The following is a 55,952-nucleotide window of genomic DNA, read 5'->3' as shown; positions in this document are numbered from 1 at the left end:
GAAAACCCGCAGACAGCGATGGGGGCATCGCCGTCCGGCCCTGGCCTTTCGCCCTGGTCCGGATACCCACATGGAACGCAAAGGAGCTATGCACGTGAACCAGAACCTCGTATCGATCGTATTCGACAGCGCCCGCCTCACCGCCATCGACGCCGCCCTCAACGCACTGGAAACCGGACTGGCCGACCTGGTCGCCCTGCCGGCCGACCAGCGCCGCGACCTGTTCAAGATGGGCGACAAATCCGAAGTCTTCTGCCGCTCCACCCTGACCGTGCTGTCCCAGAACCCCAAGATCGTCAACGAAGGCCTGGGCCTGCCCGAAGCCCTGGCCGACATGGCCGCCCTGGATGCACTGCGGCCCCGCCTGACCCGTCTGCGTCTGCTGCTGGACCGCGGCACCGACACCGAAACGGCCCTGGGCGCCGACATCTTCGCCACCGTCCTGGAGGGCTACGGCCTGCTCAAGGTCTCCGGCAAGAGCCACGGCCTGGAGCGCGAGTTCAAGGCCCTGGGCCGCAGCCGCTTCCCTTACAAGGGCGGCCGCAAGCCCGACGGCAGCGAAGGCGCCGCCAGCCAGTCCTGAGACTTCCGCACCTTGTTGCAAGCTTGGCCTGACGCTTTGGCGCCAGGCCTTTTTTTGTGCGTCGTTTAGGGGGCGGGCAGGTGTGGCAGGGTCGGTAAGGCGCATTGGCTGGCCGGTAAGCGGTTGTGGCTGGTCGGCAAGCGGGAATGGCTTATGGGATAAGCCGATCTGGCTGGCGGGCAAGCCGACCTGGTTCATGCGGTAAGCCGTTCCGGCTGGCGAGTAAACCGGAACGGCTTATGGGGTAAGCGGCTTTGGCTGGCCGGTAAGCGGAAGTGGGTCATGGTTCAGTGGTTTTGGCTGGCGGGTAAGCGGAAACGGGTAACGCGGTAACCCGTTTCGGCTGGCGGGTAAGCCGAATTGGCTGGTGGATAAGCGGAATGGGGTTATGGGTAAGCGGTTTCGGCTTGTCCCGGTTGTGGATCATGCAAGCGTGAGATGCGCGCCCCGAGATGCCACCTGCCCATCGCAAGAACCCGCCGTTTGTAGAGCCGATCTTGGTCGGCTGCTCTTTGCGGCTGTGGGTGGGTTGGCGCCCAAGGCAGCCGACCAAGATCGGCTCGACAAATCAAAAGCGCCACCGCTATCCCGTCGCGACCTAGTTCGCCTTTACAGGGCGGCGATCGCCGGAATTACCGGCGGCAGCAGGCGCCCGGGGCCGGCAGGGTGCGGACGGGGTGGCCGGGCGTGCCAAAATAGCGGCACGGCAGCCGGCAACGGAGGCATGCAACCGGCGAAAGCCATCTGAAAAATCGCAGCAGGAGTCAGAATGAAAACCTGGTTGGTCACCGGCGGCGCCGGATTCATTGGCGGCAATTTCGTGCTGGAGGCCATCGAGCAGGGAATGAGGGTGGTCAATCTTGATGCGCTGACCTATGCCGGCAACCTGGACACCCTGGCTCCGTTGGAAGGAAACCCCGACCACCTGTTCGTGCACGGCGACATCGGCGATGCCGCCCTGGTCGCCGGCCTGCTGGCCGAGCACCAGCCCAGTGCGGTGATCAATTTCGCCGCCGAGAGCCACGTCGACCGCTCCATCGACGGCCCGGCCGCGTTCGTGCAGACCAACGTGGTCGGCACCTTGAGCCTGCTGGAACAGGTGCGCGATTACTGGAAGTCGCTGGAACCCACCGCCGCCGCCGGTTTCCGTTTCCTGCACGTGTCCACCGACGAGGTCTACGGCAGCCTGGGCGAGACCGGCAAGTTCACCGAGCAGACGCCGTTCGCGCCGAACTCGCCGTACTCGGCTTCCAAGGCCGCTTCGGACCACCTGGTGCGCGCCTTCCACCACACCTACGGGCTGCCGGTGCTGACCACCAACTGTTCCAACAACTACGGCCCCTACCAGTTCCCGGAAAAACTCATTCCGCTGGTGATCGCCAAGGCCCTGGCCGGCGAACCGTTGCCGGTCTACGGCGATGGCCTGAACGTGCGCGACTGGCTGTTCGTGTCCGACCACTGCGCCGCCATCCGCCGCGTGCTGGAGGACGGCCGGGTGGGCGAGACCTACAACGTCGGCGGCGATGCCGAACGCAACAACCTGGTGGTGGTGAAGACCATCTGCGCGCTGCTGGATGCGCGTCTGCCGCTGGCCGACGGCCGCGCACGCGAATCGCTGATCACCTTCGTCAAGGATCGCCCGGGCCACGACCGCCGCTACGCCATCGACGCCTCGCGCCTGCAGGGCGAGCTGGGCTGGCAGCCCACGGTCACCTTCGAACAGGGCATGGCCCGCACCGTCGACTGGTACCTGGCCAACCAGCCGTGGGTGCGGCGCGTGCTCGACGGCAGCTACCAGATGCAGCGCATCGGCGGCGTGGCATGAGTACCGAATCGCGTTGCAAGGGCATCATCCTGGCTGGCGGCTCCGGCACGCGCCTGTATCCGATCACCCAGGCCATCAGCAAGCAGCTGCTGCCGGTGTACGACAAGCCGATGATCTATTACCCGCTTAGCGTGCTGATGCTGGCCGGCATCCGCGAGGTGCTGATCATCAACACCCCGCACGAACAGGCGCTGTTCCAGCAGTTGCTGGGCGATGGCTCGCAGTGGGGAATGAAGATCGAATACGCGGTGCAGCCGAGTCCCGATGGCCTGGCGCAGGCGCTGCTGATCGGCCGCGAATTCCTGGACGGGCAGCCCTGCTGCCTGGTGCTGGGCGACAACATCTTCCACGGCCCGGGCCTGACCGGCATGCTCAAGCGCGCCGCCGCGCGTGAGCATGGCGCCACCGTGTTCGGTTACTGGGTGCGTGACCCGGAACGCTACGGCGTGGCCGAGTTCGACGCCGAGGGCAGGGTGGTCGGGCTGGAAGAGAAACCGGCCAAACCGCGTTCCAGTTACGCGGTCACCGGCCTGTATTTCTACGACGGCCGCGCCAGCGATTTCGCTGCCAGCATCGCCCCTTCGCACCGTGGCGAGCTGGAAATCACCGACCTCAACAAGTGCTACCTGGACGAAGGCACGCTGCAGCTGGAGCGCCTGGGCCGCGGCTATGCGTGGCTGGATACCGGCACCCACCAGTCGCTGCTGGAAGCTTCCAACTACATCGAGACCATCGAGACCCGCCAGGGCCTGCGCGTGTGCTGCCCGGAGGAGATCGCCTACGGCAACGGCTGGATCGACGACGAGCGGTTGCGCGAACTGGCCAGGCCGCTGGCCAAGAATGGCTATGGCGAATACCTGCTGGGTCTGATTGGCCGCGGGGTGGTGGTTTGAAGGTGATCCCGACCGCATTGCCGGGCTGTCTGCTTATCGAGCCACAGGTATTCGGTGATGATCGGGGACTGTTCTTCGAATCCTTCAATCACGACAAGCTGGCAGCATTCGGGCTGAGCCCGCATTTCGTGCAGGGCAACGTGTCGCGTTCCAGTCGTGGCGTGCTGCGCGGCCTGCATTACCAGTGGCCAAAGCCGCAGGGGAAATTCGTTTCGGTGACCGAAGGCGAGGTGTGGGACGTGGCGGTGGATATCCGACGCGGCTCGCCCACGTTCGGGCAGTGGGAAGGCGTGGTGCTCAGCGCGGAAAACAGGCGCCATTTCTGGATCCCGGAAGGTTTTGCGCACGGATTCGTGGCGCTCAGCGAGACGGCGGTGTTTTCCTACCTGTGCACCGCCACATACAATTCCGCGGCCGACGCCAGCGTGCGCTGGGACGACCCGGCCCTGGCCATCGACTGGCCGATCACGACGCCCACGCTGTCGTCCAAGGATGCCACCGCGCCCTTGCTGGCCGATGTGCCCGAACACCGGCTGCCGCAGTACGCCTGAGGCCGTCGCAGGGACGGACCTGCAAGAGCGAAGTGGCCCCTGTAGGAGCGGCGCAAGCCGCGAAGCCAGGAACCCTGCGGCCCCTTTCGTCATCGTCGCGACTCGCTTCGCTCCTCCAAAAAGCGCATGGCTGGCGCGTCAGCTGCGAGCACCAGCCCTGCCCTTGTGGGAGCGGCTTCAGCCGCGAGGCCAGGATCCCCGGCACCCAACTTTCCCCAGCTTCGCGACTCGCGTCGCTCCTACAAAAAGCGCATCGCCGGCGCCGCCCCGTTAGAGCCGAGCTTGCTCGGCGCTAAGAGCACCATCGGGCGGCGACAGCCGTCACGGCCCCCATGCGAAAATGGCGACCGGACCATTTCGTCGCACCCCCAAGGAATCCCATGTCCTCCAAAGCATTCAAGGCCTACGACATCCGCGGGCGCGTTCCCGATGAACTCAACGAGGCCCTGGCCACGCGCATTGGCGCGTCCATGTCGGCATTGCTGGGTCCCGGCGCGGTGGTGGTGGGCCGCGACGTGCGCCTGAGCAGCCCGGCATTGCAGGCCGCGGTCAGCCTGGGTTTCCGCCAGAGCGGACGCGAGGTCATCGACATCGGCCTGTGCGGCACCGAGGAAGTCTATTTCCAGACCGATCACCTGAAGGCGGCCGGCGGCGTCATGGTCACCGCCAGCCACAACCCGATGGACTACAACGGCATGAAACTGGTGCGCGAAGGCGCGCGCCCGATCAGCGGCGACACCGGCCTGTTCACCATCCGCGACCAGGCCCTGTCCGATGCGCCGCTGGCCACCAGCGCCACGCCCGCTGGCGAAACGCAGATGCTCGATAAGACTGCCTACCTGCAGCACCTGCTCAGCTACGTGGAAGGCGTGGACCTGAAACCCCTGAAGATCGTCACCAATGCCGGCAATGGCGGCGCCGGCCTGGTCATCGACGGCCTGGCCCCGCATCTGCCGTTCGAATTCATCCGCATCCAGCACGAGCCCGATGGCGCGTTCCCGCACGGCATCCCCAACCCGCTGCTGCCCGACAGCCGCGCCGCCACCATCGACGCGGTGCGTGCCCATGGCGCCGACCTGGGCATCGCCTGGGATGGCGACTTCGACCGCTGCTTCTTCTTCGACGCTGACGGCCGTTTCATCGAGGGCTATTACCTGGTCGGCCTGCTGGCCAAGGCGCTGCTCTTGCGCCACCCCGGCGGCAAGATCATCCACGACCCGCGCCTGGTCTGGAACACGGTGGAAATGGTCGAGGACGCCGGCGGCGTTCCGATACTGTGCAAGACCGGGCATGCCTTCATCAAGGAACGCATGCGCGCCGAGGATGCGATCTACGGTGGCGAGATGAGCGCGCACCATTACTTTCGCGATTTCGCCTATTGCGATTCGGGCATGGTGCCGTGGCTTTTGATTGCGGCCCTGGTATCCAGCAGCGGCCTGCCGCTGGCCGAACTGGTGGAGGAGCGCATGCGCAAGTTCCCGTGCAGCGGCGAGATCAACTACACCGTCGCCGACGCACCTGCCGCAATCGCAGCGGTGCTGGCGCACTACGCCGATGACAGGCCGGAACTCGATTACACCGATGGCCTGTCGGCCGATTTCGGCCAGTGGCGTTTCAGCCTGCGCAGTTCCAACACCGAACCGCTGCTGCGTTTGAACGTGGAAACCCGTGGCGACCAGGCGCTCCTGGACCAGCGCGTGGAAGAGATCGGCGCGCTGCTCCAGGGCCAGGCCTGAGCCCTCCCACGGTGCATTGAAACCTCTTTGCAGAGCCGATCCCGGTCGGCTGCTCTTCGCGGCCGTTGGCGGGATCGCGCCAAGGGCAGCCGACCGGGATCGGCTCTACAAGGCAGCGGGCGGGACTTCCACCGGCATGCTCAGCCAGTGGCGCGGGCGGCCGTGCTGGGGGTCGAACTGGTACAGCGCGCCCAGCGCGTTGGCGCGGTCGCGGATGTGCTGCAGGCCCATGCCGGTTTTCTCCGGGTCCAGCTGGATCGGGCCGGCATCGTCGTGGATGCGTAGGACCAGCTGATGCCGTTGCGGTCCGGCCTCGATCGCCAGGTCGATGTGCAACAGGTTGCATTCGGGGTGGCGGGCGCAGTTGCTGGTCGCTTCCTGGCAGATACGGTACAGCGACGTCGCCGCCTCGTTCGAAAGCAGGGCCAGGTCGCCGCGCACCTCGCAGCGATAGTCCATGCCGCTGTCGCGGGCCAGTTGCGCCAGCGGTCCTTCGCCCAGCGCGCGCTGCAGGCCGAAGCGGTCCAGCACCGCCGGATACAGGTGCTCGATGATCTCGCGCAGGTGGTGGTGCGACTCGTTGACCAGTTCGCTGATCGTATCCAGCCCCGCGCGCAGCCCCTGGTCGTCGGTGCTGCGGGCGAACACGCGCAGGCGGGTGGCAATGGCGGTGATGTCCTGGCCAAGGACGTCGTGCAGTTCGCCGCCGATCCGGCGCCGCTCCTGTTCCTGCACCGACGTGACCCGGTTGGCCACGTTGCTCAGGTCGGAGCTGCGGCGCCCCAGTTGTTCCAGGCTCAGCAGCAAGGCCTTGCCCTGCGCGCGCAGGGCATCGATGGAGGCGCCCAGCAGCAGCGCGCCGATGCCGCTGGCGGCGACCAGCAACTGCAGTTGCTGCGGCCGCCACACCTGCAGCAGGCCCTCCAGCGCGTGTACCAGCGAGGCCAGCATTACCAGTGCCAGCGCCGCGGGGCGCCAGCCGAAGCGGAAGCCGACCCATGACAGCGGAAATATTCCCAGCACCAGCGCATACACCAGCGGTTGCGGGATGGGCAGTTGCGCGACCAGCAGCACCACCAGTGCCGGCAGCAGCACCAGGCCATGGGCGAACAGGTCCGGCCAGGACGGCTGGCCCCGCCGCAGCCGTTCGTACACGGCCAGCAGGGCCGGTGCCAGGATGACCACGCCGACCAGGTCGCCCATGGCGTAGGCGAACAGGGCGGCGCCCGCATGCACCCGCGGCCCCGGCTCGATCAGCTCGACCGCCGCCAGCACCGCCGCATTGGCCGTCGCCGCCAGCGCGCCGCAGGCCAGCAGGCGTGGCAGCGAGCCGCCGAGCGTGCTCACGCTGTTGCCGCGCATGCCGAACATTGCCACCGCCGCCGCATATGCCAGCCACGGCGCCAGGGTGGTGACCAGCAAGGCCAACGGCGCATCGAAGGCGCCACGCCACAGGCTCAGGGCCAGGATGGCGGCGAATTCCAGCAGCGCCATCCATTTCCATGCGATCCGCCGCATTTGCCACAGCACCGCCAGGCGCAGGCCGGCGGGCAGGAACCAGTAATCGTTGGAGAACTGGAACAGCAACAGCCAGGCCAACGGGTACAGTGCCAGCCACCAAAGCTCGGTCCCCGGGCGATGATGGCGCCTGCGAGCGGTCGGCCACTCGATCGCGGCATTTTTAAGGAACTCGTTCATGGCAGCACTCAGGATCCTGTTGGTCGACGACCACCCCATCGTCCGTTCCGGATTCCGCCAGCTGCTGGAGCAGGAGCCCGGCTGGCAGGTGGTGGCCGAAGTGGGCAGTGCCCGTGAGCTGGCCGCGACCCTGCTGGCGGTCGAATGCGACGTGCTGGTGCTGGACCTGAATCTACCAGACGGCGACGGCATGGTGATGATCCGGCAGTTGCTGGCGCAGCGCCCGCGGCTGGCGATCGTGGTGCTGACCATGCACGACGGCGCGCTGTACGTGCAGGAGGCGCTGGCGGCCGGGGCGATGGGCTATGTGAGCAAGCGCGCCGGGCCGGACGAATTGATCGATGCGATCCGCACGGTGCAGCGCGGCGAACAATACCTGGACCGCGCCCTGCGCCCGCCGCCGGCCTCCGACGCCGGCGGCCCGCAGCTGCTGCCGGAGCTGACCGATCGCGAGGCCCAGGTGTTCCTGCTGCTGGCGCGCGGGCATTCGGTGGCACGCGTGGCCACCACCATCGGCATCAACAACAAGACCGCCTACGCGCATCGCAGCAGCATCTACGCCAAGCTGAAACTGGCCTCGGACCACGAACTGCGCATGCTGGGCAAGCGCCGCGGCCTGGTGGCCGCAAGCTAGCCGGGTCCCTTTTTCGTCAGCGCTACAGGACGAATGCGCGCGTTGGCGTTTGCAGGAGCGACGCGAGTCGCGAAGCAGGCATCGCCAGATTGCAACCATGACCCGAAGCCCAGGATTTCCTGGCTTCGCGACTTGCGTCGCTCCTGCAACACCCGTGCATCGCCAACCATAGTGATCCTGGCGCAACCGACACCCAGACAGGTCGTCATCCCGGCGCAGGCCGGGACCCAACTTGAAGGGAGAAGGTGCGTGGTGCGCGAGTGTGCCCGACACGGCGGGGTGGCGGTGGGTGCGCCATAGGTGCGGGATGGGTCCCGGCGTTCGCCGGGATGACGGTAGGAATGGGGCGGGGCGATGCCTGGTCTCTACGGGACGAATGCGCGCGTTGGTGTTTGTAGGAGCGACGCGAGTCGCGAAGCACGCAGCGCCTGATTGCAATCATGATCCGGGAGCCAGGATTTCCTGGCTTCGCGACTTGCGTCGCTCCTACACGCGGCGAGGAGAGTGCATGCGGGTGGACGGCTCAGCGTTCCAGCAAGCGCAGCTTGTCCGGCTTGCCTTCCCACTCCTTGGCGTCGTCCAGGCCTTCCTTGCGCACGGTGATCACCGGCCAGGCCACGGCCAGTTCCTTGTTCAGGGCTACGAAGCCTTCCTGCCCGGCGGGCACGTCGTCCTCGGGAAAGATGGCGCCGATCGGGCATTCCGGCTCGCACAGGGTGCAGTCGATGCACTCGTCCGGGTCGATGACCAGGAAGTTGGGACCTTCGTGGAAGCAGTCCACCGGGCACACCTCGACACAGTCGGTGTACTTGCACTTGATGCAGTTCTCGGTGACGACGAAGGGCATGGTTCCATTCCATTGCGAGGTGCCCCAGTTTAAATCAGCGCAGGCCGCAGCACCCATCCCGCCGCAAACGGGCCACCCCCGCCCTGTAGAGCCGATCCTGGTCGGCTGCCTTTGGCCCAATCCCGCCAACAGCCGCGAAGAGCAGCCGACCAGGATCGGCTCTACAAGGCGGGTCAGGGCGTCGGGGCACAGGGCGGCGGGCACAAAAAAGCCCGGCTTGTGGGCCGGGCCTTGATGCCGTCTTCGCGCTGCCCTGGCGGGCCTTGCGCAAAAACCGGGGTTGGTGCTCCCTAGGGAATTCGAATCCCTATTTTAGCCTTGAGAGGGCCACGTCCTAACCGTTAGACGAAGGGAGCTTTTGGTAAGCAGCGCCGTGACGGACTAGTATATTCGCCAGCCGGCGCTCGCGGCAATGCCGCACTGGCCTGAAACAGACCTGCCAGCGCCCTGATCAACCCTGACACGGACCGCCACCATTACGTCGCAAGCCACCCAACCCGCCGTTTCCCTGCGCGTCATCCCGCGCGACCAGCACAACATCTCGCGCAAGGACATCAGTCCCAACGCGCTGCGCGTGCTCTACCGGCTGCGCGATTCCGGGTTCACCGGCTACCTGGTGGGGGGCGCGGTGCGCGACCTGCTGGTGGGCGGGCATCCCAAGGATTTCGACATCGCCACCGATGCGACCCCCGAACAGGTCAAGGCGCTGTTCCGCAACAGCCGCCTGATCGGCCGGCGCTTCCGCCTGGCCCACGTGGTCTTCGGCCGCGAGATCATCGAGGTCGCGACCTTCCGCGCCAATGTCGACGACGGCAGTGGCGACCGCGAGACCCACGAGGGCGGGCGCCTGGTGCGCGACAACGTCTACGGCACCATCGAGGACGACGCGGTGCGCCGCGACTTCACCGCCAATGCGCTGTATTACGCCATCGAGGATTTCTCGGTGCGCGATTACGTAGGCGGCTTCGAGGATGTGCAGGCACGCAGCATGAAGCTGATCGGCGATCCCGAGCAGCGCTACCGCGAAGACCCGGTGCGCATGCTGCGGGCGATCCGCCTGGCCGGCAAGCTGGGCTTTGACATCGATCCGGCCTCGGCCGACCCGATCGCCCGGCTGGCCCCGCTGCTGTCCGAATCCGCCCCGGCGCGCCTGTTCGAGGAACTGCTGAAGCTGTTCCTGTCCGGCAACGCGGTGGCCAGCTTCGAGGGCCTGGAGCGCTTCGGCCTGCTGCCGGCGATCCTGCCCGAGACCGCGGCCGCGCTGTCCTCCAATCGCAGTGGCGCCTTGCGCAGCATGTTGCTGGAAGGCCTGCGTGGCACCGATGCGCGGGTGGCCAATGACGAACCGGTGTCGCCTGCGTTCCTGTTCGCGCTGCTGCTGTGGCCGGCGTACTGCCGCGCCCTGATGGGCCTGCAGGCGCAGGGCATCAACGTGGAGGAAGCGCAGCGTCGCGCCGCCGACCGGGTCACCCTGCACCAGCTGGGCACCGTGGCCCTGCCGCGCCGGTTCTCGCTGCCGATGCAGGAAATCTGGCTGCTGCAGTCGCGCTTCCAGTCGCGCCAGCGCAAGCGGGTCACCCGCCTGCTGGCCCATCCGCGTTTCCGCGCCGCCTACGATTTCCTGCTGCTGCGCCTCACCGCGTCCAGCGAACACGCCGAGGACGTGGAGTTCTGGCGCGAAGCCCAGACCCAGTCCAACGAGGAGCTGTCGGCCGCCCTGGGCGTGGCCCCGGCGCGCGACGCGTATGCCGAAGAGGATTCGGCACCGCCCAAGCGCCGCCGTCGCCGTCGCCGCAGCGGTGAAGCCGCGTCCGACGCACCCGCAGCGGAATGAAGCCGGCGGTCACCGCCTACGTCGGCCTGGGCGGCAACCTGGGCGCGGTGGCCGGGACCCTGCGCCTGGCCACCGGCGCACTGGATCGCCTGCCTGGCACTTCGGTGGCCGCGATGTCGCGCCTGTACCGCACGCCGGCCTGGGGTCTGGAGGAGCAACCGGATTTCGTCAATGGCGTGGTCGCGCTGCACACCACGCTGCCGGCGCCCGAACTGCTGCAGGCCATGTTGCTGATCGAAGTGGAGTTCGGCCGCGACCGCCAGGCAGGCACGCGCTGGGGTCCGCGCGTGCTCGACCTGGACCTGTTGCTGTACGGCGATCTTGTGCTGGAAGCGCCCGGCCTGCGGGTGCCGCATCCGCACCTGCACGAGCGCGCCTTCGCGCTGGTGCCGCTGGTCGAGATCGCGCCGCAGGTTGCCATTCCCGGGCAAGGGCTGGCGCGGGACGCGCTGTCCCGCCTGCAAACCACGGCGATCGAGCCGATAGCACCGACAGAAGAGTGACAATGCCCCCATGAGCACGCACGCCGAAATCAAGAAGTGGACCCTGCCGGCCCTGGCCGCGGCCAAGCGCGAGGGGCGCCGGCTGGTGATGCTGACCGCCTACGACCATGGCTTCGCCCGCGCCGCCGACCTCAACGGCGTGGACCTGGTGCTGGTGGGCGATTCGCTGGGCATGGTGGTGCAGGGCAGGGGTTCGACCCTGCCGGTGACGGTGGCGGACATGACCTACCACACCGAAGTGGTGGCCCGCGGGCTGCAGCGGGCGATGCTGGTCAGCGACCTGCCGTTCCAGTCAGACGCCACCCCCGAACGCGCGCTGCAGGCGTCCATCGCGCTGCTGCAGGCCGGCGCCGAGATGGTCAAGCTGGAAGGCGCCGGGCACAAGCTCGAGGTGATCCGGTTCCTGGCCGAGCGCGATATCCCGGTCTGCAGCCACCTGGGGCTGACCCCGCAATCGGTGCTGAAACTGGGCGGCTACAAGGTCCAGGGCCGCGACGAGCAGGCGGCCGCGCAGTTGCGCGCCGATGCGGCGGCGGTCGCCGAAGCCGGCGCCTCGCTGCTGGTGCTGGAATGCGTGCCCTCGACGCTGGCCGCCGCCATCACCAGCGCCAGCGCCATTCCCACCATCGGCATCGGTGCCGGCCCCGGCTGCGATGGCCAGGTGCTGGTGCTGCACGACCTGCTGGGCCTGGACAGCGGCCACCGCAAGCCGAAGTTCGTCAAGGACTTCCTGGCCCAGGGCGGTTCGGTTGCCGGTGCGATCGCCGCTTACGCGGCCGCCGTGCGCGACGGTTCGTTCCCCGATGCAGAACATTCCTACTGACGTCATTCCCTGACGCCGCCCCGCCCGCAACCGGAAGCGCAATGATCGAAACCCTGACCGAACTGGACACCCTGCGTGCCCGCGTCAATGGCTGGAAGCGCGAGGGCCTGCGGGTGGGCTTCGTGCCGACCATGGGCAACCTGCACGCCGGCCACTATTCGCTGGTGATGCTGGCACGCCAGTACGCCGACCGCGTGGTCTCCAGCGTATTCGTCAACCCGACCCAGTTCGGCCCCAACGAGGATTTCACCCGCTACCCGCGCACGCCCGAGGCCGACACCACCGGCCTGGAAGGCGCCGGCTGCGACGTGCTGTGGCTGCCCACGGTGGAGTCGATGTATCCCTTCGGCATCGAACTGGCCGCGCGCATCAACGTGCCGGGCGTCAGCAGCGTGCTGGAAGGCGCGCATCGCCCGGGTCATTTCGACGGCGTGTGCACGGTGGTGACGCGCCTGTTCAACCAGGTCCAACCGGACGTGGCTGCCTTCGGCAAGAAGGATTTCCAGCAACTGGCGGTGATCCGGCAGATGGTGACCGACCTGGCCGTGCCGATCGAGATCCTGGGCGGCAGCATCGTGCGCGAAAGCGACGGCCTGGCGATGAGCTCGCGCAACCAGTACCTGACCGCCGACGAGCGCCCGCGCGCCGCGGAGATCAGGCGCACGTTGCTGGCGATGCGTGAAGCGATGGTGGGTGGGCAGTCGCTGGCTGCAGTGGAGGCGGAAGCTTCGAGGCGACTGGCCGAAGCCGGATTCGAAGTCGATTACGCGGTGGTGCGGCGTCCGGACTTGGGCATGTTGCAGGACGGCAGCCCGGGCGCCAAGGTTTCGCTGGTCGCGGCCAGGCTGGGCAAGACCCGGTTGATTGACAACCTGGAGTGGTGAGACGGAAAAGTCCTTCTCCCATAGGGAGAAGGTGGCGCGAAGCGCCGGACGCACCGAAGCAAGCACCCTTGGGGTGTGAGGGTACGGCGGAGCCAAGGCGCCTGAGCCATCTTCTCTCCTCCGTACCCTCACCCCAACCCCTCTCCCGGGGGAGAGGGGCTCAAGCCGCATCCTGTCCTGCCTTGGTTGGCTCGATTCGCGACGTGAAGCGGAGTTGGGTCTTGGTAGACTCCGGCTCTCTTTGATTTCACGTGTGCCCCCATGCAACTTAGCCTGCTCAAGACCAAGATCCACCGTGCCACCGTGACCCATTCGGAACTGAACTACGAAGGGTCCATCGCCATCGACGGCCTGTTGCTGGAAGCCAGCGGCATCCGCGAATTCGAGCAGGTGCATGTCTGGGACGTCACCAACGGCAGCCGCTTCACCACCTATGCGCTGCGCGCCGATGAAGGCAGCGGGGTGATCTCGCTCAACGGCGGCGCCGCGCGCCATGTGCAGGTGGGCGACCTGGTGATCATTGCCGCCTTTGCCGGCATGAGCGAGCAGGAAGCCGAGGTGTTCAAGCCCAACCTGATCTACGTCGATGCGCACAACCGCATCACCCACACCAACCATTCCATCCCAAAGCAGGCCGCATGAGCGCCGCGGCCGGGTTCGACGCGCTGCAGTCCCATGCCGCGCGCCTGAGCGGCACGACGATCTCTTCGCTGGTGAACGGCGATGCAGCACGCGCGGGCGATTTCGCCTTGCGCCACGGCGCGCTTTATTTCAATTTCGCGCGCCAGTACTATGACCGCGACGCCCTGGCCGCGCTGCTGGAACTGGCGCGCACGCGCGACCTTGCCGGCGCCTACCAGCGGCTGTTCGACGGCGAGCAGGTCAACGTCACCGAAGGCCGCGCCGCCCTGCACACCGCCTTGCGCGGCAACCACTCCGGTGCCGCGATCGCGCGCCAGGCCTATGCGACCGCCAGCGAAGTGCGCGTGCGCATGGGCACGCTGGTAGCCGAACTGGAAGCCAGCGGCATCACCGACATCGTCAGCGTCGGCATTGGCGGCTCCGACCTGGGCCCGCGCCTGGTCGCCGATGCCTTGCGGGCGCCGTCGGGCGTGCGCTTCCGCGTGCACTTCCTCTCCAACGTCGACGGCGCCTCCGCCCAGCGCACGCTGGCGCCGCTGGATCCGGCGCGCACCGCCGCGATCCTGATTTCCAAGACCTTCGGTACCCAGGAAACTTTGCTCAACGGCGGCATCCTGCGCGACTGGCTGGGCGGCAGCGAGCGCCTGTACGCGGTCAGCGCCAATCCCGAGCGCGCCGCGGCCGCATTCGACATCGCTGCCGAACGCGTGCTGCCGATGTGGGACTGGGTGGGTGGCCGCTATTCGCTGTGGTCGGCGGTGGGCTTGCCCATCGCACTGGCGATCGGGTTCGAGCGCTTCGAGCAATTGCTGGCCGGCGCCTCGGATTTCGACGCGCACGTATTGAACGCGCCGCTGCGGGAAAACATCGCGGTGCGCCACGCCTTGACCGCAATCTGGAACCGCAATGCGCTCGGCCATGCCGCGCACGGGGTCATGAGCTACGACCAGCGCCTGGCGCTGCTGCCGGCCTACCTGCAGCAGCTGGTGATGGAAAGCCTGGGCAAGTCGGTGCGGCTGGACGGCAGCCCGGTCGAGGTCGATACCGTGCCGGTGTGGTGGGGCGGCGCCGGCACCGACGTGCAGCACAGCTTTTTCCAGGCCCTGCACCAGGGCACCGGCATCGTGCCGCTGGATTTCGTCGGCACGGTCCGCAACGACGATCCATATGCGGAAAACCACCTGGCACTGATGTCGAACCTGTTCGCCCAGGCCGAAGCGCTGGCCAATGGCCAGGCCAGCGACGACCCGCATCGTGCCTATGCCGGCGGCCGCCCCAGCACCCTGATCCTGCTGGATGCGCTGACTCCCCAGTCACTGGGCGCGCTGATCGCCCTGTACGAGCACAGCGTGTACGCGCAGTCGGTGCTGTGGGGCATCAATGCCTTCGACCAGTTCGGCGTGGAGCTGGGCAAGCAGCTGGCGAACGGATTGCTGCCGGCGCTGCGGGGCGAGGTAGAGGCCAGCGACCCGGTGACCAGGGTGTTGCTGGCGGAATTGAAAGCTCGCGGTTGATGTTCCCTTCTCCCTCCGGGAGAAGGTGGCTCGAAGCGCCGGATGAGGGCATGAGAGATCCCGTAACGGACTACCTATGGTGCGCAACTACGGTTCGCGCCCTCATCCGCCCTGCGGGCACCTTCTCCCGGCGGGAGAAGGGCGATCATTTGTCGTGCCGCGCCAGCGCCCAATCGACATGCTCACGCACCACATCCGATGCATCGTCCCGCCGTGACGCCAGTGCTTCCATCACCGCAGGCGTAGTCGGTGCATTGCCCAGTGCCACCGCGATATTGCGCAGCCAGCGCTCGTGGCCGCTGCGGCGTATCGCCGATCCTTCGGTGCGGCTGAGGAACCCGGCTTCCGACCACGCGAACAGTTGCGGCAGGGTGGCGGTGTCCAGCTCGTTGCGCGCGCGGAAATCGGGCTCGTCGGTGCGCCTGGCGAACTTGTTCCAGGGGCATACCAGCTGGCAGTCGTCGCAGCCGAAGATGCGGTTGCCGATGGCCGGGCGCAGTGGTTCGGGAATGGAACCTTCGTGCTCGATGGTCAGGTAGGAAATGCAGCGGCGCGCGTCCAGACGATGCGGCGCGATGATGGCCTGGGTCGGGCAGATATCGATGCAGCGCACGCAGCTGCCGCAATGCGCGCTGGCCGGCAGGTCGATCGGCAACGGCAGGTCGACGTAGATCTCGCCCAGGAAAAACCACGAGCCGCCGTCCTTGTCGATCAGGCAGGTGTGCTTGCCGATCCAGCCCAGCCCCGCATTGCGCGCCAGTGCGCGTTCCAGCACCGGCGCCGAATCGACGAACACGCGGTGGCCGAACGGGCCGACTTCTTCCTGGATCCGCTCGGCGAGCCTCTGCAGGCGCTGGCGCATCAGCTTGTGGTAATCGCGGCCCAGTGCGTAACGGGCGACGTAGGCGCGTTCGCCATCGGCCAGCGTAGCCCAGGCGTCCCCGCCATCGTTGCGGCCGTAATCCAGTCCCACCGAAATCACCCGCAATGTGCCGGGAATCAGTTCCGCCGGGCGCGCGCGCTTGTCGCCGTGCCGTGCCATCCACTCCATCGAGCCGTACAGCCCTTCGGCCAGCCAGTCGCGCAGGTGCGCCTCGTCTTCGTCCAGCTCGATGCCGGTGATGCCGCAGCGCTGGAAACCGAGCTCGCGCGAAAGGGTGCGGATGCGTCGTGCGAGCCGGGCCGGATCAGGCATCGCCCGGTCGGGCATCGGGTTGGGCATGGGATGGAGCGGGGAGGACATGCCGGAAGTATAGAATCCATGCCATGTACGGATTGCTGCCCCTGTTCGACAGCCGCGCCGCGCGCGCGCTGGATACCCAGGCCACCGCCATGCTGGGCGGCGATGGCTACGTGCTGATGCAGCGCGCAGGCCAGGCCGCGTGGCAGCTGCTGTTGCAGCAGTGGCCCACCGCGCAATCCATCACCGTGGTCTGCGGCCCCGGCAACAACGGCGGCGATGGCTATGTGCTGGCGCGGCTGGCGCATCGCTCGGGACGCAAGGTCTGCGTGCTGCACCTGGCCGAGCACGTTCCGGCCACCGGGTTGGCGCAGCAGGCCTGTACCGACTACCTGGCGGCCGGCGGCAGCATTGCGATTTTTCCCGAAGTGCTGCCGCGCGGCGAGGTGGTGGTGGATGCGCTGTTCGGGATCGGCCTGTCGCGCGAACCCGATGCCTTTGCCACAGCGCTGATCGACGCGATCAATGCGCAGGTCGCGCCGGTGCTGTCTCTGGACGTGCCCAGCGGCGTGGATGCCGACACCGGCGCATTGCCGGGCAAGGCGGTGATCGCCACCCATACGCTGCAATTCATCGCCCGCCATGCCGGCCTGCATACCGGTGCCGCGCTGGAACACACCGGCGTGCTGACGCTGGATGCGTTGGGCGTGGATGACGAGGTGGTTTCCGAAGCCGCTCCGCGCGCGTGCCTGCTGACCGCGGAGTTCCTGCCGTCGTGCCTGCTGCCGCGACGCCGCAATACCCACAAGGGCGAATCCGGACGCGCGCTGTGCATCGGCGGCGACCACGGCCATGGCGGCGCCATCGTGCTGTGTGCCGAAGCGGCCTTGCGCGCCGGCGCCGGCCTGCTGGACGTGGCCACGCGCGATGCGCACGTGCCGGTATTGCTGGGTCGGCGCCCCGAGGCCATGGCCCATGGGGTGGAATCGGGCGAGCAGTTGCTGCCCCTGCTTTTGCAGGCCGATGCCGTGGCCATCGGTCCCGGCCTGGGACAGGAAGAATGGGGTGCGGCGCTGCTGAAGCTGGTGCTGGCTTCGGGCAAGCCGCTGGTCCTGGATGCCGATGCGCTGAACCTGGTCGCGTTGACAGGCCAGCGGGTGACCGGCGCCATCCTCACCCCGCATCCGGGCGAAGCGGCGCGACTGCTGGGTACCGATACCGCCAGCGTGCAGCGTGATCGCCTGGCCGCAGCCACTGAAATCGCGACGCGCTACCAGGCGGTAGTGGTGTTGAAGGGCGCAGGCACCGTCATCGCCGCGCCCGGTGAGCTGCCGCGCGTCATCGATGCAGGCAATCCGGGCATGGCGGTCGGCGGCATGGGCGATGTGCTGACCGGCATCCTGGTCGCGCTCCGCGCGGGTGGCATGCCCGCGTTCGAGGCGGCGAGCACCGGAGCGCTGCTGCATTCGCTGGCCGGCGACGCGGCCGCCGAAGCGGGCGAACGCGGCTTGCTGCCTTCGGACCTGTTCCCGCACATCCGTCGCCTCGCCAATCCGCGAGGCATCGGCTGATGCGGTTGCAGCTTCCTGACAGCGAATCCACCGAAGCGCTGGGCCGCGCGCTCGCCGATACACGGCCTGCGCAGGCGGCCATGCACCTGCAGGGTGACCTGGGCGCAGGCAAGTCGACCCTGGCGCGCGCCCTGCTGCGCCGGCTGGGTGTGGAAGGCGCAATCCGCAGCCCCACCTACACCCTGATCGAGCGCTATCCGATTCCCGAAGGCGAGGCTTGGCACCTGGACCTGTATCGCATCGGCGATGTGGGCGAGCTGGATTTCCTGGGCCTGGACGATGCCGTGGCCACCTTGTGGCTGGTGGAGTGGCCCGAGCGGGCGGGGTCTGCGCTGCCCAGGCCGGACCTGCGGGTCGAGCTGGGTATGGACGGCAACGGACGGGTGGCCCGCTTGGCTGCGGAAACCGGTCAGGGCCAGCAATGGCTGGCGCGATTGTCCGCAACCGCGGAGTTTGCGGCACTCTCCTCTGCGCCGGGATAGGAAGGTTTGGCAGGTCCCGGATTATTAAGGAAAAAATATTTGCATTCCATGGCCGATGGTGCTTGAATCCGGCCCATGCATAAGGGGCTCACCCATTTCGGACGCAAACTGCTGGGCATCACGCTCGGAGTCGGACTGGTGTTCCCCGCGCTGGCCGGTGAAGTCCGCAGCGTCAGGGTCGAAACCGGCGCCACCGGCACCCGTGCCGAGATCCAGCTGGAAGGCAAAGGAGAGTACCGGACTCTTTCCCTGGCCGGGCCCGACCGCCTGGTAGTCGACCTGCCTGCTTCGAGCGCCATGCGCGGCCTGAAGCTGCCGGCCGGCGCCGGGCTGATCAAGTCGGTGCGCACCGGCCAGCCTACGCCGGACACCTTGCGCATCGTGTTCGACCTGGGGGATTCGGTCGTTGCGATGAAGCCGCGCCTGGAGCCCACCGCCACCGGTGCCCTGCTGGTGCTGGAATGGCCGGGCGATGGTCCTGCTCCGGCACTGGCGGCGGTCAAACCGCAGATCGTCACCCCATCGGTTTCCACCGCGGCCATCGCAACTGCAGCGGCGACGCCCATGCAGACCGCCGCTGCAGCGACGGCCGCCTTGACCAGCGCCGCCGTGCGGGAGGCGGCCAGCCGCCCGCCGACAACGACTCCGTCCAAGGTCTCGCCCCAGGCCATCCTTGAAGGCCGCGCCAGTGTGTCTCCTGCCTACGAGCCGGTCGCCAGGATGCCGGTGGCCTCGGTAGTCACAGCGCCCGTGATCAACGCGCCTGCGCCGCAAGCGCCGGCGCAATACACCATTGCCACCGGCGTGCCGTTGCCTTCTGCCGCCACGGCCAGGGCCGATATCGATCCCGCGGACACGGCGGAGTCCGCAGTACCCACCCGTACGCTGCCGCAGATGCCCATGCGTGCCGGCATGCGTCCGCTGGTGATCGCAATCGACGCCGGCCACGGTGGCCAGGATCCCGGCGCGGTCGGTCCCACCGGCAAGCGCGAGAAGGACGTCACCCTGGCGATGGCGCGTGAGCTGGCACGCCAGATCAACGCCACTCCCGGCATGAAGGCCTACCTGGTGCGCGACGGCGACTTCTTCGTTCCGCTGCCGCAGCGCGCGCAGAAGGCGCGTGCCAACCGGGCCGACATGTTCGTTTCCATCCATGCCGACGCAGCGGAAAACCGCAACGCGCGTGGCTCGTCGGTCTATGTGCTGTCGCTGAAGGGCGCATCCTCGCAGCGCGCGCGCTGGCTGGCCGACAAGGAAAACGCCTCCGACCTGGTCGGCGGCGTGCGCCTGAAGCAGGTCGACAACACCCTGTCTTCGGTCTTGCTGGACCTGGCCCAGAGCGGCCACATGAAAGCTTCCGAAGATGCCGCCGGCCATGTGCTGGACGGCCTCAAGCGCGTCGGCAACAACCACAAGCCCAACATCGAGCGCGCCAATTTCGCGGTGCTGCGCACTTCCGACATGCCGTCGATGCTGGTGGAAACCGCCTTCATTTCCAATGCCGACGAAGAAGCCCGGCTGATCGACCCCGCCTACCAGCGCAAGGTCGCAGGCGCGGTGCTGGATGGCGTGCAGACCTATTTCACCCGCCAGCCGCCACCGGGCACGCTGTTCGCCGCCCGCGCCCAGGCGGCCGACCTGGCCGCAGCCAATGGCAATGCCCGCGCTGGCAGCGCCGGCGCACCCTAAGCGCCACCCCTCGGCTATCATCACGGCTGGTTTTTCCTGACGGCGCCAACGCGCCGCCCACTAGTGCAGATCCGCCAACTCCCCGACATCCTGATCAACCAGATCGCCGCTGGCGAAGTCGTCGAACGCCCTGCGTCGGTGGTCAAGGAACTGGTGGAGAACGCGCTGGATGCCGGGGCCCTGCGCATCGACATCGACCTGGAGGAAGGCGGCATCCGCCTGATCCGCATCCGCGACGATGGCGGCGGCATCGCGCCGGAACAATTGCCGCTGGCGGTGGCGCGCCACGCCACCAGCAAGATCGCCTCTCTGGATGACCTGGAGTCAGTGGCCACGCTGGGGTTCCGCGGCGAAGCCCTTCCCTCCATCGCCTCGGTCAGCCGCTTCTCGCTGTCCTCGCGCCGCGCCATCGATGCCCATGGCTCGCTGCTGCAGGTCGAAGGCGGCAAGCTGGGCGAGGTGACGCCGAAGGCGCAGGCGCCGGGTACCACCGTCGAAGTGCGCGAGCTGTTCTACAACGTGCCGGCGCGGCGCAAGTTCCTGCGCGCCGAGCGCACCGAGCTGGGGCATATCGAGGAATGGCTGCGTTCGCTGGCGCTGGCGCGGCCCGACGTGGAGCTGCGGGTCAGCCACAACGGCCGCCCGTCGCGGCGCTACAAGCCGGACCTGCTCGAATCCACGCTGCGCCTCAACGAAACCCTGGGTGATGACTTCGCGCGCCAGGCCTTGCGGGTCGAACACGACGCGGCCGGACTGCGCCTGCATGGCTGGATCGGCCTGCCAAGCTATTCGCGCGCCAGTGCCGACCAGCAATACCTGTACGTCAACGGTCGCGCGGTGCGCGACCGCAACATCGCCCATGCGGTGAAGATGGCCTACCAGGACGTGCTCTTCCACGGCCGCCAGCCGGCCTATGTGCTGTTCCTGGAAATCGACCCGTCGCGGGTGGACGTCAACGTGCACCCGGCCAAGCACGAGGTGCGCTTCCGCGATACGCGGCTGGTGCATGATTTCGTCTACCGCACGCTGCAGGCGGCGCTGGCCGACACGCGCGCCGGCTCGATCGCCGCCGCGACCCAGGGCGCGGCCGACAATGCGTTTTTCCCGGGCAACAGCTCGCCCGCGGGCCAGTACGCTTCATCAGTGTCGTGGTCGCCAACGCAGCAGTCCGCTTTGGGCCTGGGCGAAGCGCCCGCCGCCTATGCCGCGCTGTATGCGCAGACGCCGATGCCGGCGCAGGCCTGGTCCCCGCAGTCCGACCAACAGCCGCTGCCGGCCAGCAGCAATGCTTCCATTCCTCCACTCGGCTACGCCATCGCGCAGCTGCACGGCATCTACATCCTGGCCGAGAACGCCGACGGCCTGATCGTGGTCGACATGCACGCCGCGCACGAACGCATCGGTTACGAGAAACTGAAAAACGCGCATGACGGCATCGGCCTGCATTCACAGCCCCTGCTGGTGCCGATGAGCCTGGCGGTAGCCGAACGCGAGGCCGAGGTCGCCGAGCGTGAAGCCGAGACCCTGGCCACGCTGGGCTTCGATGTCAGCCGCAGCGGCCCGCAGTCGCTGAGCATCCGTGCCGTGCCGGCGCTGCTGGCCCAGGCCGAGCCGGTGGCGCTGCTGCGCGACGTGCTGACCGACCTGCGCGAACATGGCGAGTCCAGGCGCATCGCCGCCGCACGCGACGAGCTGCTGTCGACCATGGCCTGCCACGGCGCGGTACGCGCCAACCGGCGCCTGACCGTGCCGGAAATGAACGCGCTGCTGCGCGAAATGGAAATCACCGAACGCTCGGGCCAGTGCAACCATGGCCGGCCGACCTGGGCGCGTTTTTCACTGGCCGAGATCGATCGCTGGTTCATGAGGGGACGCTAGAAGATGGGGAAGGGGATGCGGTACCTGCTGTTGATGGCACTGGCGGGCATGCTGGCGGGTTGCGAGGCGGATGCGCCCGGGCCCGCCAAGGTCGCCGAAGCGCCACTCAGTGACGTGGCCTTCCTGGCCGACGACGCGGTCTGGCGCGAGGAGCGCAGGCAGGAGTTGTCGCAACCCGATGGCTGGACCAGCCTGGTCGGCCTGCACTGGCTGGAACTCAAGGCGCACTACCTGGGCAGCGGCACGGGCATCGCCAACGGCATGCGTCTGGCCGTCGGTCCGCCGAAGATGGGCATGGTCGAGCAGGTGGACGGGCATGTCTTCTTCACTCCCGAGGACGGGGTGGCGCTGACCCTGGACGGCAAGCCGCTCAGCGGACGCACGCAACTGGCGAGCGACCACGACGAAACCCCCAGCGTGGTCGGCTTCGACGAGGGCAAGGGCTCGCTGTCGGTGATCAGGCGCGGCGATCGCTTCGGGCTGCGCATCAAGCACGCCGATGCGCCCAGCCGGCTGCAGTTCAAGGGCCTGGAGTACTGGCCGCCGCAGCCGGGCTGGAGGATCACCGGCAAGTTCATCGCCCATCCACCCGGCAAGACCCTGCCCATCGTCGACATCATCGGCACCGCCACCGACGCACCCAATCCCGGCGTGGTGGAATTCGTCCGCGATGGCAAGACCTACCGCATCGAGGCCATGGGCGAACCGGACGGCGGCCTGTTCCTGGTGATCGCCGACCGCAGCAGCGGCCACGGCAGCTATCCGGCCGGCCGCTTCATGGATACGCCCGGCCCGGATGCACAGGGCAACGTCGTGCTCGATTTCAACCGTGCCTACAATCCGCCGTGCGCATTCACCAGCTTCGCCACCTGCCCGCTGCCGCCGCCGGAGAACCGCCTGGACCTGGCGATCACTGCGGGTGAAAAAACCTACGCCCATGCCGCCACCGCCATCGCACCATGACCAGGATGACCATGCGTTTCCCGACAACTTTCAAGCCGCTCATGCTGGCGGCGCTGGTCGCCACCGCTTCGTTGGTCGCGCACGCTGATTCGGCTCGCCCCGCGCCCGCCTACCAGGCGCCGGTGCCGTTGCTGTGGAAGGTGTCCGACGCCGACAACGCGGTCTACCTGCTGGGTTCCTTCCACCTGCTCAAGCCCAGTGACTATCCACTCTCCAATGACGTGGCGGCCGCGTTTGCCGATGCCGAGTCGCTGGTGTTCGAAATACCGCCCGAAGAGATGGCATCACCCGAGCTGGGCACGAAGATGGCACAGGCCGCCCTGCGCCGCGATGGCACCGCCCTCAACAGCGAACTGCCGCCTGAAACCATTGCACTGCTGGATGCGTGGACGGCCCGCAATGCGGCGCCACTGCAGAAGATGGGCCTGAGCCCGCAGGTGCTGCAGATGCTGGAACCCTGGTTCGTGGGCTTGAGCATTTCCATCGTGGAGATGACCAAGCAGGGCCTGGATCCGGCCTTGGGACTGGACGCGCATTTCGGCGCGCAGGCGGCCAGTGCCGGCAAGCCGACGTCGGGGCTTGAAACCGGCACCGAGCAGATCGCCTTCCTGGATGGGATGACCAAGGAAGAAGAACTCCAGTTCCTGGCCGAGGCCTTGTCCGAATCACAGGACGCACGACAGGAAACCGAGAAGATGCACCGTGCCTGGCGCGCGGGCGACGCCGCGTCGTTGTGGAACGACATGGCGGTGGACATGAAGAAGCAGTACCCGCGCCTGTACCAGCGCATCAACGTGGCGCGCAACGACGCCTGGTTGCCGAAGCTGCAGAAGCGCCTGACCGATCCGGGCAAGGATGACACCCTGGTGGTGGTCGGCGCGCTGCACCTGTTGGGCACCGACGGCGTGGTGGAGAAGCTCCGCGCCAAGGGCTACAGGGTCGAGCGTGTGTGCTCGGCGTGCCGCGCCAGCAAGTAAGGCTGGTCGCCCCTGCCTCGCCGAGCTGGCCTCTCGGGTTCCAGTAGACGAAACCGCGCGCCAGGGTTTGTAGGAGCGACGCGAGTCGCGGAGCACGCAGCGCCGGATCGCCAACATCCTCCGGGCCCATGCGATACCGGCTTCGCGACTTGCGTCGCTCCTACAGCACCCGTTATCGCCACGGGTAATCATCCTGGCGCAAACCTCACCCCACCAGGTCGTCATCCCGGCGAAGGCCGGGACCCAACTCTCGGGGAGAAGCTGAGTGGAGCATCGATGTGCCGACGCAGCGGGCGTGGCTGGTGCGCTTACGCTGACGGTTGGACCCCGGCCTCCGCCGGGATGACGGTTGGAATGGGCGGCGATGCCTGGCCTCTGCCGGACGAATCCGCCTGGCCTTTGTAGGAGCGACGCAAGTCGCGAAGCACGCAGCGCCTGATTACCAACACGATCGGAGGCCATGCTTTCCCCGCTTCGCGACTTGCGTCGCTCCTACAACAGAACTTCCGTCTCCGGGGGTTCCGCCGCGTCGACCATCACGATGCAATCCACCGGGCAGGCCGGCAGGCACAGTTCGCAGCCTGTGCAGAGCGGCTCAACCACCACGTGCATGTGCTTGGCGCCACCGATGATGGCGTCGACCGGGCAGGCCTGGATGCATTTGGTGCAGCCGATGCAATCGGCCTCGATGACCAGGGCGACGGCCGGCGGTTTGTGGATGCCGCGGGTGCGGTCGTAGGGCAGCGGCGGCACGTCCAGCAATCTTGCCAGCGCGCGTGCGCCCGCATCGCCGCCCGGTGGGCAGCGATCCACGTTTGCTTGTCCCGCCGCCAGCGCCTCGGCATAAGGCCGGCAGCCATCGAAGCCGCATTGCCCGCACTGGGTCTGGGGCAGGAGGCGGTCGAGGCGTTCGATCAGGGGGACGACGAGGTCTTGCATGGGGGCATCGGGGCCGATGGCGCCGCGGCTTTTCGCGATCACCGCACCGGCATGCCGGGTTCGGCGGCGGCATCGGCATCCAGCAGCGCCAGCGAACCGCCGTCGAAACCGGCCGACAGGATCATGCCCTCGCTGATGCCGAAGCGCATCTTGCGTGGCGCCAGGTTGGCGATGAAAACCACCTTGCGCCCGACCAGCGAATCCGGCTCGCCATAACTGGCGCGAATGCCGGAGAAGATCTGGCGTTTGCCCAGGTCGCCCGCATCCAGTTCGAAGCGCAGCAGCTTGTCGGAACCCTCGACGAACTCGCAGGCCAGCACCTGGCCGATGCGAAGGTCCAGTCTGGTGAAGTCCTCTATGGAGATCGTGCCGGTGTCCGCTGCCTGCTTCGATTCCAGCACCGGTGCCGACGCAGCCGGCTTGGTCGCAATCACCGCAGCGGCAGGCGCCGGCGGTGCACCCATCGTGTCCTTCGAGGCTTCGGTCATGGCGTCTATCTTCTTCGGGTCGATGCGGGTGAACAGGGGCAGGTAAGGCTTCACGGTGTGCGCCAGCAGCGGCGTGTCCAGGTCCTGCCACGCGTACACGGGCGAGGCGAGGAACTCTTCGGCCTGGGTGGCCGTGTGTGGCAGGATCGGCTTGAGCGCGGCCACCAGCACCCGGAACAGGTTCAGGCCCTGCGTGCAGACCGACTGCAGTTCGGCATCGGCGCCGTCCCGGCCGGTATCAAGCTCCTTCGCGATCACCCACGGCTTGCGATCGTCGATATAGCGGTTGGCTTCGTCGGCCAGTGCCATGGTCTGGCGGATCGCCCCGGCGGGATCGTTGCGCTCGTAGGCGTCGCGGATCGGCCCCAGCGCGGCCACGAAGCGTGCGTACATCGACGCGTCCGGCAGCGTTGCAGCCAGTTTGCCTTCGAAGCGCTTCTCGATGAAGCCGGCGCAGCGGCTTGCCAGGTTGACGAACTTGCCCACCAGGTCCGCGTTGACCCGCGCCACGAAGTCACCGAGGTTGAGGTCCAGGTCGTCGACGCCGCCGGACGACTTGGCCGCGTAGTAATAACGCAATGCTTCCGGCTCCAGGCCCACGTCCAGGAAAGTGCGGGCCATGACGAAGGTGCCGCGCGACTTGGACATCTTGGCGCCTTCCACGGTCAGGTAACCGTTGACGTGCAGGCGGGTCGGCGCGCGGAAGCCCACCCCATGCAGCACCGCCGGCCAGAACAGGCCATGGAAATTGACGATGTCCTTGCCGATGAAGTGGTGCAGTTCGGTATGGGTGCCGGCACGCAGGTGCGATTCGAAATCCAGGCCGTTGCGCGCGCACAGGTTGCGAAAGCTGCTCAGGTAGCCGATCGGCGCATCCAGCCACACGTAGAAATACTTGCCGGGCGCGCCGGGGATCTGGAACCCGAAGTACGGCGCGTCGCGGGAAATGTCCCACGCGCGTAGTCCGCCTTCGCCGTCGACCCATTCCATCAGCTTGGCCTTGACGCCCGGCAGGGCCACGTCGCCGGCCATCCACTCGCGCAGGAAGCCTTCGAAGCGGCCGACTTCGAAGAAATAGTGTTCCGAATCGCGCAGCTCCGGGGTCGCGCCGGACAGTACCGACCTCGGTTCCTTGAGATCGGTAGGCGCGTAGGTGGCGCCGCAGTTCTCGCAGTTGTCGCCGTACTGGTCGGGGGTGCCGCAGTTGGGGCAGATGCCCTTGATGTAGCGGTCCGGCAGGAACATGCCTTTTTCGGGATCGTAGAACTGGGCCACGCTGCGACGGGCGATATGGCCGCCGGCTTCGAGCCGCGCATAGAAGGTTTCGGTCAGTTCGCGGTTGGCGGCCGAATGGGTGGAGTCGTAATGGTCGAAGGCCACGCCGAAGGCGGCGAAGTCACGCTCATGCGAGGCCTGCACGCTGGCGATGAAGGCTTCCGGGGTGACGCCGGCTTTCTCGGCGGCCAGCATGATCGGGGTGCCGTGGGTGTCGTCGGCGCACACGAACCAGGCCGTGTCGCCGCGCAGGCGCCGCGCGCGTACCCAGATGTCGGCCTGGATGTAACCGACCAGGTGGCCCAGGTGCAGAGGGCCGTTGGCGTAGGGCAGGGCAGTGGTGACGAGCGCGGTACGGGTCATGGCATGCAGCGTGCGGTGGGGCCCGGATTATCGCATGGGCCACAAACCAGGCCGCCTGAAATGATTCGGCCCGGCAGTGCCGGGCCGAACGTATTGCGTGGTGCCGAAGCGGTCGCTTACTCGCGGACCCAGGTCTGGGTGCGGCAGATGAAGGAAATGCAGCCATCCATGTCCAGCTTGTTGCCGCCGGCCTGCAGCTCGATCTTGGACTTGTAGGTCTTGCCCTTGGCCGGATCCAGCACGGTGCCGCCGGCCCAGTGGGTGGCGTCCTGCGCCTTCAGGTTCCAGAGGATCACCATGCCCTTGATGGGCTTGTTCTTGTTGGTGCCCGAGCACTTGTCGCAGACCGCGTTCGGGCCCTTGTCGGAATTGACCAGCTCGACGACCTTGCCGGCCAGCGTGCCGTTGGTGGTCTTGTAGATCTCGACGATGGACTTGACCTTGCCGGTCTCGTCATCGATGGTCTTCCAGCGACCGGTGGCATCGGCGGCCATGGCCGACATGGACAGGCCCAGCAGGGGCAGTGCCAGCAGCGTGGCGATCAGTTTGTTGCGCATGTATTCCCCTCCCAGGGAGTGTGGGTGATTGGATGGAACCCGCCCGATGCACGTGGGCGCATTCGCAAGGCGTCGTCTTTATACCGCATCCGGCAGCGTATGGAAGTGAGTCGCGGTGGTCGTTCAGCGGGCGGCGCAGCAGGCGATGCGGGTAACATGAACGCTTTCCAGAATGACAGGCGCCTTCCGAAGTGGAGCAACGAATTACCGCGCACGCGGTGCAGCCCGGACTTTCACCCTCGGCCCGCGTGAAAAACGTGATTGCCGTGGGCTCGGGCAAGGGCGGGGTGGGCAAGTCCACCACCGCCGTGAACCTGGCCCTGGCACTGCAGATGGAGGGCGCGCGCGTCGGCGTACTCGATGCCGATGTCTACGGGCCCAGCATCCCCACCATGCTCGGCCTGAGCGGCAAGCCGGAGAGCCCCGACAACAAGTCGATCGAGCCGATGCGGGCATTCGGGGTCGAGGCGATGTCGATCGGCTTCCTGGTCGATGCCGAAACCCCGATGATCTGGCGTGGGCCGATGGCCACCTCGGCCCTGACCCAGTTGTTCACCGACACCGTGTGGGGCGACCTGGACTACCTGCTGATCGACCTGCCGCCCGGCACGGGTGACATCCAGCTGACCCTTGCGCAGAAGATCCCGGTCGCCGGGGCGGTCATCGTCACCACGCCGCAGGACGTGGCCACGCTGGATGCGAAGAAGGCACTGAAGATGTTCCAGAAGGTCGAAGTGCCGGTGCTGGGCATCATCGAGAACATGGCCCTGCACGTCTGCTCCAGTTGCGGGCACGAGGAACATCTGTTCGGCGAAGGCGGAGGCCAGCGCATGGCCGCCCAGTACGGCGTGCCGCTGCTGGGTTCGCTGCCGCTCGACATCAGCATCCGCGAGCAGGGCGATGCAGGGCGCCCGGTGGTGATCGCGGCGCCTGATTCAGCGGTTGCCCAGGCCTACCGGCAGGTGGCGCGCGAACTGGCGGCGCAACTGGCGTTGCGACCGCGCGCTTCGATGCCCATCGCCTCCTCGCTGGTCTGACCGCCGTGCCAGCGGTCCGCTAGAATCCTTCATGGCGGCCGCTCGGCCGCCGCAACACAGGCATGAGAACCCACTGCATGAGCATCAAGAGCGACCGCTGGATCCGCCGCATGTCCGAAACCCGCGGCATGATCGAACCTTACGAGGCCGGGCAGGTGAAGCAGGTCAACGGCGAGCGCATCGTCAGCTACGGCACTTCCAGCTACGGCTACGATGTGCGCTGCTCGCGCGAGTTCAAGATCTTCACCAACATCAACTCCACCATCGTCGATCCCAAGCATTTCGACAGCGGCAGCTTCGTCGATGTCGAGGCCGATTCCTGCGTGATTCCGCCCAACAGCTTCGCCCTGGCGCGCACGGTGGAATATTTCCGCATCCCGCGCAGCACCCTGGTGGTCTGCCTTGGAAAAAGCACCTACGCGCGCTGCGGCATCATCGTCAACGTGACCCCGCTGGAACCGGAGTGGGAGGGCCACGTCACCCTGGAGTTCAGCAACACCACGCCGCTGCCGGCGCGCATCTACGCCAACGAGGGCGTGGCGCAGATGCTGTTCTTCGAATCCGACGAAGAATGCGAGACCAGCTACAAGGACCGGGGCGGCAAATACCAGGGCCAGACCGGCGTCACCCTGCCGCGCACCTGAGTCTCTCCTTCTCCCGTCGGGAGAAGGTGGCGCGCAGCGACGGATGAGGACATGGCAGTGACTTGCCAGTCGTTCCCTGCAAGCTGGATTTCGATTCCCTCGTCCGCCGACGGGCACCTTCCCGGCCTTGCAGTTCCTGCGGGCGCCAGCGGCAGAAGGAGGGCGGTGTCAGGGTTTCTGGTAAGTGACGAAGAAGCCCTGCAGGTCGCCGTTCTCGATGTAGGGCTCGACGCTGACGACCTTGTAGCCGCGCGCAGCGAAGGCGTTGTGCGCCTTGCTGAGGCTGTTGGCCGCGCCCTGGTTGCGGAAACCCCAGCTTGCATCGATCCAGATGGTGGCCGCGCTCATGTTGGCGGCCGCCGCCTCGGCCGCCGATTTCTCGGGTGACTTGCCGAACAGCGCGGCGTGGGCGGGCAGGGTGGCGATGGCCAGGACAAGTGCGATGAAAAGGCGTCGCATGCGGTGTTCCTCAGGTTGGGCGCCAGCGCAATCCGCCGGCCGGGATATACGGAAGATCGGCCGATGGTCTTCTATTCCAGCAGGCCGCGCCAATGGGCGATGCGCGCCTCAAGCAGCGCGGGCTCGTGGCGGGCTGCCGCACCGCTGCCCCAGACCGGTCCGGGCCACGCGGCATCGCCTGCATGGCGTCCGACCAGGTGCACGTGCAACTGGCGCACGATATTGCCAAGCGCACCCAGGTTCAGTTTCTCCACGCCAGGCTGCGCGCGCACCAGCTGGCCGGCACGATTGATCTCGGCCAGCAGCAGGCGCTGCTGGTTGCCGTCGAGCTCCAGCCATTCGGACACGTCGGCCACGCGCGGCACCAGCAGCAGCCAGGGGAAACGGACGTCGTCCATCAGCCGCACCTGTGACAACGGCCCGTCGGCGATGAAAACACTGTCGGCCGCCAGGCGCGGATCCAGCTGGAAATCGGCCATGGCTCAGGCCTTGGCCAGGTGTTCGGCGAAGAAGGCCAGCGTGCGTTCGCGCGCGAGCTTTGCGCTGGGCGCATCGTAGCTGGCGCGCGCATCGCAGTTGAAGCCGTGGTCGGCGTCGTAGGTATGCACGGGGATTGCCGGCCACGCGTCGCGATGTTGCTGGACCATTTCCGGCGGGATTGATTTGTCGCGTTCGCCGAAGTGGAAGATCAGCGGGGCCTTTGGTGTTTCACCCAGGAACGGCACGTCGCGCGCGCCGTAGTAGCTGGCCGAGGGCAGGCCCAGGCGCAGGGCGGCGAGCAGGGCGACAGTCCCTCCCCAGCAGTAGCCGACGGTGCCGATGGCTCCGATGCCGGCAAGCGACTTTGCTGCGTCATCGACGAGTTCCAGCGCCTGGTCCAGGCCAAGGCGGGTGATCAGGTCGCGGCCCCTGGCGACGCCTTCCTCGTCGTAGCCGAGTTCGACCCCGCGTTCCAGTACGTCGAACAGCGCGGGCGCCAGCGCCACGTAGCCTTCGCTGGCGAAATCCTCGGCCACGCTGCGGATATGCGCATTGACGCCGAAAATCTCCTGGATCACGACGATGGCGCCACGCGGCTTGCCGACAGGTTCGGCCCGCCAGGCGGCGATGACGCCGTGTGCGGTGTGCAGATCTATCCACTGGCCCATGGGTGCGTCCCTCGACAAGAGAAGTCGAGTTTAAGCCTTCCGGCCCGGTCCCCCGCCGGGTGCTGCATGGCCCTGCAGAGTCAGCTTCCGTGATCAGCAAAACCCTGAAGCAAGATCCAGGTCAAGGGCACCCCTCCTCGATCCTCCCCTGCTACGCAAGGGAGGAGGCAGGGCACGATCAAGAGCTTGCGTGATGGGCAAGAGGCGCTGAAGCAGGAGCCGGATCAGGAGCAGGAGCCGGATCAAGAGCAGGAGCAGGATCAAGGGCACCCCTCCTCGATCCTCCCCTGCTACACAAGGGAGGAGGCAAGAGCGGGATCAAGGCCACCCTCAATCCTCTGGAGGAGGCTGGGGTGGCTTTCATGACAGATCGCTGTAGTCAACGCCGATGACGGCGAACGACTGGATGCCGCCGGGCAGGCTGGCTTCCACCTCGTCGTCGATGCGCTTCTTCAGCAGGGCGCGCGCCAGCGGCGAGTCGATGCTGATGTAGCCGCGCGAGGCATCGGTTTCATCGGGCCCAACGATGCGGTAACGCGACAGCGCGCCGGTGGCGATGAGCTCCAGCTCGACCGTGGCGCCGAAGAAGACTGCCTGCGGATCAGCGGGCGCGGTATCCACCACGCGCAGCACTTCCAGGCGGTTGCTCAGGTAGCGCACGCGCCGGTCGATCTCGCCCAGCTGCTTCTTGCGGTAGTGGTATTCCGCATTCTCCGAGCGGTCGCCCTCTGCCGCGGCGGCGGTCAGGGCGATGACCACTTCCGGCCGCCTGACCCGCCACAGGTCTTCCAGTTCGGCTTTCAGGCGTTCGTGTCCTTCCCGCGTGATCAGCGCCGTGCTTTTCTCGCCCGGTGGGCGCCAGCGTCCCACTTACTGCGGACTGATGCGGCGGAACACGTGCTTGCCATCCGTGGAACGCAGTTCATCGTTGGAAGCCATCTGGAAACTCGCGTCCTCGGCCGACTTGCTGTTGGGGTCGAGCAGCAGCACGCCCTGGGCCGGCGCGCTCCAGCTGCCATCGGCGGTGATCGTGCTGCCACCGGCCTGCAGGGTCTGCAGGTAGGTGCCATCGGCACGCAGCTCCAGCACCGACTCGCCGTCGCCGAACTGGCCGGCAAGCGCCTTGCTGTCCAGGCCTGGAGCAGCCGTGGACGCGCTGTTGTCGACTACCGCCGTGGCGTCCACCGGATTGGCAGCCTGCGCGGGCACCGTACTCGCTGCGGGGGTTTCGCTCGCGGGCGGGGCGGCCGGCTCCTCGCGCTTGCATGCAGTCAGTGTTGCCAGCGCCAGCGCCAGGATTGCGGATCTACGTGCTGCTTTCATGTGGTTCCTTCGCAATGGAAAAAGAAGTTCAACGCTTGCCGCCGAAAATGCCGCCCAGCAAACCACGCAGGATCTGCCGTCCGACCTGGTTGCCGACCGTGCGTGCGGTCTGCTTGGCCATGGTCTCGACCATGCCCTGGCGGCGCTTGGTGCCAAACACCGCGTCCTTGATCGACTGGCCGAAGCCACCCGCATCGGGATCGTCCTTGGCCGGCGGCGCGTCGGCAGCCTCGGCGGCGACGCTGGCGCGCTTGGCCAGCAGCTCCGATGCCGATTCACGGTTGATCGCGTTGTCGTATTTCATGCCGACCGGGCTTCCGGCGCGCACCTGTGCACGTTCCGTATCGCTGATCGAACCCATGCGGCAGCGCGGCGGGGCGATCAGGGTCTGCTGCACCGGCATCGGAATGCCCTTGTCCTGCAGCGTCGATACCAGCGCCTCGCCCGTGCCCAGCTTGGAGATGGCCTGGGCCACGTCGAGCTTCGGGTTGGGAACGAAGGTCTCGGCGGCGACGCGCACCGCCTTCTGGTCGCGAGGAGTAAAGGCACGCAGGGCGTGCTGCACGCGGTTGCCCAGCTGGCCCAGGATGTTGTCGGGCACGTCGTCGGGGAATTGCGAGCAGAAGTACACGCCCACGCCCTTGGAACGGATCAGGCGCACCACCTGTTCGACGCGCTGCACCAGCGCCGGCGGGGAATCGTCGAACAGCAGGTGGGCTTCATCGAACACGAACACCAGCTTGGGCTTGTCCAGGTCGCCGACCTCGGGCAACTGCTCGAACAGTTCGGACAGCAGCCACAGCAGGAAGCTCGAATACAGGCGCGGATTGAGGATCAGCTGGTCGGCGGCCAGGATCCCGATCACGCCGCGCCCGTCGGTGCCGGTGCGCATCAGGTCGGCCAGTTCCAGGGCAGGTTCGCCGAAGAAGGCTTCGCCACCGTTCTGTCCCAGGCGCAACAGGGCGCGCTGGATGGCACCGACCGACTGCGTGCTGACCAGCCCGTATTCGGTGGCGATGTCCTTGCGCTCGTTGGCGACCAGGGCCAGCAGCGAGCGCAGGTCGTCCAGGTCCAGCAACAGCAGGCCGCGGTCGTCGGCCAGCTTGAACACGATGTCGAGGACGCCGCTCTGGGTGTCGTTCAGCTCAAGGATGCGGGCCAGCAGCAGCGAACCGATTTCGCTGACCGTGGTGCGCACCGGGTGGCCCTTCTTGCCGTACAGGTCCCAGAAGATCACCGGGCTGGCCGCGGGCGCATAGCCGGCCACGCCGATGTCGACGGCGCGCTGCACCACTTTCTCGTTGCCATCGCCGGCCACCGCAAGCCCGGACACGTCTCCCTTCACGTCGGCCATGAACACCGGCACGCCCATCCGGGAGAATCCCTCGGCCAGCGTCATCAGGGTCACGGTCTTGCCGGTACCGGTGGCGCCAGCGACCAGCCCGTGGCGGTTGCCGAACCGGGGCAGCAAGGTGACGGCGATATCGTCGGTGGTGCCCTTGCCGAGGAGGATGGGATCCATGTGATTCCTTGCGATGTGTAGAGCCGGGATTCTAGCGGCTGAACCTGTCGCGCAGGGCAATGGCCGCGTTTGTCAACCTTGCCCCATGCAACGCTGCAGGGCTAACCTGCGTTTTTCCCGTAGTCCGGTTGCTGATGTCTTCCCCGATTCCGTCGTACCGCGCATGGCCCCTGCTGGCCGTGCTGCCGCTCCTCCTTCTTGCTCCCTCGGCCCTGGCTGCGTCCGCACGCGACAAGGCCGCCCTCGAAGTCCTCGACCAGCGCATGTCCACCGCGGAGAAGCGCTATCGCGACGCCTTGGTGCTGAGCGCCAACAGCGATCCCAAGGGCACCAGCGAGGGCGATGCCGCGCTGGAGGACATGGAAGACGTCATGGATGCGTGCCTGAAGCAGCGCGGCTGCCAGGTGCACACCATGCTCACCGCCTACAAGCGCCTGCTGAAGCAGAACGTGGATGCCGAATCATCGGCGTCGGACCTTGACGGCGATGTCGACGTCCTCGACGACGGCACCGACCACGCCGGCGTGCTGGGCGCGAGCACCCCTGAATCGGCGCGCGCCGCGGCCCTGCTCAACGACCAGCGCCACGCCTTCGACAGGATGGTGCAGTACAACCCGGCCGTGCAGGCCGGCATCCGCCGCTGGCTGACCGACATGCGGGTCTCGCTGATCACCAGCTACGAGAACTACCAGTACGTCAAGCCGCTGATGTGGCCTTCCTGGGAAAAACACGGACTGCCCGAGGCCCTGCTGTTCGGCATCATGGCCAAGGAATCCAACGGCCGCGTGCATGCCAGTTCGCGCGCGGGCGCGGCGGGCCTGATGCAGTTCATGCCGGCCACCGGGCGCCGGTTCGGCCTGGGTCCGGATGGCACCGGCTTCGATACGCGCTTCGATCCGACCGCGGTGGGCATGGCCAGCGCCGAATACCTGGACGAGCGCATGGGCGCGCTCAACCGCAGCATCGAATATGCCCTTGCGGCCTACAACGGCGGCGAAGGCCGGGCGCAGCGCGTCTACAACGATTTCGGTGGGCGCGGCTTCTGGGAGGAAGCGGTCTACAACCAGTTCCCCGGCGAGACCAAGGACTACGTGCCGATGGTGATCGCGGCGGCCTGGTTGTTCCTGCACCCGAAACAGTACGGGCTAGATTTCCCCCGGGTCGAGTCGCAACCGGCGACCTTCAACCTGGCCAGGCCGGCTTCGATCTACGAGCTGACCATCTGCCTGGGCAACGGCGGCACCCGCGACGGCTACATGCGCGCGCTGCGCAACCTCAATCCGCGCTACGAACCCAATACCTGGATTCCCGGCGGCACCCAGATCCGGGCGACCTCGAAGATCGCCAGCCTCTACAGCCGCAACTGCATCAACGGTCCGCGCGCAGACCTGGCGCGCACCCTGATCGCGGCCAATGTCGACGCCGCCGTGGTGCGCAGCGTGGGCATCGTCGACGTGGGTGACATCACCGCCGTCGCCGGCGTGCCGACCACGGTGGCCACCGGCGCGCCGAAGCCGGCCAAGCCCAAGGTGGAGCAGGTGCGTGAATACCGGGTGGCGCGCGGCGACAACCTGGGCAGGATCGCGAGCAGGTTCGATTGCGACATCAAGAAGCTGGCGCAGGCCAACGGCCTGAAGGCGCCGGGCTACAGCGTCAAACCGGGCCAGGAACTCAAGCTGCAGGGCTGCAGGAAATAGCCGTGCCGGGGAAGTCCGGCGCTGGCGGTAATTCGCATCCGGCCCACGGCAACGATGAATCCTGGCGTGGACCGCTGTAGGAGCGACGCCAGTCGCGAAGCTCCCGGCAATTCAGTTGTCCACTGCTTCGCGACTCGCGTCGCTCCTACAACCGGCAGGCGTCGTCGCCATCAGGGTGTGGACCTTGGGTCCGAGCCTGGGTTGACGAAAATTTGTCCAACGGAAAGGCTTTTTTGTATTCCGGATAGCAAAAAAGCCCTTCCGGAAAGGGAAATAGCTGTTCCGGAAAGCGGAAAAGTCATTCCGGAAAGCGAAAAAGCTGTTCCCGAAGACAAAATAGTCATTCCGGAAAGCGAAAAAGCTGTTCCCGAAGACCAGATAGTCATTCGGGAAGGCCAAATAGTGATTCCGGAGGGCCAAATAGTGATTCAGGAAGGCCAAACAGGCATTCCGTAGGGTCGCGAGGCCAGCAAGCGTCGCAACGCGCCCGGACCCAACCCCGTCAGGCTTCCCGCGGCAGCAGCCTTGCCAGTGCCTGGCCCAGTTTCACGGGGGACTCGGCTTGCAGCTCCGTGGCCAGCTCGGCGACGCCGGGCGGTAGCAGGATGATCACGGTCGAGCCGTAGTTGAAGCGTGCCATCTCGGCGAACCGCTCCAATGTCACGCCCTTCCCACGCCAGTCCTTGCGCGTGATCGCATCGCCGTAGCGCGGGATCTCTTCGCCGCTCCACACCGTTTCCACGCCCGACACCAGCAGCGCGCCGACCATCACCGAGACCATGGGGCCGAAGCTGGTGTCGAAATGGCAGACCAGGCGCTCGTTGCGCGCGAACAGCCGCGGCACCGTGGCCACGGCGGCGGTGCCCACGCTGAACAGCCGGCCCGGTACGTGCACCGTCTCGCGCAGGGTGCCGGTCCACGGCATGTGCACGCGGTGGTAGTCCTTGGGCGACAGGTAGACGGTGGCGAACAGGCCGTTCTCGAATGGTCTGGCGGCCTCGGCGTCGCCCAGCAGCTCGGCGGCGGTGTAGGACTGTCCCTTGGCCTGGAAGATGCGCCCGTCCTGGATCGGGCCGCACTGGCTGATGCGGCCGTCGGCGGGCATCAGCAGCGCCCGCGGGTCGGGATCGGCCACGCGCGCGCCGGGTTTCAGCGCGCGGGTAAAGAAGGCATTGAAGGTCGGATAGACCGTCGGGTCGGACTGCGCGGCTTCGGACAGGTCCACGCCGAACTTGCGCGTCACGGTGTCGATGAGCCACTGCTTGGTCCGTGGCGATGAGGAATACGCCAGCCGCCGTGCCAGCGACGACATCAACCGGTGCGGCAGCAGGTAGGTCAGGCGGGTGACCAGGCTCATTTCATCACCGCATGCGTCAGCGCGGTCATGTCGCCGGCGATGACCTTGGGCTGGAACGGCGGCTTGATGAAGCCGGCCATGCGTCCCTGCGGATCCAGTACCGCGATATTGGCCGAGTGGTCCATGCTGTAGTCCTGCGGGTTGCTGGCGAAAGTCTTGCCGGGCATCTTCTGGAACACGAACATCAGCGACCTGGCGAAGTCCTCCAGCGCGGGCACGTCCGCGGTGGCGGCCAGGGTGTCCGGGTGGAAGGCATGGGCGTACTCGCCGATGCGGGTGGGGGTGTCGCGTTCGGGGTCCACCGACACGAACAGCACGCGCGGACGCACGCTGTCCGGCAGCGAGGTCCACTGCTTCTGGGCCTGGGCCAGCTCGGCCAGCGTGGTCGGGCAGACGTCGGGGCAATGGGTGAAGCCCAGGAAGACCAGCGTCCAGTGGCCCTTCAGTTCACCCGAGACCAGCTGGGTGCCGTCGGACTGGCGCAGCGAGAAATCGGGAAGGCTGCGTGCCTGCGGGAACAGTGTGATGCTCTCGGTCTGCGGCCATTCCGGCGCGGCGTCATTGCCGCCAAAAAATTTCTGTGCGGCCAGCAGGCCCAGACCGGCGGCCAGGGCGATGACGAGGATGAAGCCGATCCTGCGATTGAACATGGGGTGTCCTGTTGCGACGAACCGACATGATACCGGCGCGCCCGTGCCACCACCCCTATAATTCCCGGGCCCGAAACCCCGGGTGTCCCTGAAAGCCTTGCCATGACTGCCGATCCGGCCGCAGAACTGCATACGATCATCGACCTGATCCGCTACGGCGCCAGCCGCTTCAATGCCGCCGGCCTGACCTTCGGGCACAGTTGCGACAACGCGCTGGACGAGGCCACCCAGCTGGTGCTGCATACGCTGCACCTGCCCAACGACCTGGGGCCGGCCTACGGCGTGGCCCGGCTGACCATGGCGGAGAAGGCGCAGGTCCTGGCGCTGTTCGAGCGCCGCATCGACGAACGCGTGCCGATCGCCTACCTGACCGGCGAGGCCTGGTTCGCCGGCCTGAACTTCAAGAGCGATGCGCGCGCACTGGTGCCGCGTTCGCCGATTGCCGAACTGATCGAAAGCGGCTTCGAACCCTGGCTGGGCGGGCGCGAGGTGTTGCGCGCGCTGGACCTGTGCACCGGCTCGGGCTGCATCGCCATCGCCATGGCCCACTACAACCCCGACTGGCACGTGGACGGCGTGGACATCAGCGACGACGCGCTGGCCCTGGCCGAAGAAAACAAGGCGCGCCTGCACGCCGACAACGCCCGCTTCAGCAAATCAGACCTGTTCTCCGGCCTGTCGGGCGAGCACTACCAGCTGATCGTCACCAACCCGCCGTATGTCACCAACGACGAAACCGATGCGTTGCCCAAGGAGTATTCCTACGAGCCCGAGCTGGGCCTGCGCGCCGGCGACGACGGCCTGGACCTGGTCCTTAAGATCCTGCGCGATGCCCCGCTGCACCTGAGCCAGGACGGCCTGCTGATCTGCGAAGTGGGCGAATCCGAGCACGCGCTGGTGAAACTGCTGCCGGACGTGGAGTTCGTCTGGATCGAGTTCAAGGTCGGGCAGATGGGCATCTTCGCGGTGGAATGCAGCGAATTGATCGTGCACCACCATCGGATCAGGGAGCTGGCGAACGCGCGGGGGTGAGTCGCCATCAGAGTTCCGACGGAGCACCCCGGCAAGCACGCGAAGTTTTTCTTTTGCCGTCATTCCCGCGTAGGCGGGAACCCATGCCCGTAAACCCAGATGAAACAGCCGGCCGTCTACATCCTTGCAAGCGATAGAAATGGCACTCTGTATGCGGGGGTTACCAGTGATCTGCTTGCCCGCACCTGGCAACATCGCGAACATCTGGTAGACGGATTCACCAAGCGCTATGACGTCACCATGTTGGTCTGGTACGAGCTGCATGCCACGATGGACACCGCGATCACAAGGGAAAAGCAGATCAAGAAATGGAATCGCGCATGGAAGCTGCGGCTGATTCAAGAGGCGAATCCACGCTGGCGGGATTTGTGGCCCGACATCATCGGATAGAGTATGGGCATGGGTTCCCGCCTACGCGGGAATGACGAGCAAATTGAAGGGCGATTCCCGCCCGTGAGGCATCCAGCAGCCGACCGGCTGCTCATGACGGGCAAATACCGAGGCAGCGACGTTGAATACTTTCGGACATCTCTTCCGCGTCACCACCTTCGGCGAATCGCATGGGCCAGCCATTGGCTGCGTGATCGATGGCTGCCCGCCGGGCCTGGAAATCGCGGTGGAGGAATTCCGCCTGGACCTGGATCGCCGTGCCACCGGCAAGTCGCGGCATACCTCGGCGCGGCATGAGGCCGATGAGGTGGAAATCCTCAGCGGGGTGTTCGAGGGCAGGACCACCGGCACGCCGATCGCGCTGCTGGTCCGCAACACCGATGCGCGCAGCAAGGATTACGGCAGGATCGCCGAACAGTTCCGCCCCGGACACGCCGACTACACCTACTGGCAGAAATACGGCATCCGCGATCCGCGCGGTGGCGGTCGTTCCTCGGCGCGCGAGACCACCATGCGCGTGGCCGCGGCGGTCATCGCCAAGAAGTGGCTGGCGCTGCAATTCGGCGTGCGCGTGCGCGGCTATCTTTCGCAGCTGGGCGAAATAACCCCGCAGGCGTTCGACTGGAATGCGGTCGAGGACAACCCCTTCTTCTGGCCGTCGGCCGAACAGGTGCCGCTGCTGGAGAGCTACATGGATGCCTTGCGCAAGTCGGGCGACTCGGTGGGCGCGCGCGTCAACGTGGTCGCCGATGGCGTGCCGGCCGGCTGGGGCGAGCCGGTCTACGGCAAGCTCGATGGTGAGCTGGCGGCCGCCTTGATGAGCATCAACGCGGTGAAGGGCGTGGAGATCGGGGACGGCTTCGCCGCGGTGACCCAGAAGGGCACGGAACACCGCGACGAGATTTCGCCGCAGGGTTTCCTGTCCAACCACGCCGGCGGCATCCTGGGCGGCATTTCCACCGGCCAGCAGGTCACTGCGTCGATCGTGCTCAAGCCCACTTCAAGCCTGCGCCTGCCGGGCCACACGGTCGATATCGAAGGCAACCCGGCCGAAGTCATCACCACCGGCCGTCACGACCCCTGCGTGGGCATCCGCGCCACCCCCATCGCCGAGGCGATGATTGCGCTGGTGCTGATGGACCAGGCGTTGCGCCATCGCGCCCAGTGCGGCGATGTCGGCCCGGTGCAGCCGCTGATCCCGGGCAGCGTGCCGGCCGCGGGCAGCCATGGTTGAGTCGCGGCCGCGGGTGTGGGTATCGCAACCGCTGTTCGACGACGTGGTTGCGCGGCTCGGGGAATATTTCGAGGTCGTTTCCACGCGGGACGTAACCGAATACTCGCCGGCGCAGATAGCGGAGGCGCTCAGCCGCGCCGACGGCGCCCTGGTGACCTTGAACGAACGCATCGGCAGTGATCAGATCGCCGGCGCGCCGCGCCTGCGCGCCATCGCCAATGTCGGCGTGGGCTACAACAACCTGGACATCCCCGCGCTGGCACGCGCCGGCATCGTGGCCACCAACACCCCCGAGGTGTTGACCGAAACCACCGCCGACTTTGGTTTCGCACTGATGATGGCCGCCGCGCGCCGGATCACCGAGGCCGAGCGCTGGCTGCGCGAGGGCCAGTGGCGGCAGTGGTCGTTCCAGGCAATGCTCGGCGCCGACCTGCATGGCAGCACCCTGGGCATCCTGGGCATGGGCCGGATCGGGCAGGGCATCGCCCGGCGTGCGTCGGGTTTCGACATGAAGGTGCTGTACCACAACCGAAGCCGATTGCCGGAGGCAGTGGAACAGGAGACGCGCGCTTCCTATGTGGGCTTCGACGAACTGCTCGCACAGGCCGACCACCTGGTCCTGGTGCTGCCGTATTCGAAGGACAACCACCATGTGATCGACGCCCGCGCATTGGCGAAGATGAAGTCCACCGCCACCCTGGTGAACATCGCACGCGGCGGCATCGTCGACGAGGACGCGCTGGCCGATGCACTGGCGTCAGGACGGCTGGGGGCGGCGGGACTGGATGTGTTCGAGGGGGAGCCGGCGATCAACCCGCGCCTGCTGGCGCTTGCCAACGTCGTGCTGACCCCGCACATCGCCAGCGGCAGCCTGGCCACCCGGCGGGCGATGGTGGCCCTGGCGGTGGACAACCTGATCGCCGCCATGGGTCAGGGCCCCGACGCGGGGCGGCCGCCGAATCCGGTCAGCGCGTAAGCGACCGACTTTCCGTTATCCTCACAAGTCCATGCAGGGGCGGGCTTGCCCGCTGCTGCCAAATGCACAACACACTCGAAAAGAAGAAATGAGCAACCAGTCCCGAAGCTTCAAAGTCGCGGTCGTTGGCGCCACCGGCGCCGTCGGCGAAGTCATGTTGTCGATCCTGGCCGAGCGCAAATTCCCGATCAGCGAACTGGTCGCCCTGGCCAGCGAACGCTCGGCCGGCGCCGACGTCGACTTCGGCGGCCGCAAGGTCGCGGTGCAGGACCTGGCCACCTTCGACCCGACCGGCGTGGACATCGCGCTGTTCTCGGCCGGCGGCGGCATTTCGAAGGAATACGCGCCGAAGTTCGCCGCCGCGGGCGCGGTGGTGATCGACAACTCCTCGGCCTTCCGCTACGACGACGACGTGCCGCTGGTGATCAGCGAAGTGAACCCGGAGGCGGCGAAGAACCGTCCGCGCGGCATCATCGCCAACCCCAACTGCTCGACCATGCAGATGCTGGTGGCGCTGGCGCCGATCCATCGCGCGGTCGGCATCGAACGCATCAACGTGGCCACCTACCAGTCGGTTTCCGGCGGCGGCCGCTCGGCGCTGGAAGAACTCGGCAAGCAGACCGGGCAGTTGCTCAATTTCCAGGCAATCGATCCGCAGCGCTTTCCGGTGCAGATCGCCTTCAACCTGATCCCGCACATCGACGACTTCCAGGACAACGGCTACACCAAGGAAGAAATGAAGCTGGTCTGGGAGACCCGCAAGATCCTCGGCGACGACAGCATCCAGGTGAACCCGACCGCCGTGCGCGTGCCCGTGTTCTACGGCCACTCCGAAGCGGTCAATGTCGAAACCAGAACCAAGATCAGTGCCGCCGAGGTGCGCAAATTGCTGGAATCGTCGCCCGGCATCGAAGTGGTGGACGACCCGGTGGCGGGCGGCTATCCGACGCCCGTGACCCATGCTTCCGGCAGTGACCTGGTCTACGTGGGACGCATCCGCGAGGACTTCTCCCATCCGCGCGCGGTCAACCTGTGGATCGTCTCGGACAACATCCGCAAGGGTGCCGCGCTGAATGCGGTGCAGGTGGCGGAATTGGTCGCCGCTGGCGGCTGAGGCTATATTCGGCACCGGGAATGAGGGGAACATTCGTGACACAGGCTGCCAAAGCGTGAGCAAGCAACATCCAGGAAAAACGGGCGCGTGGTCGGTGGCGAGCCTGGCGGGCGCAGCCTTGCTGATGTTCAGCACCGCGGCCATGGCCCTGGGGCTGGGCGAAATACGGGTCAAGTCGCAACCCGGCCAGCCGCTGCTGGCTGAAATCCCGATCATTTCCACCGAGCCGGGCGAGCTGGAGCAATTGCAGGCCCGGCTGGCCTCGCCAGTGACGTTCGAACGCGTGGGACTGGCGCGCCCGGAAGGGCTGGTCAGCGGCCTGGGTTTCGCGGTGGGCCTGGACGATGCCGGCAAGGCCGTGATCCGGGTGACCAGCACCGAGCCGGTGCAGGTCGCGGCGGTGAATTTCCTGATCGAGGTCGACTGGGGGCAGGGCAGGCTGGTGCGCGAATACTCGGCGCTGGTCGACACCCCCTCGGCGGTTGCCACCGCCAGCCAGCCGATCATCGAAGCCGCCACGGCGGCGCCTTCCAACACCATCATCCGCGATGCCACTCCCATCGCCGCCTCCGGATCCAGCGCGTCACCCACCGAGGCTGCCGCTGCGCCTGAGACGGCAACGCCGGCGCCGGCGCGTGCGGTGGCTGCCGTCGCCCCGCCGGCCCCCGCATCTGCTGCCAGCGGTGAAGTCCAGGTGCAGCGTGGCCAGACCCTGTCCCAGATCGCAAGCGGGTTGGGCCAGGACTACCGGCTCGACCAGACCATGCTGGCGTTGCTGCGCGCCAATCCGGATGCTTTCATCAATGGCAACATCAACCTGCTGAAGCAGGGCGCCGTGCTGCGGGTTCCGCCTTCGGCCGAAGTGGCCCAGCTTGGCGAGTCCGAAGCCGCCGCGCTGGTGCGCGACCAGCTGGCCGAGTGGCGCCAGGCGCGCAGGCCCATCCCGCAACCGGTGGAAGCGAGGGCGGCAGCGGCTGCCGCACCCGCGTTGCCGCCGCGCGCGGCGGCGCCGGCAGCACCGCAGGTCGCGCAGGCACGGCTCGAGATCGCGCCGCCGGCGGCGAGCGCGGCGAAGCGGGCAGGAACACAATCCGGCGTTGATGCCGAGGGCGAGGGCGACATGCTGGCGAACCAACAACTGGTGCTGACCAAGGAAGAACTGGCGGCGCGCGAATCCGAAGTGCGGGAGCTGCGGGCCCAGGTGTCCGAGCTGGAAGGTTTGAAGCAGCAGCAGGCCAAGCTGATTGCCATGAAGGACAGCGAGCTGGCCGCCGCCCAGCAGCGCCTGGCGCAGAACCAGGGCGGCGCATCGCAACCGCTGTGGCTGTGGGCGGGCCTGGGCCTGCTGGTCGCCGGTCTGGTCGTGGCCTGGCTGATCAGCCGTCGCAAACCTTCGGTAAAGGCAAGCCCGCGCACGGGCTACGACAGCGCGGCACTGGCTGCGGCGATGCCGGTGAGCGGTGCGGTTGCCGCCCCGGTCGAGGCGGAAGTCGACGAGCCGCTGGACCCGGATTTCGACAACGACTACGAAGATGGCGTGCCGGCTGCGCTGGCCGAGGCCGACGATGAATCAGCAGCGGAGGACGCCGGCGCCATTCCTGCGCCAGCAGCACAGGCCTGGACCAGCGCGGCGGTCAAGCCGACCTGGCATACCGGCGAAGCGGGCCTGGACCTCGCGCCGCTCAACCCGGCGCCTGCCGGTCGCGAGCGCCTTGAGCTGGCCATTGCCTACCTGGACCTGGGCGACGTGGAGACCGCACGCGGCCTGCTGGGTGAAGTGGCTGCCGGTGGCGATGCCGCCGCGCGCGATGAAGCGACGCAGTTGCTGCGCGATATAGGTTGAGCGCACTCCGCAGGGAGCGTTGCTGATGCGTTACGCACTGGGCGTCGAATACGACGGGTCGGACTTCCATGGCTGGCAGCGACTGGCCCCGCACGGCGAGGCGGGCGTGGCGACGGTGCAGGCCACGCTGGAGGAAGCGCTGTCCACGGTGGCCGCCCATCCGGTCCAGGTCGTGTGCGCCGGACGCACCGACGCCGGCGTGCATGCGGAATGCCAGGTGGTGCATTTCGACAGCGAGGCAGTGCGTACCCCGCGCAGCTGGAGCCTGGGCACGACCACGCGATTGCCGCCATCGGTGTGCGTGCGCTGGTGCCAGCCGGTGGCCGCTGATTTCAATGCGCGCTTCTCGGCGCGCGCGCGCCGCTACCGCTACCGGATCCTCAACCGCGCCGTGCGCCCGGCCCTGGGCAGGCAGCAGCTGAGCTGGGAGCGCCTGCCGCTGGATGCCGATGCCATGCATCGCGCCGCGCAGGCCTTGCTGGGCGAACACGACTTCAATGCCTTCCGCACCGTGCACTGCCAGGCGCCCCACGCGGTGCGCGACCTGCAGCGGCTGTCGATCAGCCGCGAGGGCGAGCAGGTGGTGGTGGAGGTGCAGGCCAACGCCTTCCTCCACCACATGGTGCGCAACCTGGTCGGCTCATTGCTGCTGGTGGGGCGGGGTGAAAAGCCGGAAGACTGGATGGCCGAACTGCTGGCCGGTCGCGATCGCACCCTGGCCGGACCCACGGCGCCGGCCGACGGCCTGGTGTTCCTGGGGCCGCTGTACCCTGCAGCCTGCGGACTGCCGGCGGAGCTGAACCTGTGACCCGTACCCGCATCAAGTTCTGCGGCTTGTCCCGTGCCGAGGACGTGCGCCTGGCGGTGGAGCTGGGCGTGGACTACCTCGGCCTGGTGTTCGCGCCGCGCAGCCCACGCAAACTGCTGCTGGGGCACGCGCGCATGCTGCGCGACCTGGTGCCCGAGGAAATCGCGGTGGTGGCCCTGGTCATGGACAACCCGCGCGCTGACGTCGAGGCGCTGGTGGAAGCCGTGCATCCGGATCTCCTGCAGTTCCACGGCGCCGAAACCGATGCTTTCTGCTCCGGATTCGGCGTGCCGTACCTGAAGGCGATCGCCATGGGCGGCACGGACGAAGACGCCGCCGCGCTTGCCGCAGGATTTCCCGGGGCCTATGGCCTGTTGCTGGACGGTCACGGAGCGGGCGAGCAGGGTGGCAGCGGGCGGCGCTTCGACTGGCGACGCGTGCCGCAGCTGGACAAGCCGGTGCTGCTGGCCGGCGGACTCAGCAGCGAAAACGTGGCCACTGCCATCCACACCGCGCGACCGTGGGGGGTGGACGTGTCCAGCGGCATCGAATCCTCGCCGGGCATCAAGAGTGCGGACCGCATGCGCACGTTCGTGGATGAGGCCCGGCGCGCTGACTCGTTGCCCGGTTGAAGGCCTCCGGCTGAGGAGGCTCAGGCGGCCGTGGGTCCGGCGGGTTGCGATGCGGACAGTTCCCGCTGCAGCCACTCGCCGAGCAGGGTGATTCGGCCGTCGACGCTGCCGCGGCGGCAACAGAGCACCCAGCGACCGGGAGCCTGCACGAAGCCCCAGGGCGCCACCAGCCTTCCGGCCGCAAGGTCCGCGCTGACCAGGGGTTGCGGGGCGATGGCCACGCCCAGTCCGGCCACCGCTGCTTCCAGCAGGTAATAAAGATGTTCGAAGCCCGCCCCCAGATCCAGGCTGCCGGGTTCCAGTGCATTGGCCGATGCCCACGCCGGCCAGGCCTGGGGGCGCGAACTGGTGTGCAGCAGCGACTCCTCCAGCAAGGCTGCCGGCGGCTGCCCGCGCAAGGAGGCGAAGCCCGCATAGCGCGGGCTCACCACCGGGCCGATGCTTTCGGTCGCCAGTTCCTGCACCTGCCATCCCTGGTGGAAGGGAGGCTCGGCAAGCAGCAAGGCGGCATCCAGCCCCGCCAGTGCCGGGTCGAACTCGCCTTCGTTCACGACCAGGTGCAGGTTCAATCCCGGCAGTTCGACCGCCAGCCGCGGCAGGCGCGGAATGACCCAGCGCGCCAGCACGCTGCCCGGGCAGCCCAATACCAGCGCTGATGGGGCGCTGTCGCGACGCAGGCTGGACCAGGACGCCTCCAGTTGCTGGAAGGCAGTGCCGGTGGCATCACGCAGGCGCAGGCCCGCATGGGTCAAGGCCAGGCCGCGTCCGTGGCGGGCAAACAGGGGCTGGCCCAGTTCGGCCTCCAGCGCCTTGATCTGCCGGCTGACGGCGCCGTGGGTGACATGCAGTTCGCCTGCGGCCCGGGTCACGCTTCCCAGCCGGGCGGCGGACTCGAAGGCGTGCAGGGCGTTGAGGGAGGGCAGGGTTCGGGCCATGAAGTGTGAGTTTTACTGACGGGTGGGTGAGATTTTATCGATTTATTGGCGCGTTCGTGTGCGTTAAAGTGCGGTCCCCCCAGACCGCAGTCGATCACCACGATGAACCAGGCTCCCATCACCGACTACCACGCCTACCCCGACGCCAATGGCCACTTCGGGCGCTACGGCGGCCGCTTCGTCGCCGAAACGTTGATCGGGCCGCTGCAGGAGCTGGCGGCCGCCTATGACGCCGCCCGCGTGGACCCGGCCTTCATCGCCGAATTCGAAAAGGACCTCAAGCATTACGTCGGCCGCCCCAGCCCGATCTACGAAGCCGAGCGCCTGTCCCGGGAAGTCGGCGGCGCCCGCATCCTGCTCAAGCGCGAGGACCTGAACCACACCGGCGCGCACAAGATCAACAACACCATCGGCCAGGCCCTGCTGGCCAGCCGCATGGGCAAGACCCGCATCATTGCCGAGACCGGTGCCGGCCAGCATGGCGTGGCCAGTGCCACTGTCGCCGCACGCCTGGGCCTGGAGTGCGTGGTGTACATGGGCGCCACCGACATCGAGCGCCAGAAGATCAACGTCTACCGCATGCAATTGCTGGGCGCGAAAGTCGTTCCGGTGACCTCGGGTTCGCAGACCCTGAAGGACGCCTTGAACGAAGCGATGCGCGACTGGGTGACCAATGTGCAGGACACCTTCTACATCATCGGCACGGTCGCCGGCCCCGACCCGTATCCGCGCATGGTGCGCGACTTCAATGCGGTGGTCGGCCGGGAGGCGCGTGCGCAGATGCTGTCGGAATATGGCCGTCTTCCCGACGTGATCACCGCCTGCGTCGGCGGCGGCAGCAATGCGATCGGCCTGTTCCATGCCTTTCTCAACGATGCCGGCGTGAAGATCGTCGGCGCCGAGGCGGCCGGCGACGGCGTCGAAACCGGACGTCACGCCGCCTCGATTTCCGCGGGCCGCCCCGGCGTGTTGCATGGCAACCGCACCTACGTGATCTGCGATGACGACGGCCAGATCACCGAGACCCATTCGGTGTCCGCAGGCCTCGACTACCCGGGCGTGGGCCCGGAGCATTCCTTCCTCAGCGACGCCGGGCGCGCGCAATACGTTGGCGTCACCGATGACGAGGCACTGGCCGCCTTCCACACCCTGGCGCGCACCGAGGGCATCCTGGCCGCGCTCGAATCCAGCCATGCCGTCGCCCAGGCGATCAAGCTGGCGCGCGAACTTCCAAAGGACGCGCTGGTGCTGTGCAACCTGTCCGGACGCGGCGACAAGGACGTGCATACCATCGCCATGCGCGAAGGCCTTGAGCTGTAGACGAATCCCTTCTCCCTGCGGGAGAAGGTGCCCGAAGGGCGGATGAGGGTGCGGCGGAGTCCACGCGTATCAACCATCACTGCTTCGCCGCACCCTCACCCCAACCCCTCTCCCGGTGGGAGAGAGGCTCAAACGAGGCTTCATCGTGAGTCGAATCGCCAGTCGTTTTTCACAACTCAAAGCAGGTCGCCGCAAGGCCCTCATCCCCTTTATCACCGCCGGCGACCCTTCGCTGGAAGCGACCGTGCCGGCCATGCACGCACTGGTCGAAGCGGGCGCGGACGTGATTGAACTGGGAGTGCCGTTTTCCGACCCGATGGCCGACGGCCCGACCATCCAGCGCAGTTCCGAGCAGGCCTTGCGGCGCGGGGCCGGGCTGCGCTACGTGCTCAAGGCGGTCGGCGAGTTCCGCCAGCGTGACGCCACCACGCCCGTGGTGCTGATGGGTTACCTGAATCCGGTCGAGATCCATGGCTACGAGCGCTTCGCCGCCGAAGCCGTTGCCGCCGGCGTCGATGGCGTTCTGCTGGTCGACCTGCCTCCGGAAGAAGCAGCCGACACGCGCGAGCTGTTTTCGCGGCACGGCCTGGACCTGATCGCTCTGGCATCGCCGACCACCTCCTCCGAACGCATGGCGATGCTCTGCGAAACCGCACAGGGTTACCTGTACTACGTCAGCTTCGCCGGGGTGACCGGCGCCGGCCACCTGGACACAACAGCGGCAGGGGCCAGGTTGCATGACCTGCGCGCACATAGCCGGGTCCCTGTCGTGGCCGGCTTCGGCATCAGGGACGCGGCCAGCGCGGCCGCCATGGCCGTCGAAGCCGACGGGGTAGTGGTGGGCAGCGCGCTGGTGGCCAGCCTTGCCGATGCCATAGATCCTGCGGATGCGGCTTCCCGGGCCGCGGCATTCCTGGCTCCGCTGCGGGCCGCGCTGGACGCCTGACCCGCGATCGACGGCGCCTGGGCTAAACTTCGCCGCTGGCTGAAGCGCCGAAACTGAACGGGACACCGCAAATACCATGGCAAACGCATGAGCTGGCTCAGCAAACTGATGCCGTCGGGCATCCGCACCCAGGCGGGCGCCACCAGGAACAAGCGCAGCGTGCCGGAAGGCCTGTGGGAAAAATGCGAGCGCTGCGGCTCGGTCCTCTACCGGCCCGAGCTGGAGGAGAACCTCGAAGTCTGCCCCAAGTGCAACTTCCACATGGCCATCCGCGCCCGGGCACGCCTGACGGCGCTGTTCGACCCCGGAAAGCTGGAGGAAATCGGCGCGGCCCTGGGCCCGGTGGATGCGCTGAAGTTCAAGGACCAGAAGAAGTACGTCGACCGCATCAAGGCCTCGCAGAAGTCCTCCGGCGAGCGTGATGCGCTGGTGGTGCTGCAGGGCACCCTGAAGGAGCGCCCGCTGGTCGCGGCGGCCTTCGACTTCGCCTTCATGGGCGGCTCGATGGGTTCGGTGGTAGGCGAGCGCTTCGCCCTGGGCGCCGAACGCGCGCTGCAGATCGGCTCTCCATTCGTGTGCTTCTCCGCCAGCGGCGGCGCACGCATGCAGGAAGGCCTGCTGTCGCTGATGCAGATGGCCAAGACTTCCGCCGCGCTGGGCCGCCTGCGCGAAGCCGGCCTGCCGTACATCTCGGTGATGACCCATCCCACCACCGGCGGCGTGTCGGCCTCGTTCGCCATGCTGGGCGACATCAACATGGCCGAACCCGAAGCCCTGATCGGCTTCGCCGGCCCGCGCGTGATCGAACAGACCGTGCGCGAAACCCTGCCGGAGGGATTCCAGCGTTCCGAGTTCCTGGTCGAACACGGCGCCATCGACCAGATCTGCGACCGCCGCGAACTGCGTGACCGCCTCGCCGACCTGCTGGCGTTGATGATGAAACAGCCAAAACCAAAGGAGGGTCCCTTGGTGGACGCTGCATGAGCAAGAAAAAGTATTTCGGCACCGATGGCATCCGCGGCCGCGTCGGCGAAGGCCCTATTTCCGCTGATTTCATGCTGCGGTTGGGCAATGCCTACGGGCACGCGCTGCGCGCCTCGGTCAAGGCCACGGACGACTGGCGCAAGCCGCGCGTGCTGATCGGCAAGGACACGCGCATTTCAAACTACATGTTCGAAGCCGCGCTGGAAGCGGGCCTGGTGGCCGCGGGCGTGGATGTGGAGCTGATGGGCCCCATGCCCACGCCGGCGGTGTCGCACATGACCCGCTCGTTCCGCGCCGACGGCGGTATCGTGATCTCGGCCTCGCACAACCCGCACCACGACAACGGCATCAAGTTCTTCTCCGCTGAAGGCGAAAAGCTGGACGATGCAACCGAACTGGCCATCGAGGCGGCGCTGGAGCATCCCTTCCGCACCGTGCCTTCCGAGCAGCTGGGCAAGGCAGTGCGCAGCCGCGATGCTATCGGGCGCTACGTCGAGGCCTGCAAGAGTTCGGTGCCGCGGCAGTTCGGGCTGGACGGCATGCGCATCGTGGTCGACTGCGCCAATGGCGCGACCTACCAGGTCGCCCCCTTGGTGCTGCGCGAGCTGGGTGCGCGCGTGGAGGTGATCGGCGCCGATCCCAATGGACTCAATATCAACGACGGGGTTGGCTCGACCCACCCCGAAGCCCTGTCATCCCGCGTTCGCGAGAGCGGCGCCGACCTGGGCATCGCCTTCGATGGCGACGGCGACCGCGTGCTGTTCGTGGATGGCGACGGGACCGTGGTCGATGGCGATGGCCTGGTCTACATCCTGGCCAACGACTGGAACCGCACCGGGCGCCTGCGCGGCCCGGTGGTCGGCACACTGATGACCAATTACGGCCTGGAACAGGCCTTCGCCAAGGCCGGCATCAAGTTCATCCGCACCAAGGTCGGCGACCGCTATGTGCACCAGGCCCTGGTGGAAGGGAAGGGCATCCTGGGCGGCGAGGCCTCCGGTCATCTGCTTTGCCTTGACCGCACCAGCACCGGCGACGGCATCGTCAGCGCCCTGCAGGTACTGGAAGTGCTGAGCCGTACCGGACTTTCGCTGCGCCAGGCGCTGGCCGGACTGGTGATGGTGCCGCAGAAGACCATCAACGTGCGCTTGAACAATGGCGCCCGCCCCACCGAAGCGGATAGCGTCAAGGCGGCACTGGTAGAAGCCGAGGCAGCCGTAGCAGGCCGTGGACGCGCCTTCCTGCGTCCCTCGGGCACCGAGCCGGTCGTGCGCGTCACCGTGGAAGCGGACGACGATGCCCTGGTGCAGCGCACGCTCGACAAACTTGCCGACGCGGTGCGTGCGGCATCCTGAACCTCCTTCTGCCTGTGCAGAACGCAACAAGCAACCAGAGCATTCCATGTCCGAAAGAATTCCAACCCTCGATATCAACCGTTTCATCAATCCGTCCAGCAGCAACGACCGCGAGGCGTTCGTCGCCGAACTGGGCGCGGCTTATCGGCAGTGGGGTTTCGCTGGCATTCGCAACCACGGCATTCCGCAAGGTGCCATCGACGCCGCCTACGATGCGTTCCGCAATTTCTTCGCCCTGCCGGAGGAAACCAAGCGCAAGTACCACGTGCCCGGCAGCGGCGGCGCCCGTGGCTACACCCCGTTCGGCGTGGAGACCGCCAAGGACTCCAAGCATTTCGACCTGAAGGAGTTCTGGCACATCGGTCGCGAAATCCCGCGCGATTCAGAATACGCCGACGTGATGCCGCCGAACCTGTGGCCAGATGAAGTCCCGGGCTTCCGCGAACATGGCTATGGGCTCTACCAGGCGCTCGACCAGCTGGGTTCGCGCGTGCTGGCGGCGCTGGCCCTGCATCTGGAACTGCCGGAAGACTATTTCGCCGACAAGACCAACTCGGGCAATTCGATCCTGCGCCCGATCCACTACCCGCCGATCACTGCCGATGACATCCCCAACGTGCGCGCCGGTGCGCACGAGGACATCAACCTGATCACGCTGCTGGTGGGCGCCAGCGCCGCGGGGCTGGAAGTGCGTTCACAGCAGGGCGAGTGGGTGCCTTTCACCTCTGACGCCGACACCATCGTGGTCAACATCGGCGACATGCTGCAGCGCCTGACCAACCACGTGTACCCGTCCACCACCCACCGGGTGACGAACCCGCCGGGGGAGCAGGCGCGCAAGCCCCGTTATTCGGTGCCGTTCTTCCTGCATCCCAACCCGGATTTCCTGATCGACGTGTTGCCTTCCACGATTACGCCCGGTAATCCCAAGCGCTACCCCGAACCGATCACAGCCCAGGGCTACCTGGAAGAGCGGCTGCGCGAGATCAAACTGAAGTGATGGCGACCCGCGTGTACGGCCGCCGGCCGCGACCGGAGTCGACATGATGTCCAGCCACGCTTGCCATGCCTTGGCCGGGGCGGGCAGGATGCAGGCATGACCTTCATTTCCTACGCCCAGAACTTCGAAGACATCGCGCTTTGGCGGGCGCTGCAGTTCTTCCCGGGCGGTTTCTACATCGACGTCGGCGCCAACGACCCCAATCATGATTCGGTGACGCGCGCTTATTACGAACGCGGCTGGCGCGGCATCAACGTGGAACCGGTGGATGTCTATTACCAGGCGCTGTGCCGCGAGCGTCCCGGGGACACCAACCTGCAGCTGGTCGTCGGTGAAACTCAGGGAGAAGTGGATTTCCACGTCTTTCCCGATAGCGGGCTATCGACCGCGAGTGACGAAATGGTGGCCATGTATGCGGCGTCCGGCATCCAGCTGGAGAAGTGCAAGCTGCCCATGCGCACGCTTGCCTCGCTGTGCGAGGAGTACGTCAGCGGCGAGATCCATTTCCTCAAGATCGACGTGGAAGGATTCGAAGGCGCCGTGCTGCGCGGAATGGATTTCTCCCGCTGGCGTCCATGGCTGATCGTCATCGAGACGCCATTCGACCAGGAGCCGGAATGGAAAGACATCGTCCCCGCAGCCGGCTACCGCAAGGTGCGCTTCGATGGGATCAATACGTTTTACCTGGCCAATGAACATGCCAACCTGGCAGGCGCGTTCGACATTCCGCCTTGCACGATTGATGAATTCCATCTGCGTTACGGCCATCCCCTGGCTTTCCCCGTCGGCGCGGCCGAGGCCGCGCTCCGCGAGCAGGCACGAAGGGCCGAACTTGCCGAAGCGCGGGTCAGGGAGTTGGAAGGGAGCCGGTGGTTCAGGCTCGGCCAGCAGTTGAATCCGGTTCGCAGGCTGCTGCGCCGCTGATCATCGGCGGCTTCAGTCGATCCTGCGGATGCGCCCGGAGTTCCTGCCCATCGCTCGCAGGACCCAGCGCTGCGGCAAGTGCCTGGCGATGGAATGGGCCAGCTGGTAGACACGCCCGGGGACCACGATCACCCGGCCTTTCTCCGCGCCTTCGATCCCTGCCAGGGCGACGGCATCGGTTTCCAGCCAGGCCCACTTCGGGAGCTTCGACACCATCTCGCGCGTGCCGGTCACGTCGTGGAATTCCGACCAGGTGAAGCCAGGGCACAAGGCGGTGACATGCACGCCACGATCTGCATTCTCCAGGGACAGGGATTCGCTGAACCTCACCAGGTAGGACTTGGCCGCCGCATACAGGGTCTGACCGTCGGCGCCGGGTACCAGTGCCGCGAAGGACGCCACGTTGAGGATTCGCCCCTGGCCGGATTCGCGGATGGCCGGCAGCAGGCGCCAGGTCAATTCACTGACGGCGCCGATCATCACCTGCAGGAACTGCGCGTGGACGGGCCAGTCCCGGGTCGTATAACGGCCCGGAACCCCGTAGCCGGCGTTGTTGACCAGGATCCGCACCGGCAGCGAGCGTCGTTCGATCTCGGCGACCAGTGATGCCGGGGCGGACGGATCTCCCAGATCTGCAGGGATCACTATCACGCTGACCTGGGGCCGCAGTTCATTGGCCAGCTGCTCGAGCTTGTCCAGCCGCCGCGCGGTCAGGATCAATGGCACGCCACGCCGGGCGTATTCGCGGGCAATGGCGGCGCCGATTCCGCTCGAGGCCCCTGTCACCAGGGCGTAGCCTGAGGGCGTGCTGGAAGAGATCATCGTGGTCCTTGGGGAAGAGGGCGAGCCATCGGCTATCCTTTGCGGCCCCCGAGTCAGGCTGACAGGAATCACGTGATGCGCCGAAAGATCGTAGCGGGAAACTGGAAACTGCATGGCACGCGCGCTTTCGCGACCGGTCTGGTCGCCGAGCTGGTTGCGGGCCTGCCCGTGGCCGGGGTCGAGGTGGTGATCCTGCCGCCCATGCCCTACCTGGGCGACCTGATCGAGGACTTCGAACGCCACGACATCGCCTTTGGCTCGCAGGACGTCAGCAGCAATGAGAAGGGCGCCTATACCGGCGAGGTTTCTGCGGCGATGCTGGTGGACGTGGGTGCGCGATACGGCCTGGTCGGCCATTCCGAGCGCCGCCAGTACCATGCCGAAAGCAGCGAACTGGTAGCACTGAAGTTCCGTGCGGCCCGTAATGCAGGCCTGCTTCCCATCCTCTGCGTTGGTGAAACCCTGGAGCAGCGCGAAGCCGGCCAGACCGAGGCGGTGATCGCTTCCCAGCTGGGGCCGGTGCTCGACCTGGTGGGCATCGAGGCCTTCAAGGACGCCGTGGTGGCCTACGAGCCGGTCTGGGCAATCGGCACCGGCCGCACCGCCAGCCCGCAGCAGGCGCAGGACGTTCACGCCTTCATCCGTGGCGTGTTCAAGGCCCGCGATGCTAGAATTGGCGATTCGCTGCCGCTGCTCTATGGCGGAAGCGTCAAGCCCGACAATGCCGCGGAACTGTTCGCGCAACCCGATGTCGATGGCGGACTGGTCGGTGGCGCCTCCCTGGTGGCCGCCGATTTCCTGGCCATTGCCCGGGCTGCGGCTGACTGACCAGCGACCGCCGGCTCGGCGCGTCAGCCCACTTCATAATTTGATCGAGATGCAGAAATGTTGATGTTGACCCTCAATGTGATCTACGTGCTGGTGGCCATTGCGATCATCGCAATGGTCCTGATGCAGCGTGGCAGTGGCGCGGCCGCGGGTTCGGGCTTCGGCTCGGGTGCGTCCGGCACCGTGTTCGGTGCGCGTGGTGCGTCCAACTTCCTGTCCAAGAGCACCAAGTGGCTGGCGATCACCTTCTTCGGCATCAGCCTGTTCATGGCCTGGCAGGCGTCGCACGGCGCCCGTCCGGTGGTGCAGCAGAACCTCGGCCTGATGGCCGAGCAACCTGCAGGTCCGGCCGCGGCCGGTGAGCTGCCCGCCAAGGCGCCTTCGACCGTTCCCAGCGCACCTATCACGCTGCCTGCCACGCCATCGAGCGTGCCGGCTGCGCCGGCCTCTTCGGCTCCGGTGGAATCGACTCCGGTCGGCAGCGACAACGCACCAGCCAAAGCAGCGCCGGCGAAAGCAGCGCCGCAGCCTTCGACACCACCGCAAGGCGGCTGAAGACGGTTACAATGAACATCTCGCTTGGGCGTGCCCAAGCGAACACGTTTGCCCAGGTGGCGGAATTGGTAGACGCACTACCTTGAGGTGGTAGCGGCGAAAGTCGTAGGGGTTCGAGTCCCCTCTTGGGCACCAAGATGCGAATCCGTCTCAAAGCCCGCGTACGCAAGGCGCGGACTTTATGATTGGAGACGCGAAAAACGGCGGCAGCGGGGCGTGAATCGCGCCGGCTTCCGCAGGTAAACCAACCGAGGACCACGCGTGCTGGCCGAATACCTGCCGACCCTGTTGTTCCTGATCGTAGCTACCGGCATCGGCATATCGCTGATGGTGATAGGACGGTTCATCGGCCCCCGGCGTCCCGACGCGCAAAAGCTGTCTCCTTACGAGTGCGGCTTCGAGGCCTTCGAGGATGCGCGCATGAAGTTCGACGTGCGCTATTACCTCATCGCCATCCAGTTCATCGTCTTCGATCTGGAAATCATATTCATCGTGCCCTGGACCCTGGTTTGGCAGGAGATTGGCGCGCGCGCGCTGGTCACCATGGGCCTGTTCGTGGGCATGCTGTTCCTCGGTTTCATCTACGTCTGGAAGAAGGGAGCCCTGGAATGGGAGTGATCCTATGAGCGTGATCAGCACCATTGATCGCCTGATGACCAGCCCTATCCCGGAAGGGCGGGTCGACGACATCCTGCGTCCCGACGGCGAAAACCCGTTGCTGGAAAAAGGCTACGTCACCACCAGCGTCGACGCGCTGATGAACTGGGCGCGTACCGGTTCGATGTGGCCGATGACCTTCGGCCTGGCCTGCTGCGCGGTCGAGATGATGCATGCCGGCGCTTCGCGCCTGGACCTGGACCGTTACGGCGTTGTGTTCCGCCCGTCGCCGCGCCAGTCCGACGTGATGATCGTGGCCGGCACGCTGGTCAACAAGATGGCCCCGGCGCTGCGCAAGGTCTACGACCAGATGCCCGAGCCGAAGTGGGTGATCTCGATGGGCAGCTGCGCCAATGGCGGCGGTTACTACCACTATTCGTATTCGGTGGTGCGTGGCTGCGACCGCATCGTGCCGGTCGATGTCTACGTGC

Annotated in this window: 56 protein-coding genes and 2 tRNA genes (1 of these 58 cut by a window edge); 41 read left to right on the top strand and 17 right to left on the bottom strand. The window is 66.8% G+C overall.

What is annotated here, in order from left to right; genetic code table 11:
* Nucleotides 1-94 precede the first annotated feature (94 nt).
* The 5 genes from DT603_RS07670 to DT603_RS07650 all read left to right on the top strand — a co-directional run bounded on the left by DT603_RS07670 (nt 95) and on the right by DT603_RS07650 (nt 5,588).
* Complete coding sequence (locus DT603_RS07670) at nt 95-583, top strand: hypothetical protein (RefSeq protein WP_162349280.1); 489 nt, start codon at nt 95-97, stop codon at nt 581-583.
* A 769-nt stretch (nt 584-1,352) separates the two neighbouring features.
* Complete coding sequence (rfbB, locus tag DT603_RS07665; RefSeq protein WP_162349279.1) at nt 1,353-2,408, top strand: dTDP-glucose 4,6-dehydratase; 1,056 nt, start codon at nt 1,353-1,355, stop codon at nt 2,406-2,408.
* Entirely contained in the window at nt 2,405-3,301 is an 897-nt protein-coding gene (gene rfbA, locus DT603_RS07660) for a glucose-1-phosphate thymidylyltransferase RfbA (RefSeq protein ID WP_162349278.1), read from the top strand. Before rfbB ends, rfbA begins: the two co-directional genes overlap by 4 nt.
* The gene (gene rfbC, locus DT603_RS07655) at nt 3,298-3,852 is read left to right on the top strand and encodes a dTDP-4-dehydrorhamnose 3,5-epimerase (protein WP_162349277.1); all 555 of its coding nucleotides are present in this window, start codon (nt 3,298-3,300) and stop codon (nt 3,850-3,852) included. Before rfbA ends, rfbC begins: the two co-directional genes overlap by 4 nt.
* Nucleotides 3,853-4,232: 380 nt before the next feature.
* Complete coding sequence (locus DT603_RS07650) at nt 4,233-5,588, top strand: phosphohexomutase domain-containing protein (protein WP_162349276.1); 1,356 nt, start codon at nt 4,233-4,235, stop codon at nt 5,586-5,588.
* Between the two features lie 105 nt (nt 5,589-5,693).
* Here DT603_RS07650 and DT603_RS07645 read toward each other — a convergent pair whose 3' ends face one another.
* Nucleotides 5,694-7,286, bottom strand: a complete 1,593-nt coding sequence (locus tag DT603_RS07645; protein ID WP_162349275.1) for a histidine kinase — start codon at nt 7,284-7,286, stop codon at nt 5,694-5,696.
* Here DT603_RS07645 and DT603_RS07640 point away from each other — a divergent pair.
* Nucleotides 7,285-7,920, top strand: a complete 636-nt coding sequence (locus DT603_RS07640) for a response regulator transcription factor (RefSeq protein WP_162349274.1) — start codon at nt 7,285-7,287, stop codon at nt 7,918-7,920. The two genes, DT603_RS07645 and DT603_RS07640, sit on opposite strands and share 2 nt — an antisense overlap.
* A gap of 523 nt (nt 7,921-8,443) precedes the next feature.
* Here the strand turns inward: DT603_RS07640 and fdxA are convergent.
* Entirely contained in the window at nt 8,444-8,767 is a 324-nt protein-coding gene (fdxA, locus tag DT603_RS07635) for a ferredoxin FdxA (protein ID WP_162349273.1), read from the bottom strand.
* 281 nt (nt 8,768-9,048) lie between these two features.
* Nucleotides 9,049-9,123, bottom strand: a tRNA-Glu gene (locus DT603_RS07630).
* A 101-nt stretch (nt 9,124-9,224) separates the two neighbouring features.
* Between DT603_RS07630 and pcnB the strand changes: the two genes are divergently transcribed.
* From pcnB to pgi, 6 genes are all read left to right on the top strand, one after another.
* Nucleotides 9,225-10,601: a polynucleotide adenylyltransferase PcnB gene (pcnB, locus tag DT603_RS07625; protein WP_162349414.1), complete on the top strand. Its 1,377-nt coding sequence runs from the start codon at nt 9,225-9,227 to the stop codon at nt 10,599-10,601.
* Nucleotides 10,598-11,104, top strand: coding sequence for a 2-amino-4-hydroxy-6-hydroxymethyldihydropteridine diphosphokinase (gene folK, locus DT603_RS07620; RefSeq protein WP_162349272.1), 507 nt, complete (start codon nt 10,598-10,600; stop codon nt 11,102-11,104). The genes pcnB and folK overlap by 4 nt, the downstream gene beginning before the upstream one ends.
* A 10-nt stretch (nt 11,105-11,114) precedes the next feature.
* Nucleotides 11,115-11,927 (top strand): 3-methyl-2-oxobutanoate hydroxymethyltransferase, encoded by an 813-nt coding sequence (gene panB / locus DT603_RS07615; RefSeq protein ID WP_162349271.1) that lies wholly within the window; start codon nt 11,115-11,117, stop codon nt 11,925-11,927.
* Nucleotides 11,928-11,968: 41 nt separating this feature from the next.
* Nucleotides 11,969-12,811 carry a pantoate--beta-alanine ligase gene (gene panC / locus DT603_RS07610; RefSeq protein WP_162349270.1) on the top strand — a complete coding sequence of 281 codons (843 nt, stop codon included), beginning with the start codon at nt 11,969-11,971 and terminating at the stop codon, nt 12,809-12,811.
* 261 nt (nt 12,812-13,072) lie between these two features.
* A complete protein-coding gene (gene panD / locus DT603_RS07605; protein ID WP_162349269.1) occupies nt 13,073-13,453 on the top strand; it encodes an aspartate 1-decarboxylase in 381 nt (126 codons plus the stop codon).
* On the top strand, nt 13,450-14,967 hold the full coding sequence (gene pgi / locus DT603_RS07600; RefSeq protein ID WP_162349268.1) for a glucose-6-phosphate isomerase: 1,518 nt from the start codon (nt 13,450-13,452) through the stop codon (nt 14,965-14,967). Before panD ends, pgi begins: the two co-directional genes overlap by 4 nt.
* Nucleotides 14,968-15,112: 145 nt before the next feature.
* On the opposite strand, the gene queG is transcribed toward pgi, so the two are convergent.
* Nucleotides 15,113-16,177, bottom strand: a complete 1,065-nt coding sequence (gene queG / locus DT603_RS07595) for a tRNA epoxyqueuosine(34) reductase QueG (RefSeq protein ID WP_162349413.1) — start codon at nt 16,175-16,177, stop codon at nt 15,113-15,115.
* A gap of 56 nt (nt 16,178-16,233) precedes the next feature.
* On the opposite strand from queG, the gene DT603_RS07590 reads away from it, so the two are divergent.
* The 6 genes from DT603_RS07590 (at nt 16,234) to DT603_RS07565 (ending at nt 23,707) form a co-directional block, all read left to right on the top strand.
* Nucleotides 16,234-17,718 (top strand): NAD(P)H-hydrate dehydratase, encoded by a 1,485-nt coding sequence (locus DT603_RS07590; RefSeq protein WP_162349267.1) that lies wholly within the window; start codon nt 16,234-16,236, stop codon nt 17,716-17,718.
* The gene (tsaE, locus tag DT603_RS07585; RefSeq protein ID WP_162349266.1) at nt 17,718-18,200 is read left to right on the top strand and encodes a tRNA (adenosine(37)-N6)-threonylcarbamoyltransferase complex ATPase subunit type 1 TsaE; all 483 of its coding nucleotides are present in this window, start codon (nt 17,718-17,720) and stop codon (nt 18,198-18,200) included. Before DT603_RS07590 ends, tsaE begins: the two co-directional genes overlap by 1 nt.
* 75 nt (nt 18,201-18,275) lie before the next feature.
* A complete protein-coding gene (locus DT603_RS07580) occupies nt 18,276-19,889 on the top strand; it encodes an N-acetylmuramoyl-L-alanine amidase (protein WP_162349265.1) in 1,614 nt (537 codons plus the stop codon).
* Between the two features lie 63 nt (nt 19,890-19,952).
* Nucleotides 19,953-21,767 carry a DNA mismatch repair endonuclease MutL gene (gene mutL / locus DT603_RS07575; RefSeq protein ID WP_162349264.1) on the top strand — a complete coding sequence of 605 codons (1,815 nt, stop codon included), beginning with the start codon at nt 19,953-19,955 and terminating at the stop codon, nt 21,765-21,767.
* Between the two features lie 3 nt (nt 21,768-21,770).
* Complete coding sequence (locus tag DT603_RS07570) at nt 21,771-22,730, top strand: DUF1684 domain-containing protein (protein ID WP_211368346.1); 960 nt, start codon at nt 21,771-21,773, stop codon at nt 22,728-22,730.
* Entirely contained in the window at nt 22,727-23,707 is a 981-nt protein-coding gene (locus tag DT603_RS07565; RefSeq protein WP_246191667.1) for a TraB/GumN family protein, read from the top strand. Before DT603_RS07570 ends, DT603_RS07565 begins: the two co-directional genes overlap by 4 nt.
* 492 nt (nt 23,708-24,199) lie before the next feature.
* Here DT603_RS07565 and rnfB read toward each other — a convergent pair whose 3' ends face one another.
* The 3 genes from rnfB to DT603_RS07550 all read right to left on the bottom strand — a co-directional run bounded on the left by rnfB (nt 24,200) and on the right by DT603_RS07550 (nt 27,329).
* Entirely contained in the window at nt 24,200-24,646 is a 447-nt protein-coding gene (gene rnfB / locus DT603_RS07560; protein WP_162349411.1) for an Rnf electron transport complex subunit RnfB, read from the bottom strand.
* Between the two features lie 38 nt (nt 24,647-24,684).
* Nucleotides 24,685-26,772: a methionine--tRNA ligase gene (metG, locus tag DT603_RS07555; protein ID WP_162349262.1), complete on the bottom strand. Its 2,088-nt coding sequence runs from the start codon at nt 26,770-26,772 to the stop codon at nt 24,685-24,687.
* Between the two features lie 116 nt (nt 26,773-26,888).
* Nucleotides 26,889-27,329 (bottom strand): DUF2147 domain-containing protein, encoded by a 441-nt coding sequence (locus DT603_RS07550; RefSeq protein WP_162349261.1) that lies wholly within the window; start codon nt 27,327-27,329, stop codon nt 26,889-26,891.
* Between the two features lie 191 nt (nt 27,330-27,520).
* Here DT603_RS07550 and apbC point away from each other — a divergent pair, with 191 nt between their 5' ends.
* Nucleotides 27,521-28,366, top strand: a complete 846-nt coding sequence (apbC, locus tag DT603_RS07545) for an iron-sulfur cluster carrier protein ApbC (protein ID WP_162349260.1) — start codon at nt 27,521-27,523, stop codon at nt 28,364-28,366.
* 77 nt (nt 28,367-28,443) lie between these two features.
* Complete coding sequence (dcd, locus tag DT603_RS07540; protein WP_162349259.1) at nt 28,444-29,010, top strand: dCTP deaminase; 567 nt, start codon at nt 28,444-28,446, stop codon at nt 29,008-29,010.
* Nucleotides 29,011-29,178: 168 nt separating this feature from the next.
* Here the strand turns inward: dcd and DT603_RS07535 are convergent, their stop codons facing one another.
* From DT603_RS07535 to DT603_RS07510, 6 genes are all read right to left on the bottom strand, one after another.
* The gene (locus tag DT603_RS07535) at nt 29,179-29,469 is read right to left on the bottom strand and encodes a hypothetical protein (protein ID WP_162349258.1); all 291 of its coding nucleotides are present in this window, start codon (nt 29,467-29,469) and stop codon (nt 29,179-29,181) included.
* Between the two features lie 71 nt (nt 29,470-29,540).
* Nucleotides 29,541-29,948, bottom strand: a complete 408-nt coding sequence (locus tag DT603_RS07530; RefSeq protein WP_162349257.1) for an HIT domain-containing protein — start codon at nt 29,946-29,948, stop codon at nt 29,541-29,543.
* Nucleotides 29,949-29,951: 3 nt separating this feature from the next.
* Complete coding sequence (locus DT603_RS07525; protein WP_162349256.1) at nt 29,952-30,617, bottom strand: dienelactone hydrolase family protein; 666 nt, start codon at nt 30,615-30,617, stop codon at nt 29,952-29,954.
* Between the two features lie 360 nt (nt 30,618-30,977).
* Complete coding sequence (gene greB / locus DT603_RS07520; protein WP_162349255.1) at nt 30,978-31,487, bottom strand: transcription elongation factor GreB; 510 nt, start codon at nt 31,485-31,487, stop codon at nt 30,978-30,980.
* Nucleotides 31,488-31,940, bottom strand: coding sequence for a hypothetical protein (locus DT603_RS07515; protein ID WP_162349254.1), 453 nt, complete (start codon nt 31,938-31,940; stop codon nt 31,488-31,490).
* Between the two features lie 28 nt (nt 31,941-31,968).
* Nucleotides 31,969-33,462: a helicase HerA-like domain-containing protein gene (locus tag DT603_RS07510; RefSeq protein WP_162349253.1), complete on the bottom strand. Its 1,494-nt coding sequence runs from the start codon at nt 33,460-33,462 to the stop codon at nt 31,969-31,971.
* Nucleotides 33,463-33,596: 134 nt separating this feature from the next.
* Between DT603_RS07510 and DT603_RS07505 the strand changes: the two genes are divergently transcribed.
* On the top strand, nt 33,597-35,159 hold the full coding sequence (locus DT603_RS07505; RefSeq protein ID WP_162349252.1) for a transglycosylase SLT domain-containing protein: 1,563 nt from the start codon (nt 33,597-33,599) through the stop codon (nt 35,157-35,159).
* A gap of 177 nt (nt 35,160-35,336) precedes the next feature.
* Nucleotides 35,337-35,615 carry a hypothetical protein gene (locus DT603_RS07500; RefSeq protein WP_162349251.1) on the top strand — a complete coding sequence of 93 codons (279 nt, stop codon included), beginning with the start codon at nt 35,337-35,339 and terminating at the stop codon, nt 35,613-35,615.
* Nucleotides 35,616-35,661: 46 nt separating this feature from the next.
* On the opposite strand, the gene asd is transcribed toward DT603_RS07500, so the two are convergent.
* Complete coding sequence (asd, locus tag DT603_RS07495) at nt 35,662-36,516, bottom strand: archaetidylserine decarboxylase (protein WP_162349250.1); 855 nt, start codon at nt 36,514-36,516, stop codon at nt 35,662-35,664.
* Nucleotides 36,513-37,166 (bottom strand): SCO family protein, encoded by a 654-nt coding sequence (locus DT603_RS07490; RefSeq protein WP_162349249.1) that lies wholly within the window; start codon nt 37,164-37,166, stop codon nt 36,513-36,515. The genes asd and DT603_RS07490 overlap by 4 nt, the downstream gene beginning before the upstream one ends.
* A gap of 102 nt (nt 37,167-37,268) precedes the next feature.
* Between DT603_RS07490 and prmB the strand changes: the two genes are divergently transcribed.
* From prmB to DT603_RS07450, 8 genes are all read left to right on the top strand, one after another.
* Nucleotides 37,269-38,198: a 50S ribosomal protein L3 N(5)-glutamine methyltransferase gene (gene prmB / locus DT603_RS07485; RefSeq protein WP_162349248.1), complete on the top strand. Its 930-nt coding sequence runs from the start codon at nt 37,269-37,271 to the stop codon at nt 38,196-38,198.
* Between the two features lie 99 nt (nt 38,199-38,297).
* The gene (locus DT603_RS07480; protein WP_162349247.1) at nt 38,298-38,588 is read left to right on the top strand and encodes a GIY-YIG nuclease family protein; all 291 of its coding nucleotides are present in this window, start codon (nt 38,298-38,300) and stop codon (nt 38,586-38,588) included.
* A gap of 121 nt (nt 38,589-38,709) precedes the next feature.
* Nucleotides 38,710-39,822 carry a chorismate synthase gene (gene aroC, locus DT603_RS07475; protein WP_162349246.1) on the top strand — a complete coding sequence of 371 codons (1,113 nt, stop codon included), beginning with the start codon at nt 38,710-38,712 and terminating at the stop codon, nt 39,820-39,822.
* Nucleotides 39,815-40,798, top strand: a complete 984-nt coding sequence (locus DT603_RS07470) for a 2-hydroxyacid dehydrogenase (RefSeq protein ID WP_162349245.1) — start codon at nt 39,815-39,817, stop codon at nt 40,796-40,798. Before aroC ends, DT603_RS07470 begins: the two co-directional genes overlap by 8 nt.
* 88 nt (nt 40,799-40,886) lie before the next feature.
* Nucleotides 40,887-41,912, top strand: a complete 1,026-nt coding sequence (locus DT603_RS07465; protein ID WP_162349244.1) for an aspartate-semialdehyde dehydrogenase — start codon at nt 40,887-40,889, stop codon at nt 41,910-41,912.
* 55 nt (nt 41,913-41,967) lie between these two features.
* On the top strand, nt 41,968-43,755 hold the full coding sequence (locus tag DT603_RS07460; protein ID WP_343037733.1) for a type IV pilus assembly protein FimV: 1,788 nt from the start codon (nt 41,968-41,970) through the stop codon (nt 43,753-43,755).
* 25 nt (nt 43,756-43,780) lie between these two features.
* Nucleotides 43,781-44,563, top strand: coding sequence for a tRNA pseudouridine(38-40) synthase TruA (gene truA / locus DT603_RS07455; RefSeq protein ID WP_162349243.1), 783 nt, complete (start codon nt 43,781-43,783; stop codon nt 44,561-44,563).
* Entirely contained in the window at nt 44,560-45,195 is a 636-nt protein-coding gene (locus tag DT603_RS07450; RefSeq protein ID WP_162349242.1) for a phosphoribosylanthranilate isomerase, read from the top strand. The genes truA and DT603_RS07450 overlap by 4 nt, the downstream gene beginning before the upstream one ends.
* Before the next feature lie 20 nt (nt 45,196-45,215).
* On the opposite strand, the gene DT603_RS07445 is transcribed toward DT603_RS07450, so the two are convergent.
* A complete protein-coding gene (locus tag DT603_RS07445; protein ID WP_162349241.1) occupies nt 45,216-46,130 on the bottom strand; it encodes a LysR family transcriptional regulator in 915 nt (304 codons plus the stop codon).
* A gap of 102 nt (nt 46,131-46,232) precedes the next feature.
* Here DT603_RS07445 and trpB point away from each other — a divergent pair, with 102 nt between their 5' ends.
* The 6 genes from trpB to DT603_RS07415 all read left to right on the top strand — a co-directional run bounded on the left by trpB (nt 46,233) and on the right by DT603_RS07415 (nt 52,659).
* Nucleotides 46,233-47,450 (top strand): tryptophan synthase subunit beta, encoded by a 1,218-nt coding sequence (gene trpB / locus DT603_RS07440; protein WP_162349240.1) that lies wholly within the window; start codon nt 46,233-46,235, stop codon nt 47,448-47,450.
* 145 nt (nt 47,451-47,595) lie between these two features.
* The gene (trpA, locus tag DT603_RS07435; RefSeq protein ID WP_162349239.1) at nt 47,596-48,396 is read left to right on the top strand and encodes a tryptophan synthase subunit alpha; all 801 of its coding nucleotides are present in this window, start codon (nt 47,596-47,598) and stop codon (nt 48,394-48,396) included.
* Nucleotides 48,397-48,483: 87 nt separating this feature from the next.
* Nucleotides 48,484-49,380: an acetyl-CoA carboxylase, carboxyltransferase subunit beta gene (gene accD, locus DT603_RS07430; RefSeq protein ID WP_162349238.1), complete on the top strand. Its 897-nt coding sequence runs from the start codon at nt 48,484-48,486 to the stop codon at nt 49,378-49,380.
* Complete coding sequence (gene glmM / locus DT603_RS07425) at nt 49,377-50,735, top strand: phosphoglucosamine mutase (protein ID WP_162349237.1); 1,359 nt, start codon at nt 49,377-49,379, stop codon at nt 50,733-50,735. Before accD ends, glmM begins: the two co-directional genes overlap by 4 nt.
* A gap of 46 nt (nt 50,736-50,781) precedes the next feature.
* Complete coding sequence (locus tag DT603_RS07420) at nt 50,782-51,735, top strand: isopenicillin N synthase family dioxygenase (RefSeq protein WP_162349236.1); 954 nt, start codon at nt 50,782-50,784, stop codon at nt 51,733-51,735.
* A 96-nt stretch (nt 51,736-51,831) separates the two neighbouring features.
* Nucleotides 51,832-52,659 carry an FkbM family methyltransferase gene (locus DT603_RS07415; RefSeq protein ID WP_162349235.1) on the top strand — a complete coding sequence of 276 codons (828 nt, stop codon included), beginning with the start codon at nt 51,832-51,834 and terminating at the stop codon, nt 52,657-52,659.
* A gap of 12 nt (nt 52,660-52,671) precedes the next feature.
* Here the strand turns inward: DT603_RS07415 and DT603_RS07410 are convergent, their stop codons facing one another.
* A complete protein-coding gene (locus tag DT603_RS07410) occupies nt 52,672-53,481 on the bottom strand; it encodes an SDR family NAD(P)-dependent oxidoreductase (RefSeq protein WP_162349234.1) in 810 nt (269 codons plus the stop codon).
* Nucleotides 53,482-53,556: 75 nt separating this feature from the next.
* Here DT603_RS07410 and tpiA point away from each other — a divergent pair, with 75 nt between their 5' ends.
* From tpiA to DT603_RS07385, 5 genes are all read left to right on the top strand, one after another.
* Nucleotides 53,557-54,309 (top strand): triose-phosphate isomerase, encoded by a 753-nt coding sequence (tpiA, locus tag DT603_RS07405; RefSeq protein ID WP_162349233.1) that lies wholly within the window; start codon nt 53,557-53,559, stop codon nt 54,307-54,309.
* 57 nt (nt 54,310-54,366) lie between these two features.
* Nucleotides 54,367-54,864, top strand: a complete 498-nt coding sequence (gene secG, locus DT603_RS07400; protein WP_162349232.1) for a preprotein translocase subunit SecG — start codon at nt 54,367-54,369, stop codon at nt 54,862-54,864.
* A 50-nt stretch (nt 54,865-54,914) separates the two neighbouring features.
* A tRNA-Leu gene (locus DT603_RS07395) sits at nt 54,915-54,999 on the top strand.
* Nucleotides 55,000-55,125: 126 nt separating this feature from the next.
* A complete protein-coding gene (locus tag DT603_RS07390; protein WP_162349231.1) occupies nt 55,126-55,482 on the top strand; it encodes an NADH-quinone oxidoreductase subunit A in 357 nt (118 codons plus the stop codon).
* 4 nt (nt 55,483-55,486) lie between these two features.
* Nucleotides 55,487-55,952 carry the 5' portion of a NuoB/complex I 20 kDa subunit family protein gene (locus tag DT603_RS07385; protein ID WP_162349230.1) on the top strand. Its footprint extends 89 nt past the window's final position, so only the first 466 of its 555 coding nucleotides appear in the window; it begins with the start codon at nt 55,487-55,489; its stop codon lies beyond the right edge, outside the window.

It is taken from the genome of Pseudoxanthomonas gei, assembly GCF_010119615.1.
In the GTDB taxonomy this organism is placed as follows: Bacteria; Pseudomonadota; Gammaproteobacteria; order Xanthomonadales; family Xanthomonadaceae; genus Pseudoxanthomonas_A; species Pseudoxanthomonas_A gei.
Note: the sequence above shows the minus strand (reverse complement) of the source record. Positions and strands in the feature narration are given on the sequence as shown.

What these genes read in the sequence shown, in the direction of transcription:
- rfbB (WP_162349279.1), top strand. Translation starts at nt 1,353, where the DNA reads ATGAAAACCTGGTTGGTCACCGGCGGCGCCGGATTCATTGGCGGCAAT.
- rfbA (WP_162349278.1), top strand. Translation starts at nt 2,405, where the DNA reads ATGAGTACCGAATCGCGTTGCAAGGGCATCATCCTGGCTGGCGGCTCC.
- DT603_RS07650 (WP_162349276.1), top strand. Translation starts at nt 4,233, where the DNA reads ATGTCCTCCAAAGCATTCAAGGCCTACGACATCCGCGGGCGCGTTCCC.
- DT603_RS07640 (WP_162349274.1), top strand. Translation starts at nt 7,285, where the DNA reads ATGGCAGCACTCAGGATCCTGTTGGTCGACGACCACCCCATCGTCCGT.
- DT603_RS07645 (WP_162349275.1), bottom strand. Translation starts at nt 7,286, where the DNA reads ATGAACGAGTTCCTTAAAAATGCCGCGATCGAGTGGCCGACCGCTCGC.
- fdxA (WP_162349273.1), bottom strand. Translation starts at nt 8,767, where the DNA reads ATGCCCTTCGTCGTCACCGAGAACTGCATCAAGTGCAAGTACACCGAC.
- folK (WP_162349272.1), top strand. Translation starts at nt 10,598, where the DNA reads ATGAAGCCGGCGGTCACCGCCTACGTCGGCCTGGGCGGCAACCTGGGC.
- panB (WP_162349271.1), top strand. Translation starts at nt 11,115, where the DNA reads ATGAGCACGCACGCCGAAATCAAGAAGTGGACCCTGCCGGCCCTGGCC.
- panC (WP_162349270.1), top strand. Translation starts at nt 11,969, where the DNA reads ATGATCGAAACCCTGACCGAACTGGACACCCTGCGTGCCCGCGTCAAT.
- panD (WP_162349269.1), top strand. Translation starts at nt 13,073, where the DNA reads ATGCAACTTAGCCTGCTCAAGACCAAGATCCACCGTGCCACCGTGACC.
- pgi (WP_162349268.1), top strand. Translation starts at nt 13,450, where the DNA reads ATGAGCGCCGCGGCCGGGTTCGACGCGCTGCAGTCCCATGCCGCGCGC.
- queG (WP_162349413.1), bottom strand. Translation starts at nt 16,177, where the DNA reads ATGCCCGACCGGGCGATGCCTGATCCGGCCCGGCTCGCACGACGCATC.
- DT603_RS07590 (WP_162349267.1), top strand. Translation starts at nt 16,234, where the DNA reads ATGTACGGATTGCTGCCCCTGTTCGACAGCCGCGCCGCGCGCGCGCTG.
- tsaE (WP_162349266.1), top strand. Translation starts at nt 17,718, where the DNA reads ATGCGGTTGCAGCTTCCTGACAGCGAATCCACCGAAGCGCTGGGCCGC.
- DT603_RS07580 (WP_162349265.1), top strand. Translation starts at nt 18,276, where the DNA reads ATGCATAAGGGGCTCACCCATTTCGGACGCAAACTGCTGGGCATCACG.
- DT603_RS07570 (WP_211368346.1), top strand. Translation starts at nt 21,771, where the DNA reads ATGGGGAAGGGGATGCGGTACCTGCTGTTGATGGCACTGGCGGGCATG.
- DT603_RS07565 (WP_246191667.1), top strand. Translation starts at nt 22,727, where the DNA reads ATGACCAGGATGACCATGCGTTTCCCGACAACTTTCAAGCCGCTCATG.
- rnfB (WP_162349411.1), bottom strand. Translation starts at nt 24,646, where the DNA reads ATGCAAGACCTCGTCGTCCCCCTGATCGAACGCCTCGACCGCCTCCTG.
- metG (WP_162349262.1), bottom strand. Translation starts at nt 26,772, where the DNA reads ATGACCCGTACCGCGCTCGTCACCACTGCCCTGCCCTACGCCAACGGC.
- DT603_RS07550 (WP_162349261.1), bottom strand. Translation starts at nt 27,329, where the DNA reads ATGCGCAACAAACTGATCGCCACGCTGCTGGCACTGCCCCTGCTGGGC.
- dcd (WP_162349259.1), top strand. Translation starts at nt 28,444, where the DNA reads ATGAGCATCAAGAGCGACCGCTGGATCCGCCGCATGTCCGAAACCCGC.
- DT603_RS07535 (WP_162349258.1), bottom strand. Translation starts at nt 29,469, where the DNA reads ATGCGACGCCTTTTCATCGCACTTGTCCTGGCCATCGCCACCCTGCCC.
- DT603_RS07530 (WP_162349257.1), bottom strand. Translation starts at nt 29,948, where the DNA reads ATGGCCGATTTCCAGCTGGATCCGCGCCTGGCGGCCGACAGTGTTTTC.
- DT603_RS07525 (WP_162349256.1), bottom strand. Translation starts at nt 30,617, where the DNA reads ATGGGCCAGTGGATAGATCTGCACACCGCACACGGCGTCATCGCCGCC.
- DT603_RS07515 (WP_162349254.1), bottom strand. Translation starts at nt 31,940, where the DNA reads ATGAAAGCAGCACGTAGATCCGCAATCCTGGCGCTGGCGCTGGCAACA.
- DT603_RS07510 (WP_162349253.1), bottom strand. Translation starts at nt 33,462, where the DNA reads ATGGATCCCATCCTCCTCGGCAAGGGCACCACCGACGATATCGCCGTC.
- DT603_RS07505 (WP_162349252.1), top strand. Translation starts at nt 33,597, where the DNA reads ATGTCTTCCCCGATTCCGTCGTACCGCGCATGGCCCCTGCTGGCCGTG.
- asd (WP_162349250.1), bottom strand. Translation starts at nt 36,516, where the DNA reads ATGAGCCTGGTCACCCGCCTGACCTACCTGCTGCCGCACCGGTTGATG.
- DT603_RS07490 (WP_162349249.1), bottom strand. Translation starts at nt 37,166, where the DNA reads ATGTTCAATCGCAGGATCGGCTTCATCCTCGTCATCGCCCTGGCCGCC.
- prmB (WP_162349248.1), top strand. Translation starts at nt 37,269, where the DNA reads ATGACTGCCGATCCGGCCGCAGAACTGCATACGATCATCGACCTGATC.
- DT603_RS07480 (WP_162349247.1), top strand. Translation starts at nt 38,298, where the DNA reads ATGAAACAGCCGGCCGTCTACATCCTTGCAAGCGATAGAAATGGCACT.
- DT603_RS07470 (WP_162349245.1), top strand. Translation starts at nt 39,815, where the DNA reads ATGGTTGAGTCGCGGCCGCGGGTGTGGGTATCGCAACCGCTGTTCGAC.
- DT603_RS07465 (WP_162349244.1), top strand. Translation starts at nt 40,887, where the DNA reads ATGAGCAACCAGTCCCGAAGCTTCAAAGTCGCGGTCGTTGGCGCCACC.
- truA (WP_162349243.1), top strand. Translation starts at nt 43,781, where the DNA reads ATGCGTTACGCACTGGGCGTCGAATACGACGGGTCGGACTTCCATGGC.
- DT603_RS07445 (WP_162349241.1), bottom strand. Translation starts at nt 46,130, where the DNA reads ATGGCCCGAACCCTGCCCTCCCTCAACGCCCTGCACGCCTTCGAGTCC.
- trpB (WP_162349240.1), top strand. Translation starts at nt 46,233, where the DNA reads ATGAACCAGGCTCCCATCACCGACTACCACGCCTACCCCGACGCCAAT.
- accD (WP_162349238.1), top strand. Translation starts at nt 48,484, where the DNA reads ATGAGCTGGCTCAGCAAACTGATGCCGTCGGGCATCCGCACCCAGGCG.
- glmM (WP_162349237.1), top strand. Translation starts at nt 49,377, where the DNA reads ATGAGCAAGAAAAAGTATTTCGGCACCGATGGCATCCGCGGCCGCGTC.
- DT603_RS07420 (WP_162349236.1), top strand. Translation starts at nt 50,782, where the DNA reads ATGTCCGAAAGAATTCCAACCCTCGATATCAACCGTTTCATCAATCCG.
- DT603_RS07415 (WP_162349235.1), top strand. Translation starts at nt 51,832, where the DNA reads ATGACCTTCATTTCCTACGCCCAGAACTTCGAAGACATCGCGCTTTGG.
- DT603_RS07410 (WP_162349234.1), bottom strand. Translation starts at nt 53,481, where the DNA reads ATGATCTCTTCCAGCACGCCCTCAGGCTACGCCCTGGTGACAGGGGCC.
- tpiA (WP_162349233.1), top strand. Translation starts at nt 53,557, where the DNA reads ATGCGCCGAAAGATCGTAGCGGGAAACTGGAAACTGCATGGCACGCGC.
- secG (WP_162349232.1), top strand. Translation starts at nt 54,367, where the DNA reads ATGTTGATGTTGACCCTCAATGTGATCTACGTGCTGGTGGCCATTGCG.